Origin of the sequence: Haloarchaeobius sp. HME9146 (genome assembly GCF_025399835.1) — an archaeon.
GTDB lineage: Archaea > Halobacteriota > Halobacteria > Halobacteriales > Natrialbaceae > Haloarchaeobius.
In genome coordinates, this window is sequence record NZ_JAODVR010000002.1 from 287363 (window position 1) to 344275 (window position 56913).

Genomic DNA, 56913 nt, shown 5'->3' on the forward strand with positions numbered 1-56913 from the left:
TGGGCCGGCTTCTCTCGTCCGACTCTTCGAGGTTCATCACCTGACAAAGACGCCTTCGGGCCCAGGAACCACTCCAGCTTCGCAGGCGAAGAGCACGCGCCGGTAATGCTTGCATCCGCCCTTAGGAGCGCGTTTTACATGGTCCGGGCAGGAGCACGTCTTCGATTCGAGGTCCACCGTGTACGTCTTTCCTGATTGGCTGTGTATCCTGTATCTCGGCCCGATGTCACCGAACTTGACCTCCATTTCTTCGGTTAAGGCGCGGTACGTCCGTGGGTCCTCAATCTCGTAGCCAGTACTGGTCAACAGTCCGGGGAAAGTGACCGCGCCGCACGACTCCGAGAACTCCTGCTCCGTCAGCCGTTCCTGGCCACAGGCACGACACCTGACGTAGGTCCGGTCATGAGTCTGCGTTCCTCTCGTGGTGGCTCGTTCGGTCACCCGAACGAGCAGGTGTTCGTGAGTGTCGGTTCTGCGGTGCTTCTCTGCGGTCTGGAATTCTATCGACATTGGTTCAGGAGGCACGTGACGCGCCTCAGCGCCCCGGGGCCGATAAAATCGATAACTGATTCAGATTAGTCACCAATCGTCGAGATACGTTTGGAGTGCATCGCTACGGTCACGATCTCGGCCGAGGTGGCGTCGTTCGAACTGTTCGTGGCTATCGGATTCGCATGGATAGTGGCATAGGTTGTGGGAGGATGCTTACTCGCTGATGTCGATGCTCGGGTCGAACGCTCGTGCGGCTTCGGCGAGGCGGCACAGCTTCGGGAACAGTTCGTCGATGTCTGCTTTCGCCTGTTCGACGGTCGGTGCTTTCACCGTCCCTTCGAGGCGCTCCTGGTCACGAGTCCCGGTTCCCCGGGTCATCGTGAGCTTGATCGATGCCCCCGTGTCGGTTCGGTAGATGTGCTCGGTCGTCTCGAAATCGTCTGGTAGGCTGTGCTGATCGTCGTCGTGCGGTGGGTCTGTATTGGTTTCCATCTGAGGAATCTCCCTCACTCCTGAGGGAGGGATAAAATACCGTGTGGAAGGGCCAGACCGATCTTCCTACAGGAGCAACTCTACCGGTTCGGGTCGTACGGGTTCGTCGTCATCTCAAGCCGATAGGCCGCTTCGAAGATACCCTCGTTTATCTTCTGATGCGCCACCGTCCCCCGAGTTCGTCACGTTCGAAATCGTTGTATTTCCCGTCTCGAAAGGTTGTCACACGCCCGTTCTCTTCACTGAGTGTCACCGCGGCAAGGACCTCTTCGCGGAGAGAGATCTCGAGCGCACTGAGATGCTTGGTCCCCATCCAATTAGCAGACGCAATGGGTGGCTCTTCGGTTGGTTCGGTAGCACTCGGGCTTCGAACACGAACCAGTTGTTCCTGTATCGTCCGGTCTGCAGCGATCACGACCGCCCCATCGCAGCTGAACGCCACGTTGCGGGCAGCATTGATGAACTCGTCAGATGAGATCGTGACTGCTGGACAGTGCTTGACAGGCCAGGTATTGTCTCCTAACGGGTCGGTGTACTTGCCGAAATCGATGTCTGCGACGATGATGAAATAGAGACTCGGTCCGGTCACGTATCGTTCATCCCATCGGGTGAAGTTTAGACTCAAACTCTCAGCACTATATCGAAGAATATCGATTGTTTCTGGGAGAGTCGCGTATTCCGCCTGACCGACATTGGGTCCTGTAATCATTATCTGACCGCTTGGCTCATTTAGGAGGAGCACCAGTTTGAGTTCTCCGCCTGTCGTTTTCCGCTTGACCCGCACTCGGAGACGCAGGATTGTGCTCGCACGATGTGTCAGTCTCTTGGCTTCGTCCCCGTGCGGAGGTTCTCGCGGTACTCGCCCCATGCCCGGTAGCGTTCGCCCCGTTCGTCTTCGGTCAGGGTATCGTGTTCCGCTTCGTCATAGAACGGGAGTTCCTCCTTCTCAGGCATCTCCAGCAAGCGGCCAAGGGGGTAGAGTTTCTCGTAGTATTGCGCTAGCACCCACGTCTCACCGTGTTTCGCGACGGCTTGCTCGATGACCGGAGCTGCATCTGGATAGTCCGCTTCGAACGTTTCTTTCATTGGGAGTGCCGATTGGCTCTCTGGAGTGTGCTGATTGGACCCACCTGCTGGCGGTCAGGCATCGGTGTATTCGGCGAGAGAGTGGTTCGAGCTCTCTGCAGTCCACTTGCCGATCTGGATGAACTCGAACGCCTCGATGGGTACGTCGCGCACCTCTGAAAGCTGTGACTGGACCGTCGGAGAGAGTTCACCGATGGGAATCACGGTGAGGCCGTGCTGGGTGAGGAAGTAGCTGCTCGCCATGGACGTTGGAGCGATGACGATGACGTCCGCGCCATCGGTCTCTGTAAGCGCGAGTTCAGCGTCTCGACCCTGCAAAACCTCCGCGTCGAGGTCGCCGACAGGGAAGAGAACGCTCGCATCTCCGTGGTCGATGCTGGCACCTGCCGACCCGAAATGCCCTTTGGTCATAATCAAACAGAAATTTATGCTTAATGGGCATTAATCTTGTGGGCAGGAACGACCCAGACCACAGATAGAGTTCGCAATCAGCACTGAAACGGGCAAGCGGCGCTGCCGGCCCTCGTGACCTCCTCCCCGCCGTGAAATGTTGCTGAAAGAAGAGAGGGATTGGCCTATCGAGAGACCCTACATACAATATACTGCAAAATTGGACTCAGGAGTGTAGACGGGCGAGAGTGGATGTTGAGACACCAGGATTAGCGATGTACCAATCCCAGTACTCTGCTTCGAACGTCATCGGCGGAGTCGTAGGTCTGGTTTTCGGTTCGGGAAAGCACGTCTTCGAGGGATTCTGATCCGCCCTGCGTTTCGATCTCGTAGTCTCCATAGGCCTCGACCAGTTCGTTTGTCGTGGTTGGATAGCTGTGGGTCTCGAGTGCCTCATCGAGGGCACCAAGCCGTCCTCCAGGGTCACCGTCCATCGCACGGGCTTCATGGGCGCGGTCACGTACCTTCTCTTCCGCTCGTTCTGGCCGTTTTCGGGGGTCGTTGCCTGCGTTCTCGTATCGGCCTCGTTTATTGTTTGACATCCCTAGGAGTAGGCGCCCGGTTCGGATAACTGTGTGGACGCACGCCATTGTCGGATTCGTGCCATCCCTGAAGAGGTTGACTTCCTTCTTGTATTCAGAAAACCAACGCGAGTACCCCGGGGTTTGACCCCGAGGCGGTTCATCGAGATTTGATGACCAACGGCATCGAAGACGATCCGCCTGCGAAGAGGTGCGCGAGACCCAGAATTTCGTATGTTCTTAATCCGCTGAAAGGGATCCGTACACCAGTTTCCATTCGCGTGACAGATAAATCGACCCGAATGGTGGGCTCTAGTCACCGACCCCCGACTGAACTCGTGGGCGTCCACATTACATCTCTGTGAGAAGCGACTGCACCAATTACACCAGGAGGCAAAAAGAAAGGGCCGCGACCGACGACTACTCGCTCGACCACCACCGCCCGCGCTCGGGGAAGGTCACACGCGACCAGCCCGTCAGTGCCAGGCTGCACCGGCCCTCGTACCAGCTCTTCGCCGCCGCATGAATACGGACCACATCGCCTTCCGCGAACAGGGGTTGCTTCGCGCGCTTCCAGACCGTCACCTTCACCACGCCGCTCTCGTCCTCGACGAGGCCCACCTGTTGAATCTTCGATGACGACGGCTCCCACAGGGTCTGTACGCGACCCTCGATGCTCACCTCGCTACTGTTCACGTCTCCGACCGCCGAGATCGGCACGACCGTCCCGCGCCGCGTCCGTTCTGCTTCCATCACCGCCACCGCACTGCTCAGTCCGTCCTTCCCCGCGACCACGTGCTCGGCCAGTTCACGCGAGAGTGCCGCCCGCGACGACTTTCTGAACTCTCCATGGATGCGCGCCGCCTGCTGGTTGATGACTCCCAATTTCGATTTCGACACCCGTTCTCTCGGGTCCGCTTTCGTCTTATCCAACCGCTCGTTCACACACGCCGCGCGCGCCTGGAAGTCTGCTCTCTTCGCGATGCTCCCTGTCGCAACCGATTTCGAAGTTCTCGCCTCTCTGTCCGAGTGCTGTTCCCGGTCATACCGGGTTCTCGTCCGTTCGATCTCCCACTCCCGCGCTGCCAGCCGTTCCTCGGCCTCCAGCGTCAGCCCCCGTCTCTCCTCGTAGGTCACGTCGACCCGTGCCGCCCGCTCCTGTGCATACGTCGCCTGCAGTTCTGGGGTCTCCGCCCCCCACGCTCTCTCCGATTCCGCCGCCGTCCACGCGTCCAGCGCCGACTGTTCAGTTGCCAGTACCGTTTCCGTACCTTCTTTGCCGAGTGCGTTCTTGCTTGACATTGGAGTACTCACTCCGAAGGCGTTCTCGCAACGCCCGACACCGCGATCTTGACCATCGCGGTTTTCATCGACACACAACACCGAGACTCGTCTCCGCGCGCCGCTTGCGCCTTCGCTCGTGCCCCTTGGGGGCGCGAGCGGCGCGCGGGCTCAGGGGCAAAATTTCCAGCACGCGCGCCAGGCCCGGCCGTCGACCGCGGCCAGTGGAGTTAGTCCACCGTGTCCGAGCACCGCAGGGCGCAGGACCGGGGGGCTAACCCGCTGGACCCGACGAGGGGAGCGGTCGACGGACGAGCTGGCCGGCGAGCGAGCGGGCCGCCTTACTGGAGGAATGAAAAAACGCGACAAAGAACCAATGCGTGCCACATGCTGACATAGCTCTTTATGCGGGTCTCATGCGTCGATTCGCCAGCCAGACCGCGGCGACGAGATGTCACACCCACGCACACCCCCAGATACAGATAGCCTGCCCGTCACGGCCGACGACTCGCGCTCGTACGTTCGAATCCAGCCCACAGCCGAGGCGCTCGACGCAGAGACGGTCGTGGCGCAGTTCCGGCGGTTGCATCAGGTGCGACTCGAGTCTCAGAAAGAATCGTTCCTCGACCGCTTCAGGGGAAGTCCGAGTCCGACACTCGAGGCCCTGCTCGTCAGCGATGGCGAGGAGACCACGTACTACGTGGGCGTCGACACACAGGCGCTCGACGCCACGCGGCGCATCCTGCGGAGTCTCTTTCCCGATGGCTACGAATTTAGCTCGCAACAATGGGCACCGGACCGCGTCGTGCAGGATTCCAGAGCCCTCGCTGCGGTCGAGTACTGTGGCCGGGTCAGCCATCCGAAGGACTGGCAGACTCGCCTTACGAAATTCGAGTCGTTTCTGACCGACGCCACAGCGAGAGTCCCACTGGCCGGCATCGTCGAGGCGATGGCCGAGTCTCCACTGCCGATGGTGTACCAGATCCTGCTGCGTCCACGTGCGGACTGGTCGGGGCAACGCGCTGCCCGGGTCGAGAGCATCGAGAACCAGCACGACCACGTGAGCGACCAGCTCACGACCGCCCTGTTCGGGGCTCCGGACGAGGTGCTACTCACCCAGGACGACGAGGAGCGTCTCGAAGAGCTCGCGTCGCGTGACTCACGGCGCTCGTTCGACGTGAACGCCCGGCTGGTCGTCGCAGGGAAGCGGCGTCAGGAACCAGCCGATGCACTCGCCCGGGAGCTCGCCGACGCGCTCAGTCACGTAAGCCACACCTGCTACGAGGTCACAGGACGAGTCAGGACTGGCTCGGCAGCCGAGAAGGTCCTGCAGGACGTACGCGATCGGACGCTGTACCAGCCGAAATACGGGCGTCTCAGCAAGATGCCGTGGCGTCGCCCCGAGAGTCCCGGGCTGGTCGTCGATGTCCACGAACTCGGGAGTTTCTGCCTGCTCGATGGGGCAGCCCTCACCGCAGATGGCACACGAAGCGTCGATGCCACACCGGGAGAACGTCGGTCGGTCCCCCAGCCGCCACAGACCGTGCTGGACCGGTATCGCGGAGCCGGACTCGCCCTGGGGAAGCCCCTGACCACGGACGGAACGGTTCATCCCGAACCGGTCGTCCTGCCTCCCGAACTCCAGCCCATGCACGTCGCCTGGTTCGGGAAGACAGGTTCGGGGAAGTCGACCGCGCTTACCACAGCGATGCTGGAGAACCACCGCGCCACCGACGGTGCGAGCATCCTCATCGACCCCAAGGGAGACGGGATGGCCACGGACTACCTGCGAGCGCACTTTGCGCGGTACGGCCACCTCGAGAACGTGCTGTACTTCGACTGTTCACAGACCCTTCCCGCGTTCTCCTTCTTCGATATCCGCGACCAGCTCGCCGCGGGCGTGCCCCGGACCACTGCGGTCGAGGACAGCGTCGACCACTACCTCGAGATACTGGGTCAGGTCATGGGTGTCGAACGCTTCGAGCGGGCGGTCCGCTCTCCAGATATCATCCGCTACCTCGTGAAGGCGCTGTACGACCCAGTGAGTGGCAGTGACGCCTACGCACACAGTGACCTCGAGACCGCGGTTCGCCAGCTTCACGAACGCCAGACTGCGCCCGCCGTGTCTGATGCCTCGCTTGAACAACTGCTCGCCGGCGTGGTCGCGAATAAGGCCCGGTCGTTCGACGAGATCATGCAGGGCGTCGCGAACCGCATCGAGAAGATCCCCGTCGACCAGCGCCTGGCCAGAATCTTCAACCACGTCCCCGGGGAGGGCGATTCCCACTTCGACCTCGCAGACTACCTCGACGAGAACGTCGTCATCATCCTCGACACGGGCTCGCTCCGCCCACAGGCTCAGCGCGTCCTCACGCTGGTCGTCCTCTCGAACCTCTGGACCGCCCTGCGTCGACGGGCGGCTCGCAGCGATGCGGACGAGCGCCCGCTGGTGAACCTCTACATCGAAGAAGCCGCGAGCGTCGCCATCTCTGACCTCCTGAAAGAACTGCTCGCCCAGGCCCGGGGCTTCGGCTGCTCGGTCACGCTCGCGATGCAGTTCCCCGGGCAGTTACGACGAGAGCGCGACGTCTACGACGAGATTCTGAACAACGTTTCGACAGTGGTCACGGGGAACGTTCCGAACGACAGGGACCTTGCCCGCCGGCTCGCGACCGACGACATGGACGCGACCGAGGTCGGGAACCGTCTTCGCGCCTTGCGACGCGGCCAGTGGCTGGTGAAGCTTCCCGCTGGATTCGGGTTGGCAGAACCACGGCCGTTCACAGTGGCGTCGTTACCGCCACCACTCGGGCATCCAGCAGGGACGAAACGCCGTCAGAAGGAACGGTGGTCGGTCGATGAGACACTCGTCTCGGTTCAAGAGCGCACATTGGCCGAAGCAGGGTTGGCCCTCGGGCAGGCAAGCACAACTTCAGACCCGGTCGATGAGCCTGCCCTCGATGCCCCAGACTCGGCCAGCGAAGGCGTCAGAGTCGATTCTGCACTTCCCTACACCAAACGGATGCCACCCACGGTTGCCTACGACCGGGGACTCCACGCCCTTCGCTGTCGGGAGTGTGGGAACCGGTACGACCCCAGTTCGATGGGGATGGTCCGGGCCATCGAGTGCTGTAGCTCACTCGCAGATACCGACCCTGACGACGTGCCGATCTGCGCGCTCAATCTGAAGCTCGCCGCTGCCGAGCGTGCTGCATCGCCACACTCAGACCGCCAGCTCATGTTCCTGCAGGCGGTGTACAACGCCCAGCAGCTTCGATACGATGCGCCAGAATACGACCTGCTCCACGACAGCATGATTCGACTCCAGGAGTACGTCGGTATCGCCAGCGATGCCGTGCAGGACCTCATAGACGCCAACTTACTGACCCACGACACCGACCATCCGCACCGGCTGTTCACGGTGACCGTCGATGGTCGGAAGGCAATCGGCGAGAGCTATCGCGAAGGCGTCGACTACGGCCACGGGAAAGGCGACCTCGAAGAGTCCAGCCAGCACGTCCTCGCGGTCGAGGTCGCCAGACGACATCTGGAACAGAACTACGTTGCAGACCCAGATTCGGCCGTGGTTCGGGTGCAACCGTACTACGACCTGGACGAGAACCGTCGCCTGGACCTCGCAGGGCTGGATGCCGCGGGTGAAATCGTGGTCACGGTCGAGGTCGAACGCATCAACAACGACGTCCGTCGGGCAGTTCCCGCGGATTACGACAAGATGGCCGCGTGCGAGCCCGAAGAGGCTATCTGGGTCGTCATGACCCACGCAGGTGGGCACGAGGTCCTCGCCGCACTGAACGACCCCCTCGAGGGCGAACCCCGCGTCGAGAAGACCTACAGTCCGAAGACCCCGCCCTACCAGTTCCGAATCGACACGCCAGGCATGACTGCCGTCTACCCGGCCGACTATCTGCGGGACCGGCTGTCTGACTGACCACGCTTTCGGACATGTTTTTCAGAGTGGGTGAGTAGCGACTCGCGCCTGTAGCAGCGCGAAAACGTGGTCTGGACGATGCTCAGCGGATTCAGATTGGACTGCTGCTCCGCAAGGTGGCCTGTGGCGGTACTGCGAGAGCGGTTGGAAGGGTTCGATGACTGGATGAACTGGGTAGTCGCGACTCTGGGTTCAGGGTCGTCTCGAGACGCCCGATATCGGGGGGTTGAACGGTTTCAATGCTGGCTTTCTAGCGTCGAAAGCGGTTGTTCTTCGGGGGTGAAATCGAGAGACGGAAACCGTGTCTGAAGATTTTCCCGGGGAATTCGCTGGTGTCTAGTTTGAATGGTTCTACGGATATCTAGCTCTACAGCTCTCAGTCCATCGAAGACAGCCGATTCCTGGTTTCTGCGACTGTCCCCGGATTTCGCCCTTTCAGCATATGCCCGTCCTAGTTCGAGCGTCAATTCCCGCACAGGCCACTTTGCGGGGGTTCTCCCAGTCCTGAACGACCTGAGAATCGCAGAGACGACCTGTGGGGGCGATTCATCGGCCCAGACCTTTCAGGGAGGGGTCTGGGTCAGTGAATGCACGTCTCGATGCTGCCGGGGCCCAGAACTTGCTCGACAGATTGGTTCCTTCCTATAGAGGTCTCTCCCGGAGAACTATGTCGAATGACTACGACGTCGAGATATGACAACTGAGTGGATAGAACGAGTCCGACAGAACGCACTGGATGGTGGGGGAGCCTGTGCTGGATGTCCGGCCCATGAAGACGGCCGGTCGTGCCGTGTGAATCCTGGCCTGTTCGATCCCGATGGCGACGTGATGTTCGTCACCATCGAGCCCAGTCACCAGTTCGACTGGGATGACTACGACGACTGGGCCGAATACAACGATGAGATTACGGAGAAGTTCATGGACCAGTGGACTGGCGGGCCCATCCTGGAGAAACTGCTCGAGCCGATTCCCGGTGTGGACATGACGTCCGTGTGGATGGCGGACGCGATCAAGTGCCCACCAGAAGGTGGTATCGACGACCAGGTCCGCAACGAGGAGTTCGCACACTGCAAGTCATACCTTCAGGAAGAGATCGAGCAGGTCGACCCCGACGTGATTGTCGGCCTGGGAAAGAACGCCTGTCTTCGTACGCTGTCCGCGCTTGGAGAACCTCGAGACAGCCTCTCGGTAGCACGTGAATGCGGTCGCATCGTCGAGACGGACCCGCCCGTCGTGATTTCACCCCACTGGAGTTACGGTTGGCTGAGTCGACAGACGAGCGAGTCCTGGGGTCAGGGCTGGCTCTCTGAGCAACCACAGCTCGACGACTCGTACTCGCAGAACATGGAGGCCATCAGGGCATCCATCGAAGCGGTCCGTGCCGAGGCTTCAGTTGCGGGGGATGCGAAGGCCAAAGAAGAGGAGATTACCGTCAGGGCGGATACCCACCGCGGCCGGGTCTGTAAAGCACTGTCTACCGAGGAGTGGATGGATAGCGAGGGCGTCGCGGACCAGACCAGATACAGGACGGGTGGAGCCTCGAGTGTGCTGTCTGACCTCTACCGGGCGGAGTACGTGATCCGTCGGACGTCACAGGGTGAAGGGAACTCCCAGTACGAGTATCGGTTGGTGGAGGGCGTCAGTGTGCAAGAATAGTGAAGACGCTCATATCGATGGTATCCGATTACAGCGATTTCCCCCAACAGACAGCACCTATTTCTGTGAGTAAAAGTACCGGATTGACGAACTACGCTTCAACCAACTGTTCAAGGCGTTCTTCTGCCTTGTCCCGGTCCTCTGGGTATCCGATATCGGACCGCCAGCCATCGATGCGAATCGCGTCGATGGTCCGCCCGCTCTGGATCAAGAGGTCGACCGCATCAGAGATTTCGTACTCGCCGCGGTTCGACGGCTGGACGAGATGGCAGGCGTGGAAAATGGCGGGGGTAAACGTATAGAACCCAGTCATCACCAGATTCAACGGCGGGTCCTCTGGCTTCTCGATGACATCCGTGATCTCGCCGTACTGGTTCGTGTCGCACACGCCATAGCGACTTGCGTCTTCCCACGGCACCTCTTCGACGAGGAAGGCCGCATCTGCACGGTCTTCTCGTTGCCGACGGACCACATCTTGTAGGTTGGCCTGGAAGATGTTGTCCCCGAGCATCAGCATGAAGTCGTCGTCGATGTGCTCTTCCACGGTCAAGAGTGCGTGCGCTAGGCCATTCTGTTCGCGTTGGTGAGTGTAGGTGATGGGGATGCCCTCGAACTCATCGCCGTAGTGACTCACGATCTTCTCCTTCATGTAGCCAACGACGATGATGAACTCGTCTGCACCAAGCTCTTTGAGCTGTTCCAGACAGTGCGTGATAATCGGCTTACCTGCGACTTCCACCATCCCTTTCGGATTATCGTCGGTTAGCGGGCGGAGGCGTGTCCCCTTCCCAGCAGCTAGAACGACAGCTTTCATATCATATTTTCCACTTAACCAGAGCAAGATAGTATTTTTGGCTACCTTGAGGCGTGACGTGACACCGATTCACCAGATAGTAATCAGTCCCGACAGTTACGGAAAGAGAGCCAGTAGGCTTTAGTTACGTTTCGAGCCAGAAACAGTATGGACGGAAAACGGGTCCTCGTCACAGGGGGAGCTGGCTTCATCGGTTCGAACCTCGCGAATCATCTCGCAGAATCGAACGACGTGATCGCACTCGACGACGGCTACCTCGGCAAACCGGAGAACCTGGACGACGCTGTCGAGTTCGTCGAGGCGAGCGTCCTCGACGACGACCTTCCAGTCGATGTAGACTTGGTGTTCCACCTTGCGGCGCTCTCCTCGTACGCGATGCACGAGGAGAACCCGCATCGGGGGGCTGAAGTGAACGTCGACGGGTTCGTGAACGTCGTCGAACAGGCACAGAAGGCAGGCTGTGACACCCTGGTGTACGCGTCGACCTCGTCGATCTACGGGAACCGCACGGAGCCCTCCCCGGAAGACATGGACGTCGAAGCGCGGACAGGCTACGAAGCGTCGAAGCTCGCGCGAGAGCGCTACGCCGAGTACTACTCGAACTTCTACGACATGTCCGCCGCAGGGATGCGGTTCTTCTCCGTCTACCAGGGCTACGGCGGCAGCGAGGAACACAAAGGCGAGTACGCGAACGTCATCGCCCAGTTCGCCGACGATATGGCTAACGGCGAGTCACCTGTCTTGTATGATGATGGGACGCAGACTCGGGACTTCACCCACGTCGACGACATCGTGCAGGGACTGGTCGTGGCTGCTGAAGAGCGACTGGACGGAATCTTCAACCTCGGGACTGGCGAGAGCTATTCCTTCAACACCGTCGTGGAGATGCTGAACGACGAACTCGGGACGAACATCGACCCGGAGTACGTCGAGAACCCGATTCCGGACGACGTGTACGTCCACGACACGATGGCTGATATCTCGAAGATTCGTGATGCGACCGGCTGGGAGCCCGGGATCACGTTCGAGGAAGGTATCGAACGCGTCTGCCAGCAGTATCAGTAAGTGGCAATCCACTAGGGCGCAGACACGGAGCAGTTGCGGATTTGGACGTGTGGAAGACCGGTTCGGGGTTCCACGTGCTCGCGATATTATTCTCAAGATGTTCTCCGTTGTCCGGTATTTCAGGGACTGTTGGTGTCCTCGGTGGACGCGGTCCAGCCTGTCGCCTGGTAATGCCGTCGACCGCCGTTCGAGGAAACGGTGGAACAATCTGTGAGCCGTTTGTAAAAATTGACAAATATTGGTAATAAACAGGTGAGTTGAGCAGAACCCACTCGCGTTCACTACCAGTTTTGGTGTGCACTACGATCTGCTGCACATCACGAATGTGCTGCACAGCAAATCGGCATACACAATGGGGTTATTCCGAATGTGCAGCACACCTTTAACTTGCCCAAGAAACTCAGCACAGTACTCCATCGAAGGTCCTTATATACTGGCCCGAATCACCGTCGGAAACAGTCGGGCGAATTTTCGAGGACTTCTCGCACTGTAAATCTGACATAGGCGTCGATTCTGCTGCCAGGTCAGGGCGTGATCCAGTTTGAAAAAAGAACTGGAGACGGTGTCGGCGAAGGTCGCTTGCTTGCCGTTGCTCGGCATTGGGAAGTGTACGTCGACAATGTCAGCGTCGAGGATGGGACCGTCCTCGAGATGTTCACCGAACAGGCGACCATCAGGCTCGAGACGATCCTCGTCGGGCGCGTCGGGGCGATGCTGGAGGACTTCGAGACCCAGCACATCGTCATCACGTACATCTCGAAGGCGTAGACGGCTGCTACACCAACGCTCGGGTTTTCATCGCCGTGAACTTCAGCGCCGGCTGCCGACTCAGCAGCGCCCGGGTGTGAAATATCGGCTCGATTCCCCACGTGTTCGCGACACTCTTCCTCGTGTGTCTCGCCGGCACCCAGCGTTCCGGGGACAGTTGGTGTCCCTGGTGGACATGCTCCAGCTTGTCGCTTGTTAGTGCCGTCGACCGCCGTTCGAGAGGTAGACCCACAGGTAGCCCAGCCGCGAACAGGGAACCGTATCGTCCGTGTGTCGTGTGTCCTGTGGGAGTTCAGTGGTCGTCAGTGCTCACGCGCTGGCCGGGGACAGCGTCACCCGGGGACACCGATTGTCCCCGGAGGGTCAGTGTTCGGTGCCGTCTCACCTGGAATCTCTGAATCGGTCGGGACGACTAGCCGGCGCTCTTTGTACTTGAGACCGTCTTTCCGGTGTGACCGTCGCTCGATATAGACGCGATTCTTCGCGAGTTCACGGATTCGTTGCATCGCCCGACCAGCGAGTTTCTTCGCGTAGTCGTGACTGAGGGATTCGTCCTCGCGCTCGAGTTCAGATTTGATGTGTAGCCTGATGTCACTCGCATCGATGTACTCGCGAACGCTGCGACAGCCCTTCGACCAGACACTCCCCGGTGTGTGTTTCCCGCGTTCTGCCCAGACCTTCGCCGCGATGTAGTCCGCGCGTTTGCTGGCGGCACTGGCAAGGAGATCTTCGTCCATCCACGCAAGTTGCTGAATCGGAAGGAGATCAGCTGCCGGGAGCGTGGTGGTCCCGGAGCGGTCCAATGGGTCGGTACTATCGGGGAGCCGGACCCATTCCATTCCGGTGTCACCGGTGAATCGTTCGAGCCGGTCGCCGTCGACGTCGAGGTGTTCTACCGTCGGTTCGACGTGGTCGTACCGGAGATGCGCTCCCTTCTCGAGTTCTCTGGATTGGAGTTCTGCGACCTGTCTACGAGTAACCGCTCCTCGTTTCCTGAGAGCATCCAGGAGTGCGTCCTGCCTCTCGACCGTATCTTCGAGAACTGCGCACCGCTCTTCCAGAGACTCCCGATCCTCGTGTGCCTGTTCGAGGTCGGCCTCAAGTTCTCTGATAGAGTTGGCCTGCTCCTCCACGATAGTCTCCAGAGCTGCAACTCGGGCCTCGATAGTCTGGAGGTCTGTCATCGACTCCCCCCACAGTCGCTAAACCGCTGCTTCGCCTCGGTTGGTCGCGTTGCAACTACTCGGGCGGGCCATTGAAGGCCCCGCGGAACATTTTCGAACATGTCGGTATTGGCCGACCCTACGCGGCGTCCGTGCGGCAACACGGTCGCCACATTCCTTTCGTGACGAAACCGCCACGTAGCGTCTCTATAGGGTAGTCTTTCTTCGGGCACATAATTGTTACCGTGCGGTGATTAATATCCACCCGGAGCCAAATATCAATCCTACAATACTTCACGTTGGACACTGATGATTCGGGCAATGACTGGGGCTGGGCGAAAACCAACTGTCACCGACATCGAAATTCTCCAGCAATTCGTCCGTTCTCCCGATCCCGTCCTCCATCCGACCGAATTGACCGAGACGCTCGATATGTCCCGACAGGGGGTCTACAAACGGTTGGAGAAGCTTGTGGACGATGGGGCACTGTCGTCGAAGAAGGTCGCCGGCACACGCATCTTCTGGATAACGGACGCGGGGCGTGAGCAGGCGACTGCCGAGAAAAAACAATAGAGCTCAGTTCCGCAACTCTGGTCGTACATTGTCCCGCCTTCGACCGGTTGTTCGGCCCTCACAGACGGTACCTATTTTTATCAGCCATCGAAATGACCAAACGACAATGGCCTTGCCCCGAATCACCAACCCGCACCCTCCTCACGAACACGAACTCGTGAGCACGAGGTGATTCGTTCGTGCGCCGTGGCCGCTTTTTCCTCGTCGTCTGCCTGACCGTCGCGATCGGCGTGATGCTCCGGACGCTGACCCTGTACGAGTCACCTCTTCCCTTCAATCCCGACGGGCTCGTGTACGCTGGGCACGTTCGAGACGCACGCGCTGCAGGTGAGCTGTTGCTCGCGAACCTGGCGACCGACGAATTGCACTTCACGATGTTCCTCGCCATGATATCGGAGGTGACTGGAGTGAAGGCACTGTATCACTCGCAGTGGGTTATCTCGGTCGTGGGGACACTGCCAGCGCTGTTCCTGCTCAGTGTGATTCGCCGGCTCGGTGGGTCGCTGGGATTGGACGCTGGACAGGCTCGTTTAGCCGGTGGGCTAGCCGGGCTGACGCTGGCCATCGAGGGGCTGTACCTACATAGGTCGATGCCGGTCGACGAGCAGACCGTCGGACTGTTCCTGGTGCCACTTGCAGTGATCGGCGTGGTCCGGGCGCACCGGGATTCGAGATGGTGGATCGTCGTTGGGTCGGTCTTCGTAGTGCTGCCGGCGATTCACAATCTGGATGCGATGGTGTTCGCGCTGACGCTGACCGTGCTGGCCGGGCTAGCGCTCGGGACAGCCGGACGGTTGCAGAGTCGTGAACTCACCCTGTTGGCACTAGGCTACTGGGGCTGGTTTGCTACGTACAATTACGGCCTAGAGGCGTTGACCGGGGCTCGAATCATTCAGCAAGCTCGAATCACCCAGGTCCCAGGGTTGCTATTCGCGTGGGTCGTGCTTGTGGCGGTAGCGCTCCTCTGGTTCCTCGATCTCGATGCACGGTTCCAACGCGGGTTCGTTGGAGCGATCTTCGGTTCGTGGTTCCTGCTATTGGGCGTGAATACGATGATACCGGTGTTCCCAGGACTGTGGCAGACGAACTGGATCATCGTCGCTGGTGGGCTCCCCCTCGCGATTCCGTTCGGGTTGTCCGCACTGGGGGTTGGAGACACCGTCGAGGACGGCGTCGGTCACGGGCTACTCGGGTTGCTCGGCGGTGCCATCGTCCTCATCGGCCTCTCGTTCAGCGCAGCGTTGACGGCCGATTACATCAACCTCCTGTACCGGGTGCAGACGTTCGTGCACCTGCCTGTGCTCGGGTTGGCTGGGTACGTGTTGGTTCGGTTGGTTCGTGGGTGGAGTTTCGGTGTTGGTGCGAAGCAGATTGCGATAGCCATGTTGGTGGTCTCGGCGAGTGCCAGCATCCCGATTGCATTCGGTGAGTTGGAGGTGCTGTCGTACAAGGGAGTGACGACGCCTACGGAACTGGAAGCCGCCGGGTTCGCTGTTGAGTATTCGGGTGGAGATTGGACGAGTGATGATCATCTGACACGGGTGTCACTCTATTACACGGCCAGCCTTCACGAGAGAAGTGGTGCTGGTAGTGGACCGGCATATGAGTGGATTGTAACTGACCGTCAAGTTGACTGCCTATTGTTGAGTCAAACTTCTTGGAATCGTGTCGGTGCACAGTTGTATCCAAAGCAACCAGTCGTCGTCGAGAGGGACAGGTATTCCAGATTCCATAACCACCGTAACCAAGTCTACTCGATATCGAGCACTGAAACGATACAAGCGAGTCTTCCGATGTCAGTGAACCCGAAATCCTGCTGATAGCCAGGACCGGTGGCCGGTCGAATCCCGTGGTCTCGGTATCAGTTCGGCAGTGTGCCAGCGAGCATCCGATAGTACTCGTCGATGGACTGGTCTTCGGTGAAGTTGTTCTCGAAGGCTTCGCGAGCGTTCTTTCCTTGCTCCCGGACGAGTTCGGGATTTGACTGCCACCGGTTGATCGCCTCAACGATGCCCTCGACATCACCCTGTGATACCTGAATACCGGCTTCGAACTGCTCTACGATTCGTGCCTCGTCGTCGTCCGGCTGGGAAATGACGAGCACTGGCTGCCCAGTAGCCATCGCCGTGTAGAGCTTGCTCGACACACAGACACCTTCGAACCCTTCTTTCACAGCCACGACAGACACGTCGGCAGAGGTGAGACTGTACGGAAGGTCGTCCCACGGCTGGTACGGAAGGAAGTCAACGGTTTCGCCTTTTACACCGTGTTTCTCAGCGAGGCTAACGATATTTTGCTTGTTATCGCCCTGTCCGACGATGAGGAATTTGACGTTCTCATCCTGAAATTCGGTCGACCCTTCGACGAGCGTCTCCAAATCGTGGAAGTCCCCGATGTTCCCGGAATACAGCACAGAGAACGGTTCGACCAACCCATGCTCTTCACTGAACCAGTTATCTCCTTTGGGGACGGGTTCAATGAACTCCTCGTCTTCCCAATTGTGGATGATCTCGACCTTTGACTCGTCGAACTTCCGGCCAGCGTTGTTGCTGATTCGCTGTTTCATGACTGGGCCGAGTGCCACGACGTGCTTGGCTGCTAAGAACGCACGACGGTTCAGCATACCCCAAACTGTGTCGATTACACCACCCTCTGTAATGTAATCGAGCTCGGCCGGTTGGTCCGGATACAGGTCGTAGACGATGTAGGTATATGCCCACCCACGGAGCCGGCAAACCAACCAGAGAGCCACCGGTAAAAACGGGGGATTAGAGACGAAGACGACTTCACGCTCCTTCTCGGTCCGGCTGAAGAGCAGTGCAAAGAACATCCAGACCGTAAAAACGGTCCAGTTGAACAAGCGCCGAGGGAGGGACGATTGCCTGACTTGAGGCGCTCGAATGCGATTTACCAGCACCCCCTCGTGTGTCGAGGTGTGCGGTTGCTTCTCGTTATCTCCACTGTGGTAGTTTGGCTGACCAGTAAAGACCGTCATATCGAGCCCACGCTCCTGAAGACCGACGGCCAGATCTGTCATCAGTTGGCCAGTCGACGCAGTATCCGGGTGAAAGTACTCCGTGACGAGAACGTACTCTTTGTTTGACTCTGGCATCTATAAAAGATCGAGGATTAGTTATCGCTCGTGGAGGAGCGTTTCGAGGTTCTCTTTGACGTACTCCTTGTCGCGGGCTTCTACGTACCAGTCGAGAGTGCGCTTGATACCCTCCTCGACTGTGTACTCCGGTTCCCAGCCAAGGAGTTCTTCAGCGCGAGTCGTGTCTGCCGCGCGGTGGCGGACACCGACCGGCTTGTCAGTCATGTAGTTGATCTCATCCGGCTCCCACCCGAGGTGGTCGAAGACGTGTTCAACGGCCTCATTCATCGTCACGTAGCGGCTGATACCAGCGTTAACCGGCGTCCCATCAGTGACGTTCTCAGCAGCAAGGCGAAGGGCCCGAGTAATGTCCTTCACATAGGTGAAGTTCCGCGTCTGCTCCCCGTCGCCCCAAATCTGATACGGGTCTTGTTCAGCGAACGCCTTCGCCATGAACGCGACGATTGCGTGGGTCTCGTTCTCGCGTGGACCATAAGCGGTGAAGATACGGACGATGCTCGTGTCGATGTCGTACTGTTCACCGTACGCGTGGAGCGACCGTTCGCCCATGAGTTTCGCCCATCCATAGACTTCATCGGCGTAGGCACCACCGCGTTCCTCGAAGCTGACCATATCCTCTGAGAGGCGCTGTCTCTCCTGCTGGATGTCAGTCGGGTAGGTACAAGCACTGGACGCGAACGAGATTCGCTCGACGCCGTTCTTCGCGGCGGCCTCGTAGACGATATTGTCCAGGGCCATGTTCGTCGCACAGTTGGCTGGGTAGTTCGAGATGTACCCACGTCCACCGTGGTCAGCTGCGAGGTGGAACACCGTATCGATGTCTTTCGTCGCCTCGTCCGCAAAGTCGTAGTGTTTGAGGTTCCCCTCGAGGACTTCGATGTCGTCTTTTACCTCCTCAAGGTTGACCATTTCGCCGCTGGATAGGTCGTCTGCGACTCGGACATTCGCGCCGTGTTCGACCAAATCCTCAACCAGATGACTACCGATGAACGAGGCACCGCCCGTGACCAGAACGTGTTCTCCATCCCACATTGTCATATCAGTTATCTCCCTCTGCAGGAGCAACCGGCTTAGTTCCTTCGAGTTCGCTCCTGGCCCATTCGAAGACCTGCTGGAGACCGTCGTCAAGCGAAACACCCGGTTCCCAGTCAAGTTCCTCTTTCATCTTCGTCATGTCGCAGGCGTACTTGTCCGTCCCGGTGGGCTTCGAGAGGTCGTGCTCGATTGATATATCCTTGCCGCTGATTTCGATAATCTTCTCCGCGAGCTCGTTCATCGAGACGACCTCCATCGAGTTACCGAGATTAATCGGTTCCCCATCAACCTTCTTTTCGATCGTTTCGATCATCCCCTCGACGAGGTCGGTGACGTAGATGAAGCCACGTTCCTGCGTCCCGTCACCGAAGAGTTCGATGGACCCACCGTCCGGTTCTTCGATGACTTTTCGACAGAGCGACGGAATGACGTGACTGCTCTTCGGGTCTAGGCTCTCACGCGGCCCGTAGCAGTTGAAGATCCGGACTGAACCAGTCTTCAGGTCCGTATCGGTCTGGTACGCCTCGCAGGCGACCTCCCCGAGTACTTTCGCCCACCCGTACGTGCTGTGTGGGTCAGCAGGGATTCCCTGGTCTTCACTGAACAGGTTCAGGTCGTCGTGTTCCTGCCGGTAAATACAGGCGCTCGACGCGAACAGGAACCGGTCGACATCGTTAATTCGAGCCGCTTCCAGCATGTGCTGGTTCATCAACACACTGGGTGTGAGACCGTGGACATTCTCACGCTTGATGTAGTGGATTCCGCCGACAGCGGCGGCGAGGTGAAACACGTCGTCGACACCTTCCGTCGCCTCGATACATCCCTTGTGCGTGGTGAGGTCAGTCGGTCGAACCTCAATGTCGTCTTCAAGGTGACTAATCTTTTCAAAACCCCCACGTGAGAAATCATCCGCGACGACAACATCCGCACCGCGTTCAAGGAGTTCTTCCGCTAGATAGGAACCGATGAACCCTGCGCCACCGGTCACCAGCACAGCTCGGTCTGTCAAGTCCGTCATGAAAATAGTCTACGAGATTAATGATTGAAATACCCTTCTCTCTCGCTGTCGCCATCAGATGCAATGTGTTTTCGACGAAAGAATTTATCAGAGCACCCACCATCTTCACCACTAATGAAGAATGTTCTGATGGTGACCGTAGACAGCCTCAGAGCCGACGCGTGTGGGTTCGTCGGTGACGGTGGGCAGACTCCCTATCTCTCCTCGCTCGCCGACGATGGTGTGGTGTACGAGAACGCGATTGCTCCTGGCCCTCGGACGCCTTGTTCAGTACCGGTATCCCATACTGGCGAACCGGAGCGGAACAGCGCGTTCACTTCTGACGAACGGTGGGCCGCGATTGGAAGACACGTGGAGACCCACACAACGATACCGGAACAATTTAAACAGCTCGGATACCAAACAATTGGTTTCACCGCGAATCCATGGACTGCGTACGAGACGAATTTCGACGCTGGCTTCGACGAGTTCTACGAACTCCGGCCGGGGGCAGATAATGGCTTCGAGACGCTTCCCGACGTGGGAATGTTGGGGACTGTAGACGACATCCTGACCGGAACAAAGATTGGTGACCGGTTCAAGTGGAGAAATCGGCGAGAGTGGTTTGCCCACTGGACAGCGTTCTACAAAGAAATTGAACAGAAGCTGTCCGACATGGATGAGCCGTACTTCGCTTGGGTTTTCGTCATGGATACACATCAGCCGTACATCCTGCCGTCGGAGTTCCGTACCGAGACAAACCTGCCGAAGACATTGTACTCGCTCATGCAGTACGAACGGGACGACGAACAGCGGCTACCCTCTCATGTGGTCAAATGGCTAAAAGAAGCTTACCGGGACTGTGTTCGGTCCGCTGATCGGTTCGTTGAGCGACTCTACAAGAACCTACAGTCCCCCGAGACGTTGTTGGTATTCAACGCAGACCACGGGGAAGCACACGGTGAACACGGGACATTCGGCCACGAGTACCAACTGTACGAGGAGAACATCCACGTCCCGTTTCTCGTCCACGGCTTAGGCGAGTGTCAGACAATCAAAGACCCTCTCTCGCTCACGAGGTTACCACAACTGCTGGAACATTTCGCCACCGAATCGCGCCCCAATCCAGCGTCGTTCACGGACAAATTCGTGGTGTCAGACGTGGAAAGCCACCGGTTCTCGAAACACCGTGCGGAGTTGAACGGGTACGCCCCACACTTCGCAACAGTTCGAAGTAACGACCTCAAGTACATCGATACGGCCTCCGGTGCTGAGTTGTATGACCTCTCCGCCGATCCCGACGAGACTGACGAACTCTCTCGCGAGCACCCCGAGCTTGTCGAACTCCTCTCTGAACTCACAACCATTCGAACCGTCAAACCGAACGAAAAGCTATCGATTGTACAGGCTATACAGAAGATTCACTCGTGAGCGTTATTTGAGATAGCCGAGCGATTCCAGTCTCGATTCGACATCCTGTTCGCTCCGATGCTCCTGGATTGAATCCAGTTCCGCTAGCGTTGCGGAGAGAACGTATTCGATGTACTCTCTGGTCGAGTCGAACCCGGCAGACCGGGACCGGTCAGATAGTTCCGCCACGAGAGATGCCGAGATTTCGACGGGCTCAGTTTCCTGCTCGTCCATGTCTTGACATCCAATCACAACCACATAAATCGGGCGAATCGACCGAAAGGATTAGTCGAGGTACCCCATCTCGCGGAGTTGGTCTCGGGTCTCGTCGTCGATGTCGTCGAGCGCCGCCCTCGGGTCCGCTTCACCGCTGCTGATGGCCTCTCGCCACTGCTCCAGTTCGCGCCTCAAGTCGTCGGATACGCCGGCGGAATCGACGAGGTTCTCGTGTTCCTCCGGATCGTTCTGGAGATCGTACAGTCGCTCCGAAGATTCGCCGAATCGTCGCCGCAGGAAGTAGATGGGATTTGTCAGTACCTGACGCATGAACTGGAGGTCTACTATCTTCTCCAAGTACGGTGTCAGTCCCTCGTTCGGGGACTCCGTCTTGATGTACTTCCACCGGCGTCGCCGCACCGAGTAGAACGAGTTCTGCACATCGGCGTAGTCGGTCTCGGAGTACACGGACGTACGACCGCTGTCAAGGATGGACCGACCCGTCGCGTTCTCGACGCCATCCCACCGTTCGTACTGATCTATGTAGTCCAGTGCCGTCGGCAGCAAGTCGACCAGGCTCATGAGATCTCCTTCGCCTTTCCACGCCGGGTTCGTCTCCGGGTATCGAGCGATGATTGGGACGTGTACCAGTTCCTCGTACGGTACGTGGGAGTGCCCGACGTTCCCGTCGTGGTCACCGAAGGCCTCGCCGTGGTCGCCAACCAAGAATACGATCGTCTCGTCGTAGACGCTGTGGTGTTTCAGTCTGTCCAATAGGTCGCCGAACGCGTGGTCCACGTACGTGATCTCCGAGTCGTAGAGGTTGATTAGCCGCTGGAAGTCCTCTTCAGTGCTGGCATGTCGGAGGCTCTCCCTGGTGCCATCGATCTGGCCCTCGTAGTCAGGGTTGACAAACGACTGGAACCCCTCGGGAGGCTGGTACGGGTCGTGGGGGTCGATCGTCCAGAGAAACCCGAAGAACGGGTCATCACTTTCGGATTCGAGGACGGTGCGTTCAAACTCGTCCACGACTTGCTCCGCAAGCGGGAACACGACCCGGCCGCTCTCGTGTTCGAGGAGCTCGTCGCCCGCGGTGGACGTGCTTCTGTGTGGCTTGATGGAGTCGTCCTTGTACAAGTCGACGAACTCGTCGAATCCGCGATCAAATCCCAGCCCTGACGATACGTTTCCTATGGCCGATATCCCCGCCGTGCGATAACCCATCTCGCCGAATATCTTTGGCCACCGTGGTTGTGTCCCACCGAAGTAATCGTCCAGGGTCTTGACACCGTGGACGGAGGGGTGTGCACCCGTGAGGATAGATGCCGCGACAGACCGAGTCCAAGTAGAGGGGGTGAAGCCGTTCTCGTACCGGACGTTCTCCTCGGCGAAACTATCAATATTCGGAGTGGTTTGTCGGTCGTAACCGTAACAGGAGAGGTGATCTGCCCTGAGGGCGTCCGAGACGAAGATTAGGATATTCATGATGCTCAGTCAGTTGAGGTGAAAGTTAATTCTCCCGGTTCCCAGACCTGCGTGGCATGAGTAAATACTTTACCAACACCGCCGTATCGATTGGATAGTCATGTCTACCAGTTTTTTTGTTCTCGGTTACTTCGGATTTGGCAACGCTGGGGATGACTCTATCGGTAGAGCAACCGTTCAGCAGTTGCGTAGGAGCACCGAAGGTGCCGATATTTCGACAGTATCCGCGAACGGCGAGTTCGACCCTGGAGGCAACGTTCGGTTGATCGACTTCTCGTTCGGTGCTATCGCGGCGGCGGTCTGGCGCGCAGACGAACTGATACTTACTGGCGGTAGTCACTTCCATGACGAAAGGTCTAGTCTCGCGAGCCTGAAGGTCAACGTGTTCTACCTCCTCGTGGTTTCGGTCGCCATATTGTCGTCGACGAACGTTCACGCCCTCGGTCACGGAATTGGACCACTCTCGCGGACTTCGTCTCGTGTGCTCGCCTCACTAGTACTGCGACTCGCAGAGACGGTGACGGTCCGAGATCCGGAGTCTAGAAAGGTCGCGCGGAATCTGGGTGTCGACGCGAAGTTGACCTTCGATCACGCTGCACTACTGGAGACCAACGATCTGGACCACTCAACCGAACGACTGGGGGTCTCGGTGACGCCAGCGTTCCGCAAGTACCACGACAGTCCCGACCGCGACGATCAATTGGTCGCGGATCTGGCCACAGTGCTTGACGACGCGCTCGACGGTGATCGATGGGATGGAGTGACGGTGTTCGCGTTCCACAACGGGGACGCGAATGGGGACGTGTTGCTGTCGGAACGTCTCCGTCGGCATATGGAGACTACGGACGTCACCGTCGAGACGTACGACGACGACCCAGTCGCGTTCCTCAATTCTATCTCGTCGATGGATGTGTTCCTCGGCATGAAGTACCACTCACTGGTCTTCGCGTACCTTACAGACGTGCCGGTGGTCTCAATTAGCTATCACCCCAAGTGCGATTGGTTCCAGAACTATACCAAGACGGATGATTCGTGCGCGACCCAGATGACCAACGCGTCTGAATCGACCCTCTCGGAGTTGGTTGCGCGGCTCTCCGACGAGAACGGCATGTGTCAAGCGACGCTCCCGAGGAAGCGTGCCGAAGAACTGGCTTCCAAAAGCATCAAGTCCGCAATCAATAAATGAGTGAAGAAACCGAGTCCACGTTCATCATGCACGTGCTCCCCAAGAACAAACACGGTGGCATCAGCCTCCAGGTACTGGATGTCGCGCGCTCTTTGGGCGAACGTGGTTACGAGAACCTGTTGGTGTTCCCCGACGAAGACGACGACGATTTCCACTCCTACGCGGCCGACCAAGGAGTTCCGTCCGAACGCCTGCCGTATCGAATGCCCAAGGAGTTCGACTCTCTCAGCTCCGTGCTATCGAACGTGATGTGGGTGCTCGGATTCATGTTCTCCGTCTGGAGTATCCGGAACGAAATCAAGGAAACGTCTCCGGACGTTGTTCACCTGAACGGTCTCCTCGTGCTTCAGCCTGCGGTCGCTGCAGCACTCGAAGACGTCGAGATAGTGTGGTATCTCGTGAGCGATATCTACCCGGAATGGTTGGTACGGTTGCTTATCCCGTTTGTGAACTACGTTTCGAGTGAGGTCGTGTTGATTTCCGAATCAAACCGGTCGTACTACAGACAGGACGGTCGGGACGTACCGGTCATTCCGGGAACGATCGACATGAGCCGTCTGACCGACGGTACAGTCTCCGGCGAACGCAAACGAGATTTCCGCGACACGCATGGAATTGATCCAGATCTTCCGATCGTCTTGACACTCGCGAAGTTGAACGAGGTGAAGAGCCAGAAATCAGTGGTTGAAGCAATCGTCGACATGGACCTTGAAGTCCAGTACCTCGTTGCAGGGCCCAAACAAGACGAACAGTACGCAACAGAACTCGAAGTCCTCGCAGAGCGCGAGGGCGTCGGTGATCGCGTCCACGTCACCGGCTTCGTCGACGACAAAGCGGCGGCGCTGGCGATTGCCGACGTGTTCGTCCTTCCCTCCTCGGGCGAGGGGACGCCCCTGGCCATCATGGAAGCGATGAAGACCGGAACACCGGTAATCGCCAGTCGAGTCGGCGGTGTTCCGGAGATGCTAGCGGACGGCGACGCCGGACAACTGGTTGATTACGGCTCTCCCGGAGAACTTCGAGACGCACTCAACCGTTATTTAAGCGACCCTGAGCTCATAGAGAAGCATACCAAGGCCGCAGAATCCAGAGTCTGCCAAAAGTACGGAATCCAAAGCGTGACAAACGACTACGTAAACGTCTATGAGTCACTGTAGGATTCACACCGTGATTTCGGCGAGGTACAAACTCAGCGGTAAGATACCCGACAAATGTTCCGCGGATTACGGACACCCAAACCATTTCGCACGTGAGATATGAACGGATCACAAGCAAATTCGACCATCGGGCCGGTTAAATCCAGACGCACTGTCCGAGTCACGATTATCGTACTCTGTTTGATTATTACGGCCATTAATATCAGATATCTTTCATATCGGGGCGTCTCTTTCGGACCAGCACATTTCCGATTCGGTAGGTACAATACCATCGTTACAGCGGCTGAATCTGGATTCTATCCACCGCCAGAAAATGCAGCGAGCATCGCCAACCTACGGGTCTCGATCGAAGATCATTGGACACACATATTCTACCATTCAACGCTCCTGAACTTTTTTGGGTTCGAGAGTGAAGCGGAGCGCTTCTGGTATTTCCGATACGTCGTCGCCACTCCCCTAGCAGTAGGTGGAGCACTCGTTACGCTCGTGCGCCGCAGACACGCGTCCGTTCCATGGTGGGCACAAGTGCTTGTTTTCGTCTTACCGTGGTACGGTGGCTTGTTGTTCATAGGCCGAACTAATTCCTCTCTAAACGCTTTCAGCTTCGGCGCGGCGTTTTTTGTCCTATGCGTTGTTGGTTTATTACAGTTAGAGTCTGGGCAGAATCCAAAAAGGTGGGGGGGGTTAAGTATACTATTCGCTTTGTTCACAATTGGATTCCGTCACACCGCAGGACTCGTCCTCCTCATGTCTGTGTTTTGTCTATTAGTCGGTACTCTCGTCCTCCCACTTCAGAACACGAGACGAATAATTACTATCTGCTTGTCTATCATAGTCGTATTATTCATAAATAGCGCCGTCATATTCCAGTTCTATACCAATCAACTTGTCCGAGTGTTGTTGTACCTCCTAAATCCAATAAGCGATCAAACCGGGATTTCGGCTACCCCGGGAGAGGTAGGAATAAATGTCGGCTTGGGGGAAATACTCTCAATTGTCGACCACGCAATCATATGGCTCCTCGTAGCCGTCACCGGAACCCTTGCCTTCTTAGTCTCCATTCATCACTGGAAAAATCAAATCGGGGGGCGTTCAACTACAGGAATAAACGGTCTTAAACAGGCACCCACCAATACAATTCAACGAGATCCCACCGTCAGAAACTTGCTCTTATACGGTGCGCTGCTGGCAGGTGTGGCACTCTCGATGGTAGCCTTCGTGTTTCATTCTGGGGTAGGAGGCCTAATCCGCCGAACGACACAATATGGAACTATCTTTGCTTACATCGGGTTACCGTTGTTACTCCAAATCACCTACCGCCGCAATCTCATTCCAGATGTAACTGAAGAATCCGTTACTATGTGGCAGAGAAGGCTGAAAGTCTTCACAGTCACGGCCGTGCTGCTACTGTCGGTCGTGTCACCTGCCTCGTTCCTCGCAACACCAACCATACCGAACTCGAATCAATACCTCAGTCCCGCCGAGGTGCAGGGCACCACGACCTCCAGCGAGTTCATGCCTATAGACGACCGGGTCTACGGTTCTTACCACATCGCATCACCGTACGTTGCTGTCCAAGAACACGTAGTTGGTTTCGGATTTCGGAGGTTCACCGATACTGAGATCGAATTCCTTCTAGATAGTTTATATTACGAGCCGAAGCTGTATTCGACGAAACGAGCTATCGGAATGCTCAATGAGGAGTATGGGAAGGTCAGTTTCTTGGTATTCAGCACTCGCGAAAGTGAAGAGCTTGGCATACAGACTCGAGCTCGTAGGTGGCCACCTGCACCTCAGAACCACCCTCAGGGACACGACCAGCAACCGATTTCCAGTCGAATCTATACGAATGGTGAGGTCATCGTTTATCGGGTGAAAAACAACACGTCCTGAACGAAAGTCAGAGGTCAGTAACTGCTGTGTCTATAACGGTCTCCAACTGGTCTACATACGATTCAACTGTGTAATCTTTAACGACCATCTGGTAGCCGGCTTCAGCAAGCCTATTCTTTTCACCCTCATCGTTTATTAGCCGTTCGATATTGCTCACCCAATCTTCCGTAGTGTCAGCTAAGAGTCCCGTCTCGTCGTGCGTAAGGAGATCACCATACGCAAGAGCGTCAGATGCTACAACCGGTAATCCCATCGCTAGATGTTCCAATACCTTGATTATTGACTTCCCCTCCATCATTTCGTCGGACGGATTCAGTGGCAAGACTGCGATATCGAACGTAGCCATCTCTCTCCGCACCTGCTTAAGTGGGATTCGGTCATTGTACCCGTAATCAACATCCACATACTGTTCAACTTCAGTGAAGGTGTCTCTGATTTCTCCATTGCCGAGACTGCTAACCATCCGGAACGTGATGTCGTACTTCTTTCCCAACGTCATCAACGGCTCCCGCAGTAGCCTAAGGTTGTGCTCGTGACCGGGGCCGATTCCCATCCATCCGAGAACAGTCGAATCGTATGTCGCTGCCGGGTCGGTTTCCTTCTGGAAGACGGAAGCGTCAACCGGGGTTGGTATCGTCGTGATGTTTGAGTTGAGACTCGATAGCTCCGACTCAATATTGCTGTTTCCGGTTGTTACGTGTGCCGCCTGCTGAATAACTTTATCAAGGAATATCCGGCCGGGTATCGGGATGGGTGTCTCGTCTATTCGCTTCTGATGATAGAGTGCGTCGTCAATGTCGAATATCAGTGGAATCTCTTTGCGGTTACAGAGGAGAGCAGCCAAATACGCAGTTGGGCTCCCATCGCGATTCATCACGACCGCGTCGTACGATCCGCCATTGGATAGTAGCTCCACAATTCCTGCTCCCGCAACGTATCTGAACGGACGACCGAAGATAGATCGTTGCTTCCCATGAATCACTGAAACGTTATATTCGCGTTCCCTCAATTCGTCTGCAATCGGGTCTATCCTATGCTGCGTACTCTGGTCAGTAACTCCAGCTTTAGACAGAAAGAGAACTTCTCTCGAACCCGCTGCCGCGCCGTCAGTCATCCCGTACCCCCATCGTAATACGTGGCCCAAAAACCGATGCAGACAGTTTAGCGTGAGTACGCATTACTTGTACCCGAGGTCCCTGAGTCTTTCTTCAACAGACGAACCCACGTCTTCTGACTCTGAAACTTCACCGTCAACTATTTGTCTCCGTTCGGAGAATGGAAGCTCAAGCCACGGAACGTCGACGAGTTCTTCAACGAACTTGTGGCTAGGGTGACCGTAGATCCCCCATCTTCCGAAACAGTTGCCGTGATCGGAAGTGACGACTGTTTTTCCTCTTAAATCGTTCTTGAGGCCCTTTATTACTGGAAGGACAAGATTAAGATTCTCTCGATACGCCTTTCGGATAGTTCCTTCATCTATATTCCTTGCTTCAAGATGGTCCCAAATCGAGTTGTCGTCTCGTTCGTCTGGTTCGATACCCGTCTTGGCTTTAATATTTTGTTCCAGTCCCCGACCAGTTTCACCGATGAAAGGATAGTGTGGTTGGACGAAGTGCGATATCAGGCGCTTATTCGGGAAGAGTTCTGCTACCTCTAGTGTTCGTTCCGCGACCGCCTCCGGGGGGATGGTCCGCAGTTCTTTGTCCCACGCGTCTCGCCAGACGTGTTCGACGTGCGCGAACCGATCAGCCATCCCCTCTTTTTCGAACTGTGGTGTCGCGGTGACGTACACGGTATCGGGGAACTCGTGTCCGTCGAAGTTCGAGTGGAGGAACTCGACAGTGTGAGATCCCGCCGAGGTTACCTTGGAGAGCTCGCCGGGTAAGGTGTTACACTCCGCAAAGAGGTCGTACCGACAGGCGTCGAGGATGAGCAGGTTGTCCCAATCACGGGTCATCAGTTTGACGCCAGTCTCCCCCCGGAAGTGGCGGTGGTATCGCCAGTGGAGGTGGTGGAATACCGAAGCAGGGTTGCGCGCCGCGGAGAGAGCGCGGTTTATCGTACCCATTTGTGTATGCATGTCAGATTTTCATTTGCATAGGTATACCGGTTCGCGGAACGACGCGACTCTGACTGATATCGACGTGACACAGGGCGGCAGTCACAATCCAAGCCATCATTACGCTCACTCCCCCGGAGACAAGACCATCTCGACTAAGCGAATCGTGAGCCGACGGTCAAGTTTGGCAATCAGTTTGACGTCTCCCTGCGTGAATCCTCCCAGGGTTCGCAACCCTATCAGGAATGAAACGGCACTGATTAGCGGGAGGAGACACGCGACCACAATCTGTCGGTTGACGACTGACACGAAGGTGATACCCAGTGCGAATGCCAAGGCGCCTGCCATCCAAACCCGAACGGTCCGCCAGGAATATGGCTGAAACCCCTTCAACAGGTATATTTCTAAGACACCAACGGCTCCCGCTACTGTCAGTCCACAACCTGTGGCGATTCCTGCACCGAGGATACCGAATCGTGGTACCAAGACGAAATCCAGAAACGCATTGATGCCCACCAATAGCACTGTATTGAACAGCGTCAGTCGGGTGTGTCCCAGTCCTTCCAAGATCATGCCCTCGGGACCGTAACCCGCGTTTATCATGTAGCCAACGGCGAGTGCAGCAACAGCGGGGCCTGCTACGGTGTACGCTTCAGTGAATACGATCCCGAGATATACATCTGGCGCTACGATGAGCGGGACCGCTAGTGGAATCGTGAGAATCGTAATCCATCTGGTAGCGAGTCGGTATCGCTCTCTCAAAACGTTACTGTCGTGGCGGTTCTCAGACACCATCGGTTTGAACACCGGCGTGAGCGCGGTCAATACGATTAGAAGGTTCACAGCTAGCATGTACCCAACCCTGTAGTACCCAACCTCGTCAGAATTCTGAAAGAAGCCGATTACGAAATAGTCAATTTGCGAGACGAGAGTGTACATCACGCCGGCGAAGACGAGTGGCAGTGAGTACGAGAGGAGGGAACGGTTTGAGATTGCATCGAAAGAGGAGTACCGTATCCAATCGGCCTCCCGGAAGAGCATGACGATACCGAAGGCGACTGCTACGCTGACTCCGAGCAGATATCCTCCAACGAGTCCGGCTAAGCCTGCACCGGCACTTAGGAATGCAACCACCGCGAAGACTCGACCCAGTGGGTTGAGGACGTCACGCATCACTACCCGATACCTCATTCTTTTTATACTATTGAACGAAGTAACGACAGTCCTGTTGAGGGTCTGTAACGGGATCAGTACGAAAAACAGCGAAAGCACGAGAGTGAGCTCGGACTCGTCAAAAAGCATCGAAAGTTCGTCTCTGAGCACGAACAGCGCTATTGCTCCGACGGAGGATGAATACATCCCAATGAGAAGTGAATTACGCAGGACCGTTCTTGCACGCCCGTATTCCCTGTCCTTTAGATATGCTGGAATGAAGTAGTCGATTGATCTGTAGATGTTGAGACTCGCGAAGCCTTGAACGAACATGACAATCGACAGCCCCAGCGTGAACACGCCGTACTCCGAGGGAGAAACCATCCGCGTGACGACAGCGATGAAACCGAACCCCAGGATCTTACGGGAGATGTTCCCGACCAACGTAATTCCTCCCTGTCTGGCGAGCGTCACTATGCTATCCCTGTTTCCCTCACTCATTGGAAACACCCCAGAGTCCACGTCCATTAATACTTCTCAATCAGCTTTCAGTCCAATCAAACGATTGTCCTTCTTCGGCGTCCCTCCGTTGAGATGGAACTTCCTCGCCCAGTACAATTCGAGTTGGCGTGCATTCAACTAGAACCCGGTGCATCGTTGGGAGGTGTTGGAGTGCACGAACGGCGCAAGGCATTCGCAGACGCGCGCGACTGCCAAGTGAAGCAGTCCGGAGAGCGATGTGACGTTCTACCAACCCATTAGAGTTAACCCCCCTCCTATCGCACCAACATATGAAATGATAGATGGCGTGGAGATACGTGACCTGCAAGTAAACACCGACGAGCGCGGTCATCTCGTCGAAGTCTTCCGCGAAGACTGGGAAGAGTACGACCCAAAACCCGCGATGTCCTACTTCTCAATGACCTACCCAGGTATCATCCGTGCCTGGCATCGACACCTCGAAGGCCAGATTGACCACTTCGTCTGCCCGAAAGGGCGCGTCAAGGTCGGTATTTACGACGACCGCGAAGACTCCCCCACACAGGGCGAGTTAAACACCTTCGTCATTGGCGAGCACAACCAGAAGGTCATCCGCATCCCGGAAGAATGCTGGCACGGCTTCAAAGCCATTGGCGACGAGCCATCATTCCTAATCAATTATCCGACCCAGCTCTACGACTATGACGACCCCGACGAGGAGCGAATTCCCTACGACACGGACAAAATACCTTTAGACTGGGAAGAAGAACCACACAAATAGTACGATGAAAGGGGTACTCCTATCAGGGGGAACAGGCTCACGGCTCCGCCCAATTACCCACACTGGCCCGAAACAGCTCGTCCCAGTTGCGAACAAACCTGTCCTCGAGTACGCAATTGAAGACCTGAAAGAAGCGGGGATTACCGAAATCGGTGTTATCCTCGGAAACAAGGGACGCAAAGCCATCCAAGAGCTCCTCGGCGACGGCTCGAAATATGGCGTCGAAATCACGTACATCATCCAGGGCAATCCACTAGGACTAGCACACGCAGCCGGGTGCGCAAAAGATTTTGTCGGCGACGACGACTTCGTGATGTACCTCGGTGACAACATCCTCAAGCAGGGTGTCACCGAATTAGTCGACTCCTTCGAGGCAGGAGACCACGGAGCTGGCATCGCCCTCCAGGAGGTCGACAATCCCCAGCAGTTCGGTATCGCAGACGTCGACGAGCAGGGGAACGTCACCGAGCTCATCGAGAAGCCGGACGAGCCACCGACGAACCTCGCACTCATTGGGATGTACGTCTTCTCACCTGCGGTATTCGACGCCATCGAGAGACTCGAACCATCCTGGCGTGGCGAACTCGAAATCACCGACGCGATTCAGCTTCTCCTCGACGACGGCCACGACATCGACTCGCACGTCGTCACCGGGTGGTGGAAAGACACCGGGAAGCCGCAAGACATGCTCGAAGCGAACCACCTCGTCCTAGAGGGCAAGTCGCTCCATCTCGACGGGACCGTCGAGGACGGTGCAGAAACAGACGGCCGCATCGAGCTCGCCGAGTCAGCCGTCATCGAATCGGGTGCGGTCGTCCGTGGACCAGTCTCGATTGCCGAAAATACGACGATCAAGAGCGGCACCTACGTGGGACCGTACACCTCGATTGGTCCGAACTCGACTTTAGAGGGCATCCACATTGAGAACAGCGTCGTCATCGGGGACTCTAACATCGCGGCTGCTGGCCGAATCGTTGATAGCCTGCTCGGTCGAAGTGCGAATGTCAAAAGCGCTGATGAACTCCTCCCCGAGGGTCGGCGGCTCGTGGTCGGTGAAAACTCACAACTCAAGCTCTAACAATGCGCATCATCACTCACACCTGTCCGACGTGCGGAACCATCGTCGCGGCAAACGAGATCGAGTCGAACCGCGTGATGAAGTGCCCCGGCCTCGAGTGCCAAGAAGTACTTCGATTCGAGGACCTCAACGAAGACGCCAGGGAACACTTCCTCGAGAACCGGGAACGCTACCAGATGTAGCTACAACGCGTCTCGAATCTCTTTTAGATCCTCTGACAGAGTTGGTTGAGAACGTCCCAGTGTCGTCTCTACTCGCCCAACATCGAGGCAAGAGTACGTAGGTCTAGTCGCTGTCCGGTCGATGTCCTCCGTGGAGCCCTCAGTAAGCAACGCGTCACCTCGTCCAAGAATATCAGTAATCGCCTCACCGAACTGATAGGGAGTAACACACGATGTGGATGCGATGTGATAGTCCCCAGAAACTCCTTCTTCTACGAGTTCCAGTATCGTATCGGCAGCCTGGCCAGCTCTCGTCGGCGTCACCCACTGATCAGTGAACAGAGGAATATTCGAACCATCGTCAATCTGGCCAGTAACCCAGGCTGGGAACCCAGTCAATTGCTCACGGCTTCGATGAATCCCATACACGAAGGAGAGACGCGCAATCAAAGCGTCCTCGGACACGTCTCTAACCGCATGCTCCCCTGCGAGCTTAGACTGCCCATACACCTGAACCGGATTCGTCTCCGCGCCCTCAGTGTAGGGCTCTCGGGCCTTACCATCGAAAACGTAGTCAGTCGAGACATGAACGAATCTGCTGCCGAGTTCTTCGCACTGTTCCGCGAGTCGCCCAGGTGCCTCTCCATTCAGCGTACGTGCCTGTTCAGGATTCTCTTCACACCCATCAACATCCGTCATGGCAGCACAGTTGACTACGATATCAGGATCGTGTTCTTTCAGGATTTCCTCGAACCAACTAGTCGCCTCTAAATCGAACTGTGTGAGCGGTGCGTCGAAGTCCGGCTTCGTAGAGTGATACGTCCCAGAGACTTCCCAGTCTCGTTGAAAACAAGCGTCGACCACATTACTCCCGAGAAGTCCATTGGCCCCAACAACGAGCACGTCCATGTGAGAATGTTCCGACAGTAATGTAAATAGGTGCCGCTAATGAGGTACTATCATGCGCATTCTGGTCACCGGTGGTGCTGGATTCATCGGTTCGAATTTCGTTCACTACGTTCTGGATAAGCACGACGAAGACGAAATCGTTACGCTGGACGCACTTACCTACGCAGGTTCACGAGACAATCTCGATGGCGTTCTCGATGACCCACGTCACGAGTTCGTGGAAGGAGACATTCGCGACCGTGACCTTGTCGCTGAACTAGTCGAGGACGTCGACGCTATCGTCAACTTCGCCGCTGAATCGCACGTCGATAGGTCTATTCAGGGTGCAGAACCCTTTGTGTCCACGAACGTACAGGGCACACAGACCCTCCTCGATGCTGCAGTAGAGGCGAATGTGGATCGATTTCTCCAGATATCCACCGACGAAGTATACGGACAGATTCTTGAAGGGAAGTTCAGCGAAGACGACCGCCTGAATCCACGGAACCCGTATTCTGCGACGAAGGCGAGCGCTGATTTACTGGCAAAGAGCTACCAGACGACCCACGGTCTCTCGGTGCTCATCACTCGAACTTGCAACAATTTCGGCCCCCGCCAGCACTCCGAGAAGCTCATTCCGAAGTTCCTCCAGAAAGCCGCCGCAGGCGAGGAACTTCCGGTGTACGGTGACGGGTCGAACGTACGCGAGTGGATCTACGTCGAAGACAACTGTCGTGCTCTTGACCTCGTTCTACGCGAAGGTGAACCAGGAGAAGTCTACAACATCGGTAGCGACGAGGAGAGAACCAATCTGGAAGTCACTGAAGCCATTCTCAATGCGGTCGGTGGGTCCAAGGATCAGATTACCTTCGTGGAGGATCGGGCTGGCCACGACCAGCGATATGCACTCGAATCGAACAAGGTGAAGGAATTGGGGTGGAGGGCGACAACTTCGTTCGAGGAAGGTTTAGAACGAGCCGTCGATTACTACCTATAGTTAGTTAGATTCTGAACTATTGGAGCACTTCGAACAGAGTACGGCAAGGGCTGTTTCGTTCTATCGACGAGAGAGAGAAGATCGAGTTTCAGCTCTGCTGTGCGAGCGTGCTCAGGAAGAACGAACCGAATACAGTTTGCAGTCCAAGCACGATTAGCGTGAAAGCAGCGACGTCCAGCGTTAGTGACGGTAGGGTACCGTATCCTGCGGAGATCCACTGGACCACAGTGTAGCCAGCCCACAGTCCACCGACTGCGAACATCACAGTCCCAACACTCGCACTACGCTCGAGGCTCACACCAGAGCGAATCCGCCGAGTGACCGGATCGTTCGGCTTCCGAATCGGATCCGAGGCAATCGAAGAGAAGATGCCGAGGCTCCCGACCTGGTATCCAACCATGGTGAACAGACTGCCGGCAATCATGGTCCGAATACCGAATGTGGCTTCACCAATCGAAACCCCGAGTCCAGCCATCCCCATCAGCACTAATCCAACAAGCCCCATCACGAGACCAGGAACAGAGAACAGATACCCGGGAGCATTAACTAACATGAACCGGACGTGCCGCCACCCGTCCTTAAAGCTCTCAAGCTTCTCCTCGCCTTCGCGCTCGTGATAGATAATCGGCTTCTCCTGAATCTCCAGGTCACGAGCCCCAGCCTCCATAATCATCTCGCTGGCGAACTCCATCCCATCCGAACTCAAATCCATCCGCTCGTATGCATCCCGAGTAAACACCCGAAATCCAGAGTGAGCGTCACTCACACCAGCACCGTAGAACACGTTCAGGAACTTCGTCAGCAGCGGGTTCCCGATGTACTGGTGCAGCGTCGGCATCGCGCCGTCTCGAATCTCCCCCTCCAGACGACTACCCATGACCATGTCAGCCTCACCAGCCTCCACGGGCTCCAGCAATCGCGGAATCTGCTCGAAGTCGTACGTAGTATCAGCGTCACCCATGACGATGTACTGGCCACGGGTGTGCTCGAACGCAAAACGGTAGGCGTAGCCGTACCCCTTGCCGTCGGGTTCGACGACGATCGCACCGTTCTCTCGAGCGAGCTCGGGTGTCCGATCGGTCGAGTCGTCACTGACGATAATCTCGCCAGTGAGTCCCGACTCCGCAAGCGCAGTCTTCACACGGTCGATACACTCGACGATGCCCTCCTCTTCGTTCATCGTGGGCATCACGACGCTGATAACCGGGTCCTGTTCGCTGTCGGCATCGAGGAGCAACTCTCCCCCTTCCTTCACTGACCCCTTCGATTCCACCGTCCCCATATCAGGAGATGTCTCTCCCTGTTGTCTCGTTGCCATCCGAATTCCTCAGAGTTCCACGCTACGCTTCTTTATCGGTGAGTCACCGCACTGCACACAGACATATTCGTCCGCAGTGGTTTCGGTCACCGGTGCGTTGCAGCGTATGCATTTGATCTTGGCTCCTCTGGCCCGCCGTGGAAATCTACCCATCACGTGCACAGATTTACTGCAAGGATAAATATGTTATTGCCGAGACTTAACCCACAGCTAAAAAATAATGCTGGAATCGATAGGTTTGGGCCGTAGTACCATGATTTCTAATGGTGATATGCAACAGATATCAAATGAATATCATGCAATGGGAGGGCAATAATAGCACATTACTGTGACTACCAGTCATTTTTGTGGGGCTCTCCCGTCGGGATAGTCCCGAGGAAGTGCTAGAAGAGGTCCACGCCGGACCATCCGTGCACATAGTCGCCGTTCCTGAAGCCGGGAGTAGCAAGGCCAGTCAGCCACGCATTGCTCGGCCGGTAACGACCGGCCACGGGTTGGTCTTCGGTGCTATCTCTGATGCGTCCAGTTCTGACGGCGTGCCCGACAGTTCGACAATCGACGAATTCCCTGCTGAAACGTTCACCCACAGGTGTAACTCACGATATGAGTTGTTCACCGTCGGTTCCGCGGGAACGTCTTCCTTGTACAGCAAGAACACGACACGCTGGCGCTCACCGGTCATCGTTGGCTCCAGAGACACATTCCGCATGGCGGTCCCGTTCGGTTCGACCTGGGTACTGTAGCGTTGCAACTCCGTCTCCTCCAGCACGGAGACGTTGGTCCCGTTGTCGACCAGTTCCACGCGCTGTTGCTCGATCACCACCGAGTACCGAACCGTCTCGCCTTCGTGGTTCTGCATTCCCACGACGATGGGTTTCGACTCGCCACGAACGAAGTCGGTCGGATAGCCATCTGCAACCAGTTCACCATCTTCCCCTTCAGTCAGGACGTAGAACTCGGTGAACTGTTCGCCGGATTTCGGAACCGCAACCGCGTACGTCACACTACCCATCGCGACCAGAATCGAGACCACCAACACGACGTTCAACACGGCGTCCGCCCGAGAAGCTGGCTCCAGCATCTCCTGGCGAACTGCACCAAACCACTCCTGGTACGCGACCTCGAAACGGTCGTCAGGCTCGAGTACGCGCCGGCGATTCGCAGCCACCACTACCGACCCCAAGACGAGCAGGTCGAGGCTCGCTACAATCGGCGCAAGTCGAATTCCGAAGGGCGTGAAGTTCAGCACGAGCCCGACTAGCGGGACCAGCGCGATACTCAACCCGAACGAGAGTGCGACGCGCTCGATTCCATCGATCCCAGACCCACGATCACCCATTCCGTCTTCCTCCGCATCATCGTCCGCCACGGGTGACTCACCTTCCTCGGGGAACAGCGCAGCCACGAACGCATACCCGGGAAGGAACAGCACGAACGGCAATCCGAGGACGACACGGAGTGGCGTATCTTTCACGACTGGCAGAAACACCGAGAGCGTCGTCGCGAGCGTCAATATGACAACGACCGCCAGGTCGGCGGGCATCTCGCGGACGTCTTTCGGGAGGAGCAATCGCCAGTCCGGGTCCTCGGCCATCGTGCGCCAGTATCGCCCCTGTATGGTTAAGCGGTGTGGTTGTCATCTCAACAGCTTACATTGGCGGGGGAGTACCGCAGGCAGTTCAGGGAACCCTCAATTCGACCAACTTCCCTTACAACGATATTCCACCCGTTTGCACGAGTTCGGGGTGAATCCGATACCGGGGAGATAGATTACCCGTTATTGCTGGGGGGCGCTTCTGAGAGAGTGAGGGTGAGGAAATCACCCCTGACCGATTCCCGAACGAGCCGGTCTGTCACACGCTTTGGTCAATCCGACCGAAACCCTGCATTTCAGTGCAATTGGGGCCGTCGCGCTGCCTCGCGACGGTCCAACGACTTCTACCAACGAACGAGCAGAGGCCATGGGGTCGAGCTTCAACTACTGGTTTCGATTCCATCACCGGTTTCTCTCGAATACAGGCTCAAACCGCGGTTTTAGGTAAGCGAGCCGAGATATACTCACAGGTCCTCTGTACCGACATGAACCGCTGGCACCGCAGAGACGTGCTCGCACTCGCGGGTGCGCTCTCTATCCCCGCACTGGCCGGCTGTCTCGGCGACGGCGGCCCCGAGATGACACCAGGACTCCTCGCCTCCGACCTGCCCCGCGACACCGACCCGACCGTCTCAGACGAGATGCTCCGAGAACAGGTCCGAGCGAACACCGCGTTCGCGCTCGACCTGCACCACAACCGAGTCGCAGCAAACCCCAGTGAGAACTTATTCACTTCGCCGCTCAGCATCTCGCTCGCGATGGCGATGATATGGGCCGGTGCGCGTGGTGAAACCGAGACGCAGATCGCCGAGACGCTACACTACCTCGAGGACCAGTCAGACCTCCACCCGACGTTCAATCGGCTGGACCTGGCCCTGGACACGCCAGACGACGCGGAAGACGAAGCGTTCCGGCTCGACATCGTGAACGCCCTCTGGGGACAGACGGACTACCCATTCGACGAGGACTACCTCGACACAATCGCACTGAACTACGGGGCTGGCCTGCGCACGCTCGACTTCGCCGGCGAATCGGAAGCAGCCCGCGAGACCATCAACGACTGGGTCGCCGACCAGACCGAAGACCGTATCGAGGAGCTGCTGCCCCAGGGCTCCATCGACCACCTGACTCGACTCGTCGGTACCAACGCGGTCTACTTCAAGGCGAAGTGGGCCAGCACCTTCGCGGAGGAGGCCACCGTCGACGGAACGTTCACCGCACTCGATGAGAGCGACTCACCGGTCCGCCTGATGAGCCAGTCGCACTCGTTCCCCTACGCCGAGGTCGACGGTGTGCAGGCGGTCGAACTCCCCTACGAGGGTGGCGAGGCCAGCATGGTCGTCGTCCTGCCGCCCGAGGGCGAGTTCGAGGCGTTCGAGCAGTCGCTCGATCCAGTTGGCCTGCACAGCCTGTTCGACGCGCTCGAATCCCGAGCTGGTCGTGTGGTCCTCCCGAAGTTCACTTTCGGCTCGAAGGTCGGCCTGAGCCAGGCCCTCAAAGACCTCGGAATGCCAGACGCGTTCGATCCCATGCAAGCGGATTTCTCGGGCCTACTCGAATCCGGGGAGGGCGAACAGCTCGCGATCACGGACGTCCTCCACGAGAGCTTCGTCGCCGTCGACGAGAAAGGGACCGAGGCGACGGCCGCAACGGGTGTCGTCGTTGGGACGACGTCTGCGCCCCTCAATCCCTTCGAGTTCGTCGCCGACAGGCCGTTCCTGTTCGCCATCAGGCACCGCGACACCGATTCGGTGGTCTTCCTGGGCCGGCTGGTGGACGCTGCGTCTCTGCAATAAGACATATTTGTCCCCAATCCGTCATTATACCGGCAGATGACAACCCGATTGAACGTCCTTCCACAGCATCAAAGCCACATACCTTCATAAGGTCCCGAGGGGATGATTTGGCATGGCCTGGCCACATCCAATTACGATTATCGGTCTACTGGGGGGTGGAATCGCGGCGTTTGGAATGGCCGCGCTGCTAGACGAGTTGAACTCGAAGGCACCACTCCCTTCCGACCAGTTCCTGGCTCGGACGATCGGTGACGGCAATCCGTACGACCACGATGTTTCGGGAGTCCTCCTCTACCTGTTCTACGGCGCGTTCGTCGGTGCGCTCTTCCCGACGTTCTTCCACGGTCTCGTCGGTTTGGAGGCTAAATACATCACGACCGTCCCGAACACACTCGCAACCGGACTGGCGTTCGGAATCCTGCTCCTGGTACCCTGGGCCCTCCTCGGTGCTGCCGGTTTCGTCACGTTCCCAGAACTTAATTTGTCCAGAGACGGGCCGATCAAAGAGCACACGCTTGTTTCGATTGTGGCTGCCCACCTATTCTATGGCCTCATACTGGGAATCATCACTGGCCTTTCCGAGCCAGTCTGGTACGTCCTCCCCAACCTCCTCTGACACAGAAACCACCGTCTCCGCTCCTCGACGACTCGATTTTCTCGACCGTCAGTTCTCGTCGAACCGACCAAGAATCGTCTCCGCGCTCTCGATGATACGAGTCGCGTCCTCGTTCGAGAGCCCTTCGGAAGCGAACGCAGCAATCTCGAAGCCACCGACGACGATGATCAGTTCACGGTCGAGGTCAGGCATTGCTTCTGTGACGGTCTTCCGGAACTCGTCGTGCGTCGCCGTCGCAGACACGTCGACGACTCTGGGAAGGTACTCGCGAATACTCAGATAGGCGTCGATGGCCACACCATCAGGGTCGTCGTACTGGTCTGCACGGTCTGGAAGCGCAGCGAGCAAGGCACTGGCATCTCTGGCCGGGTCGAAATCACCGGAGACCGCAGTACTCTCGGTATCGTCAGTGTGCACAGGCTCCGGTGAGACCTCCGTCTGGGTAACAAGCCCACGGCGCACGATGACGAATCCGACACCACCCAGTGCGAGCACAACCACGGTGACGCCGCCGATCAGGAGCACCGGGAACCCCCCTTCTGTGCTCCCAAGAGAGATAGTCCGCTCCATGTCTGTAGACGCGAGGTTCGTCCCCTGGCCATCGAATGCTGCCGAAACGATGACGGACCCAGCGGAACCCGAGGGGAGTTCGAGAGTCTCCCGATACCGACCCTCGGTTCCAGTCTCGAGCGTCGCGACGGTCGTCTCGTTCATCCGAACGACCACTGTTTGGTTCGCCAGGGGATCACCTTCGACCGTATCCAGTTTCCCGGCGACCTGTACCACGTCCTGATCCGGTGTCACCGAAAGCGAGAGTTGTGTATCCGTCTCGGCGACAGTGAGCATCGCTTCTCGCGTCGACAGACCGACCGCCAATCCGTCACTCCCAGCCTGCACAGTCATCGACTGCTCGCCAGACTCGATTCCAGCGTCGACTCGGCGACTGACCGTGAACGTCCCCGACGAATCAGTTCGTGTCTGGATGGTCCGACCGCCGAGGGAGAACACGACCTGCGTCCCGGGAACTGGCGTCCCATCCACAGTCACGGTCCCCGAGACGACGACGGTCTCGTTGTATCGGACCGACTCGGGCACGGACTCAAGCTGGACCGTCGGCGTCACGGCTTCGATTGTAACAGGAACAGTGTCGATAGACGCGAGGAACGCACTCGACTCACCGGGGACGTACCGAACTGAGACGCTCGACGCGTTCGCTTCAACATTGACCGGTCGATACCTCGTCTCGAACCGACCCGTCTCGTCCAGCGAAACCGTCCGGTTCCGCGTCCCGATTTGGAGTGTCACTGTCTCTGGGAGCGAACGGTTCTCCGCAGCGCGCAACTGCCCAGTCACAAGCATCGGGTCGTCGAAGGCGACCGTCGAGGCGTTCGCCTCGACCGAGAGCGTGGTCTGGGTGAACTCGGCCTGTCGAATCTGCTCGGTCTCCTCGGAGACGTTCGTCGTGACGTTCTCGATCTGCTGTTGTGCGTCGGTGAAGTCCTCTCCAGTCGCGTTCCCGAGACCCTCGTACTCTGCTGTGAGGTTCTGGCTCGTCGCGGAGAGCTGGTTCGAGAGTCGGTCGAGTTCGCGTGCGAGTTCGCGGGCCCGCTCCTCGTTCCCGTTCTGCTTCGCCTCCTGGTACGCCTCGTACGTCTCCTGGTACTCGGAACTCGTGTTCGCGTACTCGCGCTGCTCTTCCTGTGCGTCCTGCAGACGCTGGGCGACACGGTCGTCGTCCTCAGAATTGGTCTGCCCAGCTACGTCGACGTACTGTGAGAGGTAGTCGTTGTACTGGTCGCCCACCAGCCCGCGAGCGCGTTCGTACTCGCCCTGGCTGATCTGGACCGTACTTTCGCGTAATGAGCCAGCGAGTTCGCGCGACAACCAGCCCTCGACCGCTCCCAAATCGCCGTTCTGACTCACCTCGTCCGGGTTCCTGTGTTGGGGCTGCTCCGTCGAGTTGTTCGGCTGGAGTCCCACGTCGAGGACAGGGCCAGACTCGCCACCCGCAACCCCGTCGGGCCCGCCAGCCCCCGAGACGACTGCGGGTGTCACCAAGGATAGCACCAGCAGTACGGAGAGGAGGGCGCGACCCGACGGAGCAGCTTCCATTCGTCGCCACCTTCGGCACGGTCCGGTAAAACCTCTTTTGCCATCGGTCCCCGAAACGACCGTCAGTTTCAATGCGGGCGGGCGATTCTGCTGGGGTGATGCGAGCGACGCGGCGGTTCTGGGCGACCGCAGGGGTGTCCATATCCCTGGTCGGCCTCGGGGCCGTGCTTTCCGAGCTTTCCCTCGTCCTCGGTGGGGTCGCAGTCGGGTCATGGCTGCTCGCCCACCAGATCGCCTTCGTCACGAAGACGAACGCGGTCCTCGACGAGACCACGGTCACCCAGTCACTCACGCCGCGTCGCGTCCTGGAATCACAGCCCGTCCGAATTCGCGCGTCCCTTTCCCTCCCCGACGACAGCGGCCCGCTCCGTCGCGTCGATCTCGACGTCCCCATCGCCGCGGAGACGAGCGGCGAGACGACGCTCGACATCGACGGCGACAGTACCTCCCTCGCAGTTGCCTGCTCGGTGTCGGTCGCCGGCCGCTACACCGTGGGCGAACCCACACTCACGTTCCGCGATTCCCATGGCCTCTTCGAGACGAGCGTCACCGACGGAAATACGGAGTCGTTCCGGGTCGAGCCGAACGCGCCACGGGACGCACGGGTCGGCTCCGGAGGCGACCAGATATCCGTCGGGTACGGCGAACACGAGGCGAACCGCGGGAGCGGTGGGCTGGACCCTGGCGAGCTCAGAAAGTACCTCCCGGGGGACCCACGGAACCGAATCGACTGGAAGGCGACTGCACGCAGGGGCGAGCCGTACATCCGCGAGTTCGAGTCGAGCACGGACCGCGAGACCATCATCTTCCTCGACCATCGGGCCTCGACCGCAGCGGGACAAGCGGGACGAACTCGGTTCGACTACCTGCGAGAGGTGGCCCTCTGGTTGCTCGACCGGGCCCGTGACATGGACGACCCGGTTGGACTGGTCGCGGTCGGTGACGAGGGCGTGACCAGCCGAATCCAGCCTGGTGCCGGCATCGAACAGTATCGGCGAATCGAGACCGCGCTGTACGACCTGGAGCCGACCGAGGCACCGACTGGGCGGACCCCAACCCGTCAGGCTGAGGCGACGCGACAGACTGCCGCACGACTCGCGACCGACGAGTCCCCGTTCGGGCGGACGCTCGAGCCCTACGTCGGGAACGCCGAGACGTACGTCGAACGTGTCGAATCCGACCCGCTGTTCACTGCAGTCAAGACGACTCTGTCGAGGGTGTCAGGTGACCCGTGGGTCCTCTTGCTCACGGACGACACCAACCGTGCGGAGGTGTACGAGACCGGGAAACTCGTCAGGCGACTCGGTGGATACACCTCGGCGTTCATCGCGCCGGGCAGCCTCTACCAGGGGCGTGGCCTGCCGGATGCGGAGACGACGTACCGCGAGTACCGTGACTTCGAGGAGTTCCGGAGACAACTTGGCGGCCTCGAGCGGGTCGACGCCTACGAGGTGACGCCCGGCGAGGCAGTCCAGTCGGTGCTCCAGCAGCGACAGGAGGCGAGACGATGAACCTGCGACACACCATCCAGAGTCGCTGGCTCGCCATCGTGGGCATCCTGCTGGCCAGCGCGGGATTCGTCCTCCAGTCTCCCGTGGGCATCGTCGCGGCTGGCCTGTTGGTCATCGCCGCAGCGTTCACCCCTGCACCCCTGGCGGTCGCATTCGGGCACGTCTCCCTCGCGGCGCTGTTCGAGCCAGCCCTCGGCGTCAGACTGCTGCTCGCGGAGGCTGGCCTGCTCGTCCTCCTCCTCGACAGTCTCCCGTCACTCCGGACCGCAACTGGTCGGCAGGCAGTGACGGTCGCCTCCGTCGTCGGTGCTGCAGGGCTGGCTGGCTACACGTACGGCCTCCGAACAGACATCGCGAGCTGGTTGCTCGTGCTGGGACTGGTCGCCGGAGTAGCGCTAGTTCTTTACGCGGTCCACCGATACCAGAAGGTGACACTGGGGATGGTCGACGCATGAGCACGGAACTCACGCAGGCCGATGATGCGACGACAGCCGACACGGCCAGCGACGCCGTCGACTCCGACGAACTCACGGCCGAACTGGAGGTGCTCCGCGAGGAGAACCGCCGGCTCCGCGAGGAGTACCGGCGCGCCACCCAGGCGACCTATCGAAAGACGGCTGCTGCCCTCGCGGGCATCGGCCTGCTCGCGCTGGCCGTCGCCGCGATACTCCCCTCGGTCCGCGACGTCCTCGTCATCGTCGGCGCGATCGGCGTCTTCGGGGGCGTCCTGACCTACTACCTCACGCCCGAGCGCGTGCTCTCGGCCACGGTCGCAGAATCACTGACGGACGCACAGACCGCAGTCACAGAGAACCTCATCGACGAACTGGGTCTCCAGGACCGACACGTCTACGTCACTCGCGAGGGGACCGGTCGACTGTTCCTGCCCCTGCACGCCAACTACGTCATCCCCGACGACCTGCGCGACACCTTCGTCGTTCCCGAGGACGAGACCGGCCGCGGCGTCGCGCTCACCCCGAGCGGTGAGTCACTCTACCGAGAGTTCGAGCGTGCCTCGACCGTCGGCGACCTCGAGGACCCGAGTTTCGCGCTGGCTGACGGCGTGGTCGAGCAACTGGAACTCGCGGATTCCGTCGAGCCCGAGGTCGACCGCGAGGAGGGACGGGCATCGTTTGCCATCGGCGGGCTCGCCATCCCCGGCCTCGACCGGCCGGACCACCCCGTCGTCTCGTTCCTCGGCATCGGACTGGCCGCGTCGTTCGACCAGGCTGTGACGGTCGCCTCGGTCGAGCCGACGGACACTGGTGGAACCGTCACGTTCACCTGGGACCCGCAGGCCTGAGGCACAATCCAGTACGTCACGTCTGTCAGTTTCTGCCGAGAGTTATGGTCGCGCCGGTAGCATCGAGACGTCGCCTTGGCGGGTGACTGTACTGCAGTTAGAGTAGACCGCTCATCGCGACCAGTCCGAGCGCGACGAACAGCCCTCCGATACCGAGGACACCCTTTCCCGCGGGTCTGGAGGGCCAGATATCATCGTCGTTTCGTGGGTTTCGTTCGTGACGGAGCAATATCGCCGCGCCGATTGCCAGACCGACGAACGCCTGGACGAAGTAGAGATTCAGCCCCAGCGTCAGGGTGAGAAACAGTCCACCGAGGTATGCCGCTGGCGTGAACAAGAGTTGTGGCCACGGGTCGACAGCGAACCGATCGAAGAGAACGAGAAACAGTGTCGGGTGGTACCAGGACGCAGTCCCGACGAACAGGAGGAAGCCGCCGATTCCCAGACCGATGAGTAGGTCCATCATAGACCACCCAAACACACACCGGATAAAAATCTCTTACCCCAAGCCGTTCAGGGGTTAGCTTCGATACTATTCGCGATGATAGACTGGATTTCGCGGGCCTCAGCGGTCACAACTCCCGCCCGTTGTTCGGGGATCTGCTTGCCACCGAGCGCATCAGCCTGCGTGGCGACAGTTCCAACGAGGCTGGACACGCTTTCGAGTTTCTCGTTGGCCGACTTCGTCTGTCCCCGCTCGACTCGTGTTTTGACCTTCTCGAGTCGTTTTCGGACTGTTTCGAGTTTGTTCTCCAGCCCACTCTTGCCCCCATTCGACCCACCGTTCTGCTTGCCCTTGGTACCGTTCTTGGAGTCGTCTCCGGCACCACTCTCCAGATTACCGACGACCTCGAGGAGTCTATCGGTCTCCTCGATGGCCTCGATGAGGTAGTCACCTTTCGAGACCGCCGTCACGACTGACCCGGCAGTGTCTCCGATGTCGTCGTTAGAAGCGTTCACCTCGACTGGGACCGGCTGGTCCGCGGTCGCCCTCCCGGAGACGCTGATGGTGACCCTGTCGCCGCCAGAGAGACTCGGGAGTTGAGTGGGGTCGACGCCGACACTGTCAGGTGAAACCGTGACGTCAAGGGCGTCGGTGGGGGCAGTCCCCAGGTTGGTCGCTTCGACGGTGATCGAGAACGTCTGACCCTTCGGCACCGTCAGTTGTGACGGTGCTGAAACCGCCAGGATTGGACGGACAGCCACGTTGTCGGCACGCTCTCTGAGTTTCGATGCCACACTGTCGACGGTCTCGTGGGCCTCGATGACCGCGCCGATGCTTTCGGCGAGCGTCTGCGGTTCGACGTTGTCGGTCACGAACGACATGAACTTCACGTTGAACTCAAGCCGTGCCTGCTGTGCCGTCGTGACTGCTCGCATGTACTGCTGGGCCGTCTGGTTCGCCTGGGTGGCCGGGTCAGTCTGTTGTGCGACTGCCCGGGCGAGCACCTGCACGCCCTCCTCGGTCGTTTCCTGCTCGTTGAGTGCTGTCTCGACACCGTCGTACTTGTCCAGTGCCTCCCCAGTTGCGCCCCGCTGAAGAGCGTCCTGGAAGGCAAGGAGTCGGTCGTCAGTCAATGGAAACACCTCCGAGGTCGGTCGTCATGATGGAACCTGTCCCGGCGAAGTTGATGTAGTCGAGGACGTAGAGGCTCCCAAACCCGGCAGCGATCTGGACGAGGTCGATGATGGCCTTGGTGACCGAGATAATCAGCGCGACCTGTGCCGCCACCATGCCCACGGTGATGAGCCCGAGCGACCCGATACCGGTCACGATGAGCGCGCCGGCGATTACGAAGGACAGCGTTGAGGCACGAGTCGCCAGGTCAGCCGCGTCATTGAGCACGTCCTCCTGAAACTCGTCGACGCCCTCGTAGATATCGAGGATGAGCGACGAGAAGTCGTCTGCACCTTGGGTGAGTGCAGTCACGACCGAATCGCGGGTCTGTGCGTCCTGTTCGGTCAGGGACCCGAGTTCGGCTTCGAGTTCTTCGACGCTGGCGTCGAGCGACGTCCCGATTCCGGCTGCGCCATCGATTCCGAGCCCGGATTCGTCGATGACTTCGTTCAGGTCGTCGAACAACGGCACTTCGGGGAGCGAGATCGCCGTATCGTCGATGTGGAGCGTGAGTTCGTCCGGGAGATTCAGTGTCCTGTCGATGTACCAGGGAACCATCTCGTCTGGGAAGTCCAGCGATGCGGTGAACTCGGGGATCTGGATCTGGTCGGGTGTCGGAAGCTGGATGTCCGGTACCGCGGAGTCCGGCGTGTCGAAGCTGGCTTGCTCGAAGACGAACTCTTCGACTTCGTTCGCGATCGGGTCGATAGCGTCGCTCACGGCACCGGCGAGTCCCAGTTCGGTTGCTGCCTGTTCAGCCGAACCGAGGGACGACCCGCGTGCGCTATCGGCGATCTGCTCGAGGTCGTCGGGGTCGCTCGCACGGATGCGGTAGTAGCTCTGAACCTGGATACGACGGACCAGACGCTCGAGGCCGGACCCGATGCTAGAGACGAGGTAACCCCGACCCCGGAGAGAATCGACGAGGGGTCTGACGACTCCGTAGAGACGGTCAAGGATGCCACCGAGTGCGCGTTTCAATAGCCCCCTGTGTACCGGGTGATCAACTCCGTCGATATCAGCTTCAGCAGTGCTCCCAGGTCCTTGACGATACGTCGAACAATCGACCCATCGCCAATCGTCGGCCCGATAGCTGCTTTCGTCACCTCCTCAGCGGCGACGAGCCGCTCCATCGCTTCCAACTGCTGCTGAGGAGCCGCCGACACACTCCCTGACGCGTCCGGGTCGATGGCGTCCACGAGTGACTCGGCGACCTCGTCGACTCTCGAGGCCTCGTCTCCCAGGATGGGACGCGTCACGTCCCGGATATCCTCGATGAGTCCTCGCTTCTCACCGATGAGTGCCTGGAGGTCACCGTCTGGGTCGCCCGGCGATGTTCCTCCTTCGGGGCGACGGACCCTCGGTGTCAGCCGGTCGTCCACCGAGAGTACCATATCGGAGCCCGATGTCTGCCGTTCGGCGAAGAAGACGTCCAGGTCGTAGGTCCCCGGTGACAGTGACTTCTGGCCGGACCGTCTACGTGTCCCGTGTTTCCCACCGTTATCGACGACGAGGTCGCCGTCGACGAACACCCACGACTCGTCGTCCGAGGTCGTCGCGAACGAGAAGGTCCCCTCGGATTCGACCGTCACACTGGCCGTCCAGTGGACGGCGAAGTGGAAGGGGTCGCCCTCGAGTGAGTTCACGATGGGGAAGAACTCCGCTCCGAAGTCTATCTGCTCGTCAACTTCGGTTTTCGATAGTCGCGAGTCATCGAACCAGTCGAACTGCTGATACGCGGCCTCACCACGGTCCGTCAGACTGAGCGGGAGCGTGGATTCGACACGGCCGGTGTCGGGCAAGGACGACCCGGAAGACTCCATGTCCGGGTGGTTCTCTGAAAGGTTGTAGTACCTGCCGAAATACCCCTCGTCAGACCGTTGCCACCCGATATTGGCGTGCTGAATCCGGAAATCGCGACCCTTCGCACCGTTTATCATTATGCCCGCACCGCGTGCTTCAGTGCCGGGAGCAGAGCCGGTGCTTTCAGCGGTCGGCTCATTCGGTCGGGACTGCCCATCTTCCCACATCCGTGCAGAGTACCCACCTGTTCCGTCGTGTTCGATCTCGTATCGGTACCACGTGTTTTCACTCCAGTTCACCGACTGCGAGGACTCGACCGTATCGATGAGTTCCCCAGAGATGGAGACGTCCTTCGACCTGCCCTCAGAATCGCGAAACCCGAGACTCAGGCGGAGCGGGGTATCACTCACACCGGAGTCCGTGTACAGGTCCACTCCGTGCGTCTGGAACGTCGAGTTCAGTGGGACAGCCGCCGTGTGGAACGCCCCTTCGAGCGACCATGGTCCATCCCATCCGTCGAACCGTTGACCCCAGCCGAGGATACCGGCAGTCCCGCCGCCTGTGGTCTCACGAACCTGCAGTGCCTTCGAGCCGCCATCTGGCGTGGTACGAGAGACGACCTGCGCGTTGAAGTCACCCTCGTACCGGTACACTTCCCACCCAGGGTCGGAGCTATACGACCCGTCTTCCCAGTCGTCGTAGAAGGTGAACTGTGAAGACGAACTACTGGCAGCGGAGACGCTCTTTGCCGAGAATCCCAAGCCGGCCAGGAGGCCAGTCGACTTGAGAAGGCGTCGCCGCCCCATAGATAATTGGTTATTTGACATTACGTGCCAGAAATGATAACCAATCATGATAAATGTTACTCTGGTACTGACCTGTTCGACTACGGAAACTCAGACCACACACTAAATCGCCATCTTTCGGAGGGACAACTCCCTCTCAGCAACGAGCGAGATGTTTCAGCATGCTGGGCAGACGGAGACGTGTGACAGGCGGAACCTCGGCCTAGGTCTGCTCTCTGGATAGCAACACGAAGAGTTCCAACGCGGTACACCGGACGAATCAGCCCCAGTGGAACCTTGTGAGAAGTGCGGTAGGCTTGTCCTCTGTTCCAAGTGGGCTCTCCCGAGTGACACACAAACGAGAGTCAACTACGTCGGGCCTACGCTCGTATCGGGACATCCCCGAACCAACCTGTAAGTGCCGTGGTTATCCCTGAATATAGCATACTGATACCAAATGACGGCCCTCGCACCCGGGGGGAGTGCTGCCGTCGAGCACCTGCTTTCGACCCACTTCAGCCTCGACTGGTACATCCATTCCTGGTTCAGCTCACCGCTGGAGGTACACTCCACAGAGCTTGGTGTCTTCGCAGGAATCGTCCTCGCGATGCTGATTCTCCGGGGGCACATCGCGGTCGCGCTCGGACTGATGGTCTACCTGTTGATATTCGCACTCGGGTTCCCGAACGGCGAGTGGCTGTGTTCGTCCGCCCCGGATAACTGCGTGAGCAACGCGGTTCAGGGCAAGCCCTGGTATTTCCTCATCGGGATGTTGACCACGATGTGGATCATTCCGGGCGTGATATCCACCCTGTCGCGCAGACGCTCGTCCGACCTCGCGACCCAACTCGAACAGGTCCGCGACACGCTCGGCGACGACGCGACGCTCGCCGAGGCGATGGCGTTCCTCTCAGGGAACGAGCGCGACACCCGAGCTGGGAACGTGCAGTACACGGACGGCGGGCAGGACGACACCGAAGAGCGGAACCCCGGAGAACTGTGATTTATTAAAGATATCGGCCGATGGTCCGTGTTTTCCGTCGATAATCACCGGGCGATAACCAGTAAAAATATATGATACCGATAGTTACCTGTGGAGTATTGTTATGGACGAAATCCAGTCGGCTTCGGGCCAGGTCCGGGGTGGGGACTCCAGTGACCGTTTCGTCGATATCGTCTTAGCAGTTGCCGAGTTTCGCGACGTCGATCCGCTCGAATTGCCACCGATCGGTGAGGTGATCGATACAGACGCGTTAGACAAGGTCCTCGACACAGAGCCCGACGACACGACCTTCGATGTCAGTGTCGCGTTCGGCTACGCGGACTGCTTCGTCACCGTCTACTCCGACGGAACCATCGACGTCGACTCGATGCCCTGAGCCGCTCCCTCCGAACCGATACCAACACCGTACTCGCTGTCGTTCTCTTGCTTCTCTCTTCGCAGGTCCAGATTTCCTGACTCAGTCCACCACTGGCTGCCTGGCCTACAGCTGGTCGACGGTCGCTATCGCATCCGGGTCGTGTCCCACGACCACGGTCGCGTCGAACCGCGTCGCCAGATCGTCCAACCGTGCACAGCTCTCCAGCCACAACTCCTTGTTCCAGAGCAGTGAACCGCCCATCGGCCGCCGTTCAGTCCAGTTCTCCTCGACGTAGCCGATATCGCCAGCCAGAATGACGGGTCCATCCGCACGGTCGATGACCGTCGCGACGAGGCCGGGTGAATGCCCGGGGAGGTGGAACAGGTCCACATCGGGGAACGGACTGGCGCGCGGCCCCGAGACGAGCTGCCAGTTCAGCTCGTGGTCGAAGTCGCCTTCCAGATACGCCTCGTCCCCGTGGGCGGTCTTCGCGCTCACGTACGCGAACTCGAACTCGTCGCGGTGGACAAAGATTGGAACCTCGGTCCCTTCGAAATTGTGTAGGCCCCCCGCATGGTCGAGGTGGAGGTGGCTCATGACCACGGCGTCGATATCCTCCAGCGAGTACCCGACCGACGCCAGATCTTCCGACAATGGCCGTGCCCCCTCGTGGGTGAACGCGTCGTACATGTCGGCCGGCCAGTGCCCATCACCCGCGTCGGGATGCGAGCCGGTGTCCCAGAGGATGGTCGCGTTGGGGTGGTCGATGACCACGTTGTAGACGGGACAGCGGCGACGCTCGTGACTCGGATTCGGGTCCGAGGCGGTCGCGACGGCTGCCCCCTCGAAGATGAACGACTCGTCGGCGACGATGTGCCCGCGAGGGACGGGCGTGAGGTCGATACTCGACATAACGATGAATGAGTGGCCAGCCCGGAAACGGTTTCTGGAGACCAGCGAGCCCACGCGCTTGCTGGCACATTCTCACAACGATGGAACCATGTCCCACATATATCAGCAGGGAGACCGAAGAACCAGGTGGAGTATCGACCATGTACGAGCACATCCTGGTTCCGACAGACGGTAGCCCCGGCTCCGAGAACGCCACCAAACACGCACTCGAACTGGCCGAGCGATTCGGCTCGACAGTCCATGCGCTCTACGTGGAGAGCCCGCAGCGTGACTTCCAAGAACTCGACGGGCGACCGAATCCACCATCGAGTGACGAGGCACTCGCGAAGGTGACCGACGTCGCCGAGAGACACGACGTCACAGTCGAGACCGCCGTCGAGGTCGGCGCACCCCACGAGCGCATCCGGGCGTACGCCGAGGAGAACGACATCGACCTCATCGTCCTCGGGACCCATGCACGGACGGGCGTCGACCGCTACCTGCTGGGGAGCGTCACGGAGCGGGTCATCCGGACCGTCGACACACCCACGCTCGTCGTCCGGCTCGACAAGTCGGACTTCGTGGTCAAGACGGCAGAGCAAGCGATCGACCTGTCCGTCGAAGCCCTGCGCGAGGAGGGATACACGGACATCTCGGTCGACGAAGACCCCTACCGCGAGGAGCCGCTGTGGGTCGTCCGCGCGGACGCTGACGGCGAAAGTCGAACCGTGTACGTCGACAACCGGAGCGGGAACACTCGGGTGCTCGGCCGTCGAAAGGAATGACCCAGAATCGGGGGGTCGCTGAACTGGCGGATTCCTTCTGATTTGCTACCGTTCTCGCTGCAACAGTCGGTCGTCAGAACCGCGTACTACCGACGTGACCAACTCTCCACTACCGAGAGGACTCCAGTCTAATCCTACCTGTTCGCCAGTGAGTTATCAACGGTTCGTAGCAACAACAGACCCGCGGCGAGAATCGAGAATATGATAAACACGACAAGTTTCTCGAAGGCGAACTGGTTGTGTTCCCAGACGCTCGGTTCGAATATGAAGAACGCCAGAAGGAGTTCCACTCCCAGCACTTGACCGGTCCATTTGAGCGCAGGTACGAGCTTCACTTTGTCTAGTCCAAGAGTTCAGCCCGTAATCAGTTTGGTGTCTCAATTTTCAACAGGGTCGCTGAACTGTTAAGCCGCCCGCGTGGCATTGCACTGCCATGCGCGCACTCGTACTCGAGGCCTACGGTGAGCCACTCGTTCTCGAATCAATCGACCCACCCGAACCGGCTCCGCATGGAGCGGTCATCGACGTGGACGCCTGCGGCATCTGTCGGAGCGACTGGCACGCCTGGCAGGGCCACGGCGAGTGGGCCGACGACCAGGTCCCCCTCGGGCAGGTACTGGGCCACGAACCCGCGGGAACCGTCGTGAAAGTCGGCGACCAGGTCTCCGAGATCCAGGTCGGTGACAGGGTCGCGGTCCCGTTCAACCTCGGCGACGGCACCTGTCCGCAGTGTCGCAACGGCCACGGGAACGTCTGCGACGACGGCTACGCCCTCGGGTTCGAGGCCGATGCACCGGGCGCGTTCGCCGAACAGGTCCACGTCCCCCACGCCGACTTCAACGCGGTCAGCCTCCCGGACGGAGTATCCGCAGAGGACGTGGCCGCACTCGGCTGTCGATACGTCACAGCCTTCCACGCGCTCTCGCACCGTGCCGAGGTGCAAGGTGGCGACTGGGTCGCCGTCCACGGCTGTGGCGGCCTCGGCCTCGCAGGCGTGCAGATCGCGTCGGCGCTCGGGGCCAGCGTCGTCGCCGTGGACGTTCGCGAGGAACCCCTCGACATGGCGACCGACCTCGGGGCGGACGTGACGGTCGACGCCACCGAGGTCGACGACGTGCCAGCCGAAATTCGACACCGGACCAATGGAGGAGCCGACGTATCCGTGGATGCACTCGGCCGCGCCGAGACCTGCCGAAACAGCGTCGAGTGCCTCGCCACACGCGGCACACACGTCCAGCTCGGGCTGACCACCGAGGCGGAGAAGGGCGAGGTCTCGCTCCCCATCGACGCGATGACGCGCTGGGACGTTGACTTCCTCGGGTCGCGGGGGATGCCGCCCTCGCGGTACGACGAACTGCTCACGATGATGGCCTCGGGCCGCCTCGACCCGGCCGCACTCGTGACGAAGCGTGTCTCGCTGGATGCGGTCTCGGACCGACTCGGCGCGATGAGCGAGTACGAGACTGCAGGGTTTGAAGTTGTCACAGAGTTCTGACGGCGAGCCTCTCTGTTCGGGTGGGAGTGGACATGACTACCGGATTCCTCCCACGGCTCAAGCCGTGGGGTTCCTCCTCGCATCCATCTGAAATGCGACCTGCGTACATCAGCGATATCGATTCCAATACTTGCCGAGATGGATGACTCCGCCGGACTCCCCATCTGCGGCAATCCAGGAGTTTGAGTTGTTGTAAACCCCAAATCGGTGAGAACGAGCGTCATGGACGGCAGCGTATCTGACCACAGTCGTTCGCTTGATGGGGTGACGTCTCGTCGACCTACTCCATGAGCGAGGCAGACCACATAGAACGGTTCGCAGTATCGGCCGAAAGTGAGAGCGAGACGAAGACGGTCGTCGAGTCGCGTAACTTTGAATTCGTCGTTGATGAGCCATCGTCACTGGGGGGCACGAACGACGGACCAAACCCTGTCGAATACCTCATTGGAGCGTGGGCCGGCTGTCTCAACGTCGTGGTGCACACCGTCAGCGAAGAGCGCGGGATCGATCTTGAAAGCGTCAAGATAGAGATCGAAGGCGACCTCGACCCACGGAAGTTTCTGGGCCTCAACGAAGACGTCCGAGCGGGCTATCAGGAGATCAACGTCCGGATCGAAATTGAATCTGACGCCGACGAGGAAGCTCTAGAAGCGTTAGGCGTGGAGGTCGAGGAACGCTGTCCCGTCGGCGACAACATCGACAATCCGACTCCAACAGATGTGGCCATCGAAGTGGCTTGAACAATCACTCGACGGGGTGGCTGACCGCGTCGCCGCGATGACTACGAGACCCAGGGCGTCGAGGTCGTCACCGAGTTCTGACGCCGAGCCTGTATTTTCAGGAGCATTCTAGAGCCTAATCCTGAACTGACACCGTCAGTCCAGTAGTGGCGGGTGCTGATATTACCGCACAAGCACCCAGAGACCTGCACTACCACCCATAGAAGAACAATCACAGGCGCCGAACAATCAATCCTGAATAGATATCAAGTAATACAATTATCGTTGACTGCATCATTGTCGAACTTGCAGTTACCCCTCAAATACCGACTCGCATCTTCGAGACGGTGAGACCTGTTACAGGGAGCTGTATCTCTCATGTTCAGGGGCAACCCGCTCCACCACTGAGGTGGAGTCTACCCCCCAACATCCATTCGGTGTCAGTACATCTAACCGCTACTTGAGGTTTTACTAGCCTCGCCAGATAGAGCCCTCACCGGAGATCAATCGTCCGATACTGTCCGACCTCGTGACTCCGGCGCAGGCGCGGGTGGTTCGTGCGTTCCGAACTCGGGGTGGGTCTCCTCCATCCACAGGTACACGACCGCCCCGGAGACCAGCATCGACACCCCGGTCAGGTAGAACGCGGCCTCGGCGTTCACGAACTCCATCGAGAGCCCGATGACGACGGCACCCACGGCGTAGCCCGAGTCGCGCCACATTCGATACACGCCCATTCCGGCCGAGCGCCACGTCGGGTGCGCGGCGTCGCTCGGGACCGTCATCAGGTTCGGATAGAGCAGTGCCATCCCGATGCCGGAGACGGCGGCCATGGCGACCCACGGGAGGTACCCCTCGACGAACACCATCCCGAGCACGCCCGCTGCCGCGAGGAACATCCCCGCGATGACCGGGGGGCGACGACCGATACGGTCTGCCAGTCCACCCGTGCCAATCTGCAGGAAGTACATCGCGCTGTGGACGCCGATGACCACGCCGACCGCACCGATGCCCAACCCCTGGCTCGTCAGGTAGAGGGGCACCGCGATCCAGAACAGCGTATCCACGAAGTTCTCGATATGGCCGGCCTGGGCCGCGGCGAACAGCGTCCGGTCGCCGTACGTCGCACGCTTCAGGACCGCCCCGAACGAGAGGTTCGCGTCGTGGTGGTCGTCGTCACCCTCCGCCTTCGCGTACTGGACGGTCTCGCGTATCAGGAACACCGATATCAGGAAGGCCAGCACGACCACGACGGCGAGGAAGTAGAACGGCTCCGGTCGAAGTCCTGTCCGGGCTGCAATCGCGCCGGTGACCCACGCACCCACCGCGACACCGGTGTAGCCGAACGCCTCATCGATACCGACCGCGAGGCCGCGCTGGTCCGGGCCCGCGAGGTCGATCTTCGCGTTGATGGCCATGCTCCACGTCAGCGCCTGGTTGATTCCCAGGAGGACGTTCCCGACCGTGATCCACGCCCAGTTGGGTGCGAAGACGAGGATGAGCGGGAGCGGCAGGGCAGTCACCCAGCCGAGGACGAGAACTGGTTTGCGGCCGTACTCCTCACCCCACTTGCCGGCGTAGAGGTTGAGCAGCGATTTGACGACGCCGAAGGAGACGACGAATGAGCCGATGACGACCACGGATTCCACCCCGAGCACGTCCCGGCCAAGAACCGGGACCACGGCACGCTCGGAGCCGATGGTGAGTCCGGTCGCGAACACCAGCAGGACGTGCAACGAGAACTGGCCGATGTGCGCACGGATGCCCTGTTCCAGGTCTGTTGCTGCACTCATTGCCCATCCGTTGTGCGAGTACCCGTGAATCAGTAGTGCCGGACATGACCGGCACCCCTATTCACGCGGCGGCCTACATTCCACCCATGAGTCTGTACCAGGCCTCGTTCCGGGTGCGACACGAGTGCCCGTATCGCGACCTCTCCGAGCGCTACCCGGACCTCACCATTCGCGAGTGGTACCTCAGCGAGTGCCAGGTGCTCGAGATAACGTCTGCCGACACGCCGACCGAGCAGTTGCTCGAGGACATCAGGGAACTCGGGACGGTCCTCCACGAGTCGGTCGACGAGTCTGGTGTCCACGTCGTCACGCAATCGTGTCTCTGTTCGCTGGAGGGTTCCATCATCGAACGGTTCGAAGACCACGCGTGCCTCTACCAGCCACCCACGGTCCATCAACAGGGCTGGGAACACTACACCGTCATCGCGTTCGACGAAGGTGACGTGCGTTCCCTCCTCTCCGAACTCGACGCCGACCGCGATATCGAGGTACTCTCGAAGACCGCCCTCGCCGAACAACAGGTCCCCCACAGCATGCTGACGCCGGTCGACCAGCTGTTCGAGGGGCTTACCGACCGACAGCTGGCCGCCCTCCAGCTCGCCCTCGAACGTGGCTACTACGAGCAGCCACGGAAGACGTCGCTCCGTGACCTCGCTGCCCAGACCTCGGTCGCGCGGTCGACGTTCGAGGAGCATCTGCGCAAGGCCGAGAACAAGTTGCTCACGAACGCCGGGCAGTTCCTCCGGTTGCTGACCGCGATGTCGTCGGGCAACCCGCTGCAGGTCGACCGGGACGCTCCCGCGGTAGATACTGCGGACTGAACCGTGTAGACGGTTTACACGGTCTACACCGTTTTTCCTTCGAGAACGGTGTGGACAGCCTCACGAGAGGCTCGGGAGCGGGTCGACCAGCACGACTGCCGTGCCGTCGATGACGGTCTTACCCGCATCGTTCTCGATGCGCGTCGAGAGTTCGAAGCGGCGCTCGCCGAGGTCCTCGAGTATCTCGCAGGT

General features: G+C 58.8%; 54 protein-coding genes (1 of these 54 running past the window's edge). 25 read left to right on the forward strand and 29 right to left on the reverse strand.

The window, feature by feature from the left end:
- Window positions 1-36: 36 nt before the first annotated feature.
- The 7 genes from N6C22_RS19210 to N6C22_RS19240 form a co-directional block, all read right to left on the reverse strand.
- On the reverse strand, window positions 37-510 hold the full coding sequence (locus N6C22_RS19210; protein WP_261652818.1) for a hypothetical protein: 474 nt from the start codon (window positions 508-510) through the stop codon (window positions 37-39).
- Window positions 511-705: 195 nt separating this feature from the next.
- Window positions 706-984, reverse strand: a complete 279-nt coding sequence (locus tag N6C22_RS19215; RefSeq protein ID WP_261652819.1) for a hypothetical protein — start codon at window positions 982-984, stop codon at window positions 706-708.
- A 148-nt stretch (window positions 985-1132) separates the two neighbouring features.
- On the reverse strand, window positions 1133-1693 hold the full coding sequence (locus tag N6C22_RS19220; RefSeq protein ID WP_303647850.1) for a diadenylate cyclase: 561 nt from the start codon (window positions 1691-1693) through the stop codon (window positions 1133-1135).
- A 107-nt stretch (window positions 1694-1800) separates the two neighbouring features.
- Window positions 1801-2070 carry a hypothetical protein gene (locus N6C22_RS19225; RefSeq protein ID WP_261652822.1) on the reverse strand — a complete coding sequence of 90 codons (270 nt, stop codon included), beginning with the start codon at window positions 2068-2070 and terminating at the stop codon, window positions 1801-1803.
- Window positions 2071-2124: 54 nt separating this feature from the next.
- Entirely contained in the window at window positions 2125-2481 is a 357-nt protein-coding gene (locus N6C22_RS19230; protein WP_261652824.1) for a hypothetical protein, read from the reverse strand.
- A 248-nt stretch (window positions 2482-2729) separates the two neighbouring features.
- Window positions 2730-3062, reverse strand: a complete 333-nt coding sequence (locus N6C22_RS19235; protein WP_369684455.1) for a hypothetical protein — start codon at window positions 3060-3062, stop codon at window positions 2730-2732.
- A gap of 399 nt (window positions 3063-3461) precedes the next feature.
- On the reverse strand, window positions 3462-4343 hold the full coding sequence (locus N6C22_RS19240) for an SOSS complex subunit B family protein (protein ID WP_261652826.1): 882 nt from the start codon (window positions 4341-4343) through the stop codon (window positions 3462-3464).
- 430 nt (window positions 4344-4773) lie between these two features.
- Between N6C22_RS19240 and N6C22_RS19245 the strand changes: the two genes are divergently transcribed.
- Both N6C22_RS19245 and N6C22_RS19250 read left to right on the forward strand, forming a co-directional pair.
- A complete protein-coding gene (locus tag N6C22_RS19245; RefSeq protein WP_261652827.1) occupies window positions 4774-8271 on the forward strand; it encodes an ATP-binding protein in 3498 nt (1165 codons plus the stop codon).
- Window positions 8272-8964: 693 nt separating this feature from the next.
- Window positions 8965-9927: a uracil-DNA glycosylase family protein gene (locus N6C22_RS19250; protein WP_261652828.1), complete on the forward strand. Its 963-nt coding sequence runs from the start codon at window positions 8965-8967 to the stop codon at window positions 9925-9927.
- A gap of 91 nt (window positions 9928-10018) precedes the next feature.
- Here N6C22_RS19250 and aglF read toward each other — a convergent pair whose 3' ends face one another.
- Window positions 10019-10741, reverse strand: coding sequence for a UTP--glucose-1-phosphate uridylyltransferase AglF (gene aglF, locus N6C22_RS19255; protein ID WP_261652829.1), 723 nt, complete (start codon window positions 10739-10741; stop codon window positions 10019-10021).
- A gap of 147 nt (window positions 10742-10888) precedes the next feature.
- On the opposite strand from aglF, the gene N6C22_RS19260 reads away from it, so the two are divergent.
- Both N6C22_RS19260 and N6C22_RS19265 read left to right on the forward strand, forming a co-directional pair.
- Window positions 10889-11806: an NAD-dependent epimerase/dehydratase family protein gene (locus tag N6C22_RS19260; RefSeq protein ID WP_261652830.1), complete on the forward strand. Its 918-nt coding sequence runs from the start codon at window positions 10889-10891 to the stop codon at window positions 11804-11806.
- A gap of 606 nt (window positions 11807-12412) precedes the next feature.
- Complete coding sequence (locus N6C22_RS19265; protein ID WP_261652831.1) at window positions 12413-12574, forward strand: hypothetical protein; 162 nt, start codon at window positions 12413-12415, stop codon at window positions 12572-12574.
- A 332-nt stretch (window positions 12575-12906) separates the two neighbouring features.
- On the opposite strand, the gene N6C22_RS19270 is transcribed toward N6C22_RS19265, so the two are convergent.
- Window positions 12907-13758 carry a hypothetical protein gene (locus N6C22_RS19270; RefSeq protein WP_261652832.1) on the reverse strand — a complete coding sequence of 284 codons (852 nt, stop codon included), beginning with the start codon at window positions 13756-13758 and terminating at the stop codon, window positions 12907-12909.
- A 288-nt stretch (window positions 13759-14046) separates the two neighbouring features.
- Between N6C22_RS19270 and N6C22_RS19275 the strand changes: the two genes are divergently transcribed.
- Complete coding sequence (locus tag N6C22_RS19275; protein ID WP_261652833.1) at window positions 14047-14310, forward strand: winged helix-turn-helix domain-containing protein; 264 nt, start codon at window positions 14047-14049, stop codon at window positions 14308-14310.
- Between the two features lie 179 nt (window positions 14311-14489).
- Window positions 14490-16130, forward strand: coding sequence for a hypothetical protein (locus N6C22_RS19280; protein ID WP_261652834.1), 1641 nt, complete (start codon window positions 14490-14492; stop codon window positions 16128-16130).
- Between the two features lie 41 nt (window positions 16131-16171).
- Here N6C22_RS19280 and N6C22_RS19285 read toward each other — a convergent pair whose 3' ends face one another.
- Genes N6C22_RS19285 through N6C22_RS19295 form a run of 3 tightly spaced genes read right to left on the reverse strand, consistent with a single transcriptional unit; the run spans window position 16172 to window position 19478 of the window.
- Window positions 16172-17422 (reverse strand): glycosyltransferase family 4 protein, encoded by a 1251-nt coding sequence (locus N6C22_RS19285; RefSeq protein ID WP_261652835.1) that lies wholly within the window; start codon window positions 17420-17422, stop codon window positions 16172-16174.
- Between the two features lie 21 nt (window positions 17423-17443).
- Window positions 17444-18463, reverse strand: a complete 1020-nt coding sequence (locus N6C22_RS19290) for an NAD-dependent epimerase/dehydratase family protein (protein WP_261652836.1) — start codon at window positions 18461-18463, stop codon at window positions 17444-17446.
- A 1-nt stretch (window position 18464) separates the two neighbouring features.
- Window positions 18465-19478, reverse strand: coding sequence for an NAD-dependent epimerase/dehydratase family protein (locus N6C22_RS19295; protein WP_261652837.1), 1014 nt, complete (start codon window positions 19476-19478; stop codon window positions 18465-18467).
- Between the two features lie 114 nt (window positions 19479-19592).
- On the opposite strand from N6C22_RS19295, the gene N6C22_RS19300 reads away from it, so the two are divergent.
- A complete protein-coding gene (locus N6C22_RS19300; RefSeq protein WP_261652838.1) occupies window positions 19593-20888 on the forward strand; it encodes a sulfatase-like hydrolase/transferase in 1296 nt (431 codons plus the stop codon).
- A 3-nt stretch (window positions 20889-20891) separates the two neighbouring features.
- On the opposite strand, the gene N6C22_RS19305 is transcribed toward N6C22_RS19300, so the two are convergent.
- Together N6C22_RS19305 and N6C22_RS19310 are read right to left on the reverse strand one after the other, a co-directional pair.
- Window positions 20892-21101, reverse strand: coding sequence for a hypothetical protein (locus tag N6C22_RS19305; protein WP_261652839.1), 210 nt, complete (start codon window positions 21099-21101; stop codon window positions 20892-20894).
- A 51-nt stretch (window positions 21102-21152) separates the two neighbouring features.
- Window positions 21153-22568: a sulfatase gene (locus tag N6C22_RS19310; protein WP_261652840.1), complete on the reverse strand. Its 1416-nt coding sequence runs from the start codon at window positions 22566-22568 to the stop codon at window positions 21153-21155.
- Between the two features lie 100 nt (window positions 22569-22668).
- Between N6C22_RS19310 and N6C22_RS19315 the strand changes: the two genes are divergently transcribed.
- The 3 genes from N6C22_RS19315 (at window position 22669) to N6C22_RS19325 (ending at window position 26804) form a co-directional block, all read left to right on the forward strand.
- Entirely contained in the window at window positions 22669-23754 is a 1086-nt protein-coding gene (locus N6C22_RS19315; RefSeq protein WP_261652841.1) for a polysaccharide pyruvyl transferase family protein, read from the forward strand.
- Complete coding sequence (locus tag N6C22_RS19320; RefSeq protein ID WP_261652842.1) at window positions 23751-24911, forward strand: glycosyltransferase family 4 protein; 1161 nt, start codon at window positions 23751-23753, stop codon at window positions 24909-24911. Before N6C22_RS19315 ends, N6C22_RS19320 begins: the two co-directional genes overlap by 4 nt.
- Window positions 24912-25811: 900 nt before the next feature.
- Window positions 25812-26804, forward strand: coding sequence for a hypothetical protein (locus N6C22_RS19325; protein WP_261652843.1), 993 nt, complete (start codon window positions 25812-25814; stop codon window positions 26802-26804).
- A 7-nt stretch (window positions 26805-26811) separates the two neighbouring features.
- On the opposite strand, the gene N6C22_RS19330 is transcribed toward N6C22_RS19325, so the two are convergent.
- The 3 genes from N6C22_RS19330 to N6C22_RS19340 form a co-directional block, all read right to left on the reverse strand.
- Window positions 26812-27918: a glycosyltransferase family 4 protein gene (locus N6C22_RS19330; protein ID WP_261652844.1), complete on the reverse strand. Its 1107-nt coding sequence runs from the start codon at window positions 27916-27918 to the stop codon at window positions 26812-26814.
- A 63-nt stretch (window positions 27919-27981) separates the two neighbouring features.
- The gene (locus tag N6C22_RS19335; protein ID WP_261652845.1) at window positions 27982-28872 is read right to left on the reverse strand and encodes a hypothetical protein; all 891 of its coding nucleotides are present in this window, start codon (window positions 28870-28872) and stop codon (window positions 27982-27984) included.
- 117 nt (window positions 28873-28989) lie between these two features.
- A complete protein-coding gene (locus N6C22_RS19340) occupies window positions 28990-30516 on the reverse strand; it encodes an oligosaccharide flippase family protein (protein ID WP_261652846.1) in 1527 nt (508 codons plus the stop codon).
- A gap of 295 nt (window positions 30517-30811) precedes the next feature.
- On the opposite strand from N6C22_RS19340, the gene N6C22_RS19345 reads away from it, so the two are divergent.
- Genes N6C22_RS19345 through N6C22_RS19355 form a run of 3 tightly spaced genes read left to right on the forward strand, consistent with a single transcriptional unit; the run spans window position 30812 to window position 32536 of the window.
- Window positions 30812-31276, forward strand: coding sequence for a dTDP-4-dehydrorhamnose 3,5-epimerase family protein (locus N6C22_RS19345; protein ID WP_261652847.1), 465 nt, complete (start codon window positions 30812-30814; stop codon window positions 31274-31276).
- Window positions 31277-31280: 4 nt separating this feature from the next.
- Window positions 31281-32354 (forward strand): glucose-1-phosphate thymidylyltransferase, encoded by a 1074-nt coding sequence (locus tag N6C22_RS19350; RefSeq protein ID WP_261652848.1) that lies wholly within the window; start codon window positions 31281-31283, stop codon window positions 32352-32354.
- 2 nt (window positions 32355-32356) lie between these two features.
- A complete protein-coding gene (locus N6C22_RS19355) occupies window positions 32357-32536 on the forward strand; it encodes a hypothetical protein (protein ID WP_261652849.1) in 180 nt (59 codons plus the stop codon).
- Here the strand turns inward: N6C22_RS19355 and rfbD are convergent, their stop codons facing one another.
- Complete coding sequence (gene rfbD / locus N6C22_RS19360; RefSeq protein ID WP_261652850.1) at window positions 32537-33424, reverse strand: dTDP-4-dehydrorhamnose reductase; 888 nt, start codon at window positions 33422-33424, stop codon at window positions 32537-32539.
- Between the two features lie 52 nt (window positions 33425-33476).
- Between rfbD and rfbB the strand changes: the two genes are divergently transcribed.
- Window positions 33477-34400 carry a dTDP-glucose 4,6-dehydratase gene (rfbB, locus tag N6C22_RS19365; protein ID WP_261652851.1) on the forward strand — a complete coding sequence of 308 codons (924 nt, stop codon included), beginning with the start codon at window positions 33477-33479 and terminating at the stop codon, window positions 34398-34400.
- Window positions 34401-34488: 88 nt separating this feature from the next.
- Here the strand turns inward: rfbB and N6C22_RS19370 are convergent, their stop codons facing one another.
- Window positions 34489-35682: a glycosyltransferase family 2 protein gene (locus tag N6C22_RS19370; RefSeq protein WP_261653163.1), complete on the reverse strand. Its 1194-nt coding sequence runs from the start codon at window positions 35680-35682 to the stop codon at window positions 34489-34491.
- A gap of 490 nt (window positions 35683-36172) precedes the next feature.
- Window positions 36173-37312, reverse strand: coding sequence for a DUF1616 domain-containing protein (locus N6C22_RS19375; protein ID WP_261652852.1), 1140 nt, complete (start codon window positions 37310-37312; stop codon window positions 36173-36175).
- Window positions 37313-37797: 485 nt separating this feature from the next.
- On the opposite strand from N6C22_RS19375, the gene N6C22_RS19380 reads away from it, so the two are divergent.
- Complete coding sequence (locus tag N6C22_RS19380; protein ID WP_261652853.1) at window positions 37798-39108, forward strand: serpin family protein; 1311 nt, start codon at window positions 37798-37800, stop codon at window positions 39106-39108.
- Window positions 39109-39220: 112 nt separating this feature from the next.
- Window positions 39221-39724 (forward strand): hypothetical protein, encoded by a 504-nt coding sequence (locus N6C22_RS19385; protein WP_261652854.1) that lies wholly within the window; start codon window positions 39221-39223, stop codon window positions 39722-39724.
- 48 nt (window positions 39725-39772) lie between these two features.
- Here the strand turns inward: N6C22_RS19385 and N6C22_RS19390 are convergent, their stop codons facing one another.
- Window positions 39773-41836, reverse strand: coding sequence for a hypothetical protein (locus N6C22_RS19390; RefSeq protein WP_261652855.1), 2064 nt, complete (start codon window positions 41834-41836; stop codon window positions 39773-39775).
- Window positions 41837-41934: 98 nt separating this feature from the next.
- Here N6C22_RS19390 and N6C22_RS19395 point away from each other — a divergent pair, with 98 nt between their 5' ends.
- The 3 genes from N6C22_RS19395 to N6C22_RS19405 are packed head-to-tail and all read left to right on the forward strand — an operon-like array spanning window position 41935 to window position 44650.
- Window positions 41935-43347, forward strand: a complete 1413-nt coding sequence (locus tag N6C22_RS19395; RefSeq protein ID WP_261652856.1) for a DUF58 domain-containing protein — start codon at window positions 41935-41937, stop codon at window positions 43345-43347.
- Window positions 43344-43802 (forward strand): hypothetical protein, encoded by a 459-nt coding sequence (locus tag N6C22_RS19400; protein ID WP_261652857.1) that lies wholly within the window; start codon window positions 43344-43346, stop codon window positions 43800-43802. Before N6C22_RS19395 ends, N6C22_RS19400 begins: the two co-directional genes overlap by 4 nt.
- Entirely contained in the window at window positions 43799-44650 is an 852-nt protein-coding gene (locus N6C22_RS19405) for a hypothetical protein (protein WP_261652858.1), read from the forward strand. Before N6C22_RS19400 ends, N6C22_RS19405 begins: the two co-directional genes overlap by 4 nt.
- A 97-nt stretch (window positions 44651-44747) precedes the next feature.
- Here N6C22_RS19405 and N6C22_RS19410 read toward each other — a convergent pair whose 3' ends face one another.
- The 4 genes from N6C22_RS19410 to N6C22_RS19425 are packed head-to-tail and all read right to left on the reverse strand — an operon-like array spanning window position 44748 to window position 48832.
- The gene (locus N6C22_RS19410; RefSeq protein ID WP_261652859.1) at window positions 44748-45116 is read right to left on the reverse strand and encodes a hypothetical protein; all 369 of its coding nucleotides are present in this window, start codon (window positions 45114-45116) and stop codon (window positions 44748-44750) included.
- A gap of 47 nt (window positions 45117-45163) precedes the next feature.
- On the reverse strand, window positions 45164-46228 hold the full coding sequence (locus N6C22_RS19415; RefSeq protein ID WP_261652860.1) for a CARDB domain-containing protein: 1065 nt from the start codon (window positions 46226-46228) through the stop codon (window positions 45164-45166).
- Window positions 46221-47249 (reverse strand): hypothetical protein, encoded by a 1029-nt coding sequence (locus N6C22_RS19420; RefSeq protein ID WP_261652861.1) that lies wholly within the window; start codon window positions 47247-47249, stop codon window positions 46221-46223. Before N6C22_RS19420 ends, N6C22_RS19415 begins: the two co-directional genes overlap by 8 nt.
- A complete protein-coding gene (locus N6C22_RS19425; RefSeq protein ID WP_261652862.1) occupies window positions 47246-48832 on the reverse strand; it encodes a PA14 domain-containing protein in 1587 nt (528 codons plus the stop codon). Before N6C22_RS19425 ends, N6C22_RS19420 begins: the two co-directional genes overlap by 4 nt.
- 481 nt (window positions 48833-49313) lie before the next feature.
- Here N6C22_RS19425 and N6C22_RS19430 point away from each other — a divergent pair, with 481 nt between their 5' ends.
- Window positions 49314-49859 (forward strand): hypothetical protein, encoded by a 546-nt coding sequence (locus N6C22_RS19430; protein ID WP_261652863.1) that lies wholly within the window; start codon window positions 49314-49316, stop codon window positions 49857-49859.
- 103 nt (window positions 49860-49962) lie between these two features.
- On the forward strand, window positions 49963-50235 hold the full coding sequence (locus N6C22_RS19435; RefSeq protein ID WP_261652864.1) for a HalOD1 output domain-containing protein: 273 nt from the start codon (window positions 49963-49965) through the stop codon (window positions 50233-50235).
- Between the two features lie 105 nt (window positions 50236-50340).
- On the opposite strand, the gene N6C22_RS19440 is transcribed toward N6C22_RS19435, so the two are convergent.
- Complete coding sequence (locus N6C22_RS19440; RefSeq protein ID WP_261652865.1) at window positions 50341-51129, reverse strand: N-acyl homoserine lactonase family protein; 789 nt, start codon at window positions 51127-51129, stop codon at window positions 50341-50343.
- 140 nt (window positions 51130-51269) lie between these two features.
- Between N6C22_RS19440 and N6C22_RS19445 the strand changes: the two genes are divergently transcribed.
- Window positions 51270-51893, forward strand: a complete 624-nt coding sequence (locus tag N6C22_RS19445) for a universal stress protein (protein WP_261652866.1) — start codon at window positions 51270-51272, stop codon at window positions 51891-51893.
- Between the two features lie 134 nt (window positions 51894-52027).
- Here the strand turns inward: N6C22_RS19445 and N6C22_RS19450 are convergent, their stop codons facing one another.
- Window positions 52028-52228, reverse strand: a complete 201-nt coding sequence (locus N6C22_RS19450) for a hypothetical protein (protein ID WP_261652867.1) — start codon at window positions 52226-52228, stop codon at window positions 52028-52030.
- A 98-nt stretch (window positions 52229-52326) separates the two neighbouring features.
- Between N6C22_RS19450 and N6C22_RS19455 the strand changes: the two genes are divergently transcribed.
- Together N6C22_RS19455 and N6C22_RS19460 are read left to right on the forward strand one after the other, a co-directional pair.
- On the forward strand, window positions 52327-53388 hold the full coding sequence (locus N6C22_RS19455) for a zinc-dependent alcohol dehydrogenase family protein (protein WP_261652868.1): 1062 nt from the start codon (window positions 52327-52329) through the stop codon (window positions 53386-53388).
- A gap of 287 nt (window positions 53389-53675) precedes the next feature.
- Window positions 53676-54128: an OsmC family protein gene (locus N6C22_RS19460; protein WP_261652869.1), complete on the forward strand. Its 453-nt coding sequence runs from the start codon at window positions 53676-53678 to the stop codon at window positions 54126-54128.
- Window positions 54129-54610: 482 nt separating this feature from the next.
- On the opposite strand, the gene N6C22_RS19465 is transcribed toward N6C22_RS19460, so the two are convergent.
- Entirely contained in the window at window positions 54611-55900 is a 1290-nt protein-coding gene (locus tag N6C22_RS19465) for an MFS transporter (RefSeq protein WP_261652870.1), read from the reverse strand.
- A gap of 86 nt (window positions 55901-55986) precedes the next feature.
- Between N6C22_RS19465 and N6C22_RS19470 the strand changes: the two genes are divergently transcribed.
- Complete coding sequence (locus tag N6C22_RS19470) at window positions 55987-56721, forward strand: helix-turn-helix domain-containing protein (protein ID WP_261652871.1); 735 nt, start codon at window positions 55987-55989, stop codon at window positions 56719-56721.
- A 60-nt stretch (window positions 56722-56781) separates the two neighbouring features.
- On the opposite strand, the gene N6C22_RS19475 is transcribed toward N6C22_RS19470, so the two are convergent.
- Window positions 56782-56913, reverse strand: partial view of a MaoC/PaaZ C-terminal domain-containing protein gene (locus tag N6C22_RS19475; protein ID WP_261652872.1) — the 3' portion only. Its footprint extends 510 nt past the window's final position; only the last 132 of its 642 coding nucleotides appear in the window; the start codon falls outside the window, past its right edge; it ends in the stop codon at window positions 56782-56784.

Bases quoted from the DNA above. Each gene is read 5' to 3' on its own strand.
- N6C22_RS19210 (WP_261652818.1), bottom strand. From the start codon at position 510: ATGTCGATAGAATTCCAGACCGCAGAGAAGCACCGCAGAACCGACACT.
- N6C22_RS19215 (WP_261652819.1), bottom strand. From the start codon at position 984: ATGGAAACCAATACAGACCCACCGCACGACGACGATCAGCACAGCCTA.
- N6C22_RS19220 (WP_303647850.1), bottom strand. From the start codon at position 1,693: ATGATTACAGGACCCAATGTCGGTCAGGCGGAATACGCGACTCTCCCA.
- N6C22_RS19225 (WP_261652822.1), bottom strand. From the start codon at position 2,070: ATGAAAGAAACGTTCGAAGCGGACTATCCAGATGCAGCTCCGGTCATC.
- N6C22_RS19230 (WP_261652824.1), bottom strand. From the start codon at position 2,481: ATGACCAAAGGGCATTTCGGGTCGGCAGGTGCCAGCATCGACCACGGA.
- N6C22_RS19235 (WP_369684455.1), bottom strand. From the start codon at position 3,062: ATGTCAAACAATAAACGAGGCCGATACGAGAACGCAGGCAACGACCCC.
- N6C22_RS19240 (WP_261652826.1), bottom strand. From the start codon at position 4,343: ATGTCAAGCAAGAACGCACTCGGCAAAGAAGGTACGGAAACGGTACTG.
- N6C22_RS19245 (WP_261652827.1), top strand. From the start codon at position 4,774: ATGTCACACCCACGCACACCCCCAGATACAGATAGCCTGCCCGTCACG.
- N6C22_RS19250 (WP_261652828.1), top strand. From the start codon at position 8,965: ATGACAACTGAGTGGATAGAACGAGTCCGACAGAACGCACTGGATGGT.
- aglF (WP_261652829.1), bottom strand. From the start codon at position 10,741: ATGAAAGCTGTCGTTCTAGCTGCTGGGAAGGGGACACGCCTCCGCCCG.
- N6C22_RS19260 (WP_261652830.1), top strand. From the start codon at position 10,889: ATGGACGGAAAACGGGTCCTCGTCACAGGGGGAGCTGGCTTCATCGGT.
- N6C22_RS19270 (WP_261652832.1), bottom strand. From the start codon at position 13,758: ATGACAGACCTCCAGACTATCGAGGCCCGAGTTGCAGCTCTGGAGACT.
- N6C22_RS19275 (WP_261652833.1), top strand. From the start codon at position 14,047: ATGATTCGGGCAATGACTGGGGCTGGGCGAAAACCAACTGTCACCGAC.
- N6C22_RS19285 (WP_261652835.1), bottom strand. From the start codon at position 17,422: ATGCCAGAGTCAAACAAAGAGTACGTTCTCGTCACGGAGTACTTTCAC.
- N6C22_RS19290 (WP_261652836.1), bottom strand. From the start codon at position 18,463: ATGACAATGTGGGATGGAGAACACGTTCTGGTCACGGGCGGTGCCTCG.
- N6C22_RS19295 (WP_261652837.1), bottom strand. From the start codon at position 19,478: ATGACGGACTTGACAGACCGAGCTGTGCTGGTGACCGGTGGCGCAGGG.
- N6C22_RS19300 (WP_261652838.1), top strand. From the start codon at position 19,593: ATGAAGAATGTTCTGATGGTGACCGTAGACAGCCTCAGAGCCGACGCG.
- N6C22_RS19305 (WP_261652839.1), bottom strand. From the start codon at position 21,101: ATGGACGAGCAGGAAACTGAGCCCGTCGAAATCTCGGCATCTCTCGTG.
- N6C22_RS19310 (WP_261652840.1), bottom strand. From the start codon at position 22,568: ATGAATATCCTAATCTTCGTCTCGGACGCCCTCAGGGCAGATCACCTC.
- N6C22_RS19315 (WP_261652841.1), top strand. From the start codon at position 22,669: ATGTCTACCAGTTTTTTTGTTCTCGGTTACTTCGGATTTGGCAACGCT.
- N6C22_RS19320 (WP_261652842.1), top strand. From the start codon at position 23,751: ATGAGTGAAGAAACCGAGTCCACGTTCATCATGCACGTGCTCCCCAAG.
- N6C22_RS19330 (WP_261652844.1), bottom strand. From the start codon at position 27,918: ATGACTGACGGCGCGGCAGCGGGTTCGAGAGAAGTTCTCTTTCTGTCT.
- N6C22_RS19335 (WP_261652845.1), bottom strand. From the start codon at position 28,872: ATGGGTACGATAAACCGCGCTCTCTCCGCGGCGCGCAACCCTGCTTCG.
- N6C22_RS19340 (WP_261652846.1), bottom strand. From the start codon at position 30,516: ATGAGTGAGGGAAACAGGGATAGCATAGTGACGCTCGCCAGACAGGGA.
- N6C22_RS19345 (WP_261652847.1), top strand. From the start codon at position 30,812: ATGATAGATGGCGTGGAGATACGTGACCTGCAAGTAAACACCGACGAG.
- N6C22_RS19350 (WP_261652848.1), top strand. From the start codon at position 31,281: ATGAAAGGGGTACTCCTATCAGGGGGAACAGGCTCACGGCTCCGCCCA.
- N6C22_RS19355 (WP_261652849.1), top strand. From the start codon at position 32,357: ATGCGCATCATCACTCACACCTGTCCGACGTGCGGAACCATCGTCGCG.
- rfbD (WP_261652850.1), bottom strand. From the start codon at position 33,424: ATGGACGTGCTCGTTGTTGGGGCCAATGGACTTCTCGGGAGTAATGTG.
- rfbB (WP_261652851.1), top strand. From the start codon at position 33,477: ATGCGCATTCTGGTCACCGGTGGTGCTGGATTCATCGGTTCGAATTTC.
- N6C22_RS19370 (WP_261653163.1), bottom strand. From the start codon at position 35,682: ATGGGGACGGTGGAATCGAAGGGGTCAGTGAAGGAAGGGGGAGAGTTG.
- N6C22_RS19375 (WP_261652852.1), bottom strand. From the start codon at position 37,312: ATGGCCGAGGACCCGGACTGGCGATTGCTCCTCCCGAAAGACGTCCGC.
- N6C22_RS19380 (WP_261652853.1), top strand. From the start codon at position 37,798: ATGAACCGCTGGCACCGCAGAGACGTGCTCGCACTCGCGGGTGCGCTC.
- N6C22_RS19385 (WP_261652854.1), top strand. From the start codon at position 39,221: ATGGCCTGGCCACATCCAATTACGATTATCGGTCTACTGGGGGGTGGA.
- N6C22_RS19390 (WP_261652855.1), bottom strand. From the start codon at position 41,836: ATGGAAGCTGCTCCGTCGGGTCGCGCCCTCCTCTCCGTACTGCTGGTG.
- N6C22_RS19395 (WP_261652856.1), top strand. From the start codon at position 41,935: ATGCGAGCGACGCGGCGGTTCTGGGCGACCGCAGGGGTGTCCATATCC.
- N6C22_RS19400 (WP_261652857.1), top strand. From the start codon at position 43,344: ATGAACCTGCGACACACCATCCAGAGTCGCTGGCTCGCCATCGTGGGC.
- N6C22_RS19405 (WP_261652858.1), top strand. From the start codon at position 43,799: ATGAGCACGGAACTCACGCAGGCCGATGATGCGACGACAGCCGACACG.
- N6C22_RS19410 (WP_261652859.1), bottom strand. From the start codon at position 45,116: ATGATGGACCTACTCATCGGTCTGGGAATCGGCGGCTTCCTCCTGTTC.
- N6C22_RS19430 (WP_261652863.1), top strand. From the start codon at position 49,314: ATGACGGCCCTCGCACCCGGGGGGAGTGCTGCCGTCGAGCACCTGCTT.
- N6C22_RS19435 (WP_261652864.1), top strand. From the start codon at position 49,963: ATGGACGAAATCCAGTCGGCTTCGGGCCAGGTCCGGGGTGGGGACTCC.
- N6C22_RS19440 (WP_261652865.1), bottom strand. From the start codon at position 51,129: ATGTCGAGTATCGACCTCACGCCCGTCCCTCGCGGGCACATCGTCGCC.
- N6C22_RS19445 (WP_261652866.1), top strand. From the start codon at position 51,270: ATGTACGAGCACATCCTGGTTCCGACAGACGGTAGCCCCGGCTCCGAG.
- N6C22_RS19455 (WP_261652868.1), top strand. From the start codon at position 52,327: ATGCGCGCACTCGTACTCGAGGCCTACGGTGAGCCACTCGTTCTCGAA.
- N6C22_RS19460 (WP_261652869.1), top strand. From the start codon at position 53,676: ATGAGCGAGGCAGACCACATAGAACGGTTCGCAGTATCGGCCGAAAGT.
- N6C22_RS19465 (WP_261652870.1), bottom strand. From the start codon at position 55,900: ATGAGTGCAGCAACAGACCTGGAACAGGGCATCCGTGCGCACATCGGC.
- N6C22_RS19470 (WP_261652871.1), top strand. From the start codon at position 55,987: ATGAGTCTGTACCAGGCCTCGTTCCGGGTGCGACACGAGTGCCCGTAT.